We start from the raw sequence: 57,671 nt of genomic DNA, 5'->3' as shown, positions 1-57,671 counted from the left end.
TTCCCGTTTTCGGTAACAGCCCCCAGACCAGCCACCCGGAATCCCCGACCGTTATCGGCCACCGTTAAGTATAAAACGTTTTCCCGTTCAAGCAGTTCAATTCTGACCTGAGTTGGCGAAGCATGTCGGATGGCGTTGCTGATAGCTTCCTGCGTAATACGGTACAGGGTGATCTCCAGATTACGATCCAGCCGGGGCATGCTGGGCGTCAGATTGGTAACGAACGTGACGTCTACGGCTTCGCTCCGGTCGTGTTCGGCCAGCATTTTGATGGCAGGTGCAATGCCGAAGTCGCTGAGTACGCTCGGCATCAGATTGTTGGAAATGGTGCGGGTTTCCTGGATGGTTTGGGTAACGAGGGTCTTAAGTGTGCGCAGGTTCTTGCTGTAGGGCGCCTTGCCCGAACTCTCTGCCCCGTTCAGCCGGTTCAGGCTGGCCTCGAGACCTTCGAGCTGCAGCTTGATGGCCGTCAGCATCTGCCCCAGCCCATCGTGTAAATCGCGCGACAGTCGTTTACGCTCTTCTTCCTGGCCGGCAATAAGCCCTGAGGTTCTGATCTGTTGTTCGTGGATTCGTTGCTGGTATTGCAGTTTGGTGGCTTCGTAAAGCTTCTGCCGGGTTTCTTTCAGCGATTTGTTCGCACTGATCAGCTTTCGGTTGGCGGCTGTGGTCTGGTTCTGAGCCTCGACCAGCTGCATAAAAGTTTGGCGAAGGCGCCGGGCTGCCGGTCTGAAAATCAGTCCTCCTATCCCGATCAGCACCACTACCGTAAAGATGTACAGGTAGAGCTCAACCGCCTGCAGCCAGGCCAGTTTTGACCGCAGTTCAGTGGTATAGACACGCACAATTCCGTCGATCTCCTCCAGAAATGGCTTTTCATTGGCCAGGAGCAGATTTAGGCTGGCCTGTGCATCAGGTCGTTTGAGGTCGTCGGGCTCGCGGAGGGTAATCAGTTGCCGAACGCTGCGCTGGTACGCTTCGAACTCGGGCCGAATTTCTTTGTATAGCTTTCGAACTGTCTCGGAATTAGGGACAGATACATCCCGGTCAACAACTTTTCCTTCGCGGCCTTCCAGATGGTACTGTTCAAATTTGACAAAAACCTGCTGAATCTCGGCCACTTTTCGGGCGAAGCTGACGGGCTGACTAATCCGGCTTAGCTGGAGCGCCTGTTTGACAATCTGCTGACTCTGATGACGTTGGAGGGCGGTATAGCGAATTATCCAGAGCTCATTCTGGAAGGCATGGAGTCGCCACTGCGTCAGGCCCTGCCCTGCGGTGAGCAGAACGGCCAGCGTGATCAGCAGGGTCATGTACAGTCTGGTGAACCGTACGGGAATTGCCGCGCTATCTTTTGTGTTATCGTTGAGTAAATCGGACACAATAAGGCCTGAACGAACAAATTGAATCAGTAAAAGTAATCTTTTTACGTAATTTTACCGTAATCCTTATCAATAAGTGCCCAACACTATGCATCGGCTACTCATCGCATTATTCGTCGTTTCTCTGACAGCCACGGCTTTTCGTCCGCTGTTGCCCGCTCTCCCGACCCCTGTTTCGGCTGCCCCGACGGCCGAGCCGGTCAAACTATCGTGGGAGGCCCTTCGTGACGTAACCTTCAAGAAAAAGTGGTACGCCGAAGAATCGGTTTACATGTTATATCCGACGTTTGGGGCGGGTATTCAGAAGCTCAATGGGAAAGCCGTCGAGCTGACTGGCTACGTACTGCCGGTCGATCTGGAAACGAATACCTACGTGCTGTCAGCCTTTCCGTTCAGTGCCTGTTTCTTCTGCGGGGGCGCAGGTCCAGAGTCTGTCGTATCGCTGAAGTTCAAAAAAGCGGGTAAAAAATTCAAAACCGATGAGCGTCGTACGTTCCGGGGCACGCTGAAGCTGAACGCTGATAACATTTACGAACTGAACTACATCCTGTCCGACGCCGAAATGATTGAAGGCTAAGCGCAGCAAATCATATCAAACAAAAAAACCACTCGTTATGAGTGGTTTTTTTGTTTTCCAAGGGTGGAGAATATCGGATTCGAACCGATGGCCTCTACAATGCCATTGTAGCGCTCTAGCCAACTGAGCTAATCCCCCGGGCGTTTTTGTGGGTGCAAACATCGGAAAAAAATCAGGTCGTGTCAACTCTAACCGCAAAAAAATTCTCCCCGTCCAATAAATCCTCCATTCAGTCAGGTAGTGTTTGTTTTCCGTGAACAATGCCGTAGCTTTGGTAACAGTCCCTACATACTATGCATACAGTTTATATTATCTACAGCCCCTCAACGGACCAATACTTTATTGGTCAGACGAAAGATTTACGCATTAGCCTGTGGCAGCACAATGCCAAAACGAACCCGGCCACGGCCAATGGTAAACCCTGGGAGGTTAAGTTCACCCAACCGTTTGCTACCCGTAATGAAGCGTTGAGTTTGGAGATGAAACTGAAAAACAAGAATCGAACAACCCTCGAAGAATTCATTGGCAATGCACAACCGGTGCTCTAGCCCACTAAAAAGCCCACGTTTGCACGTGGGCTTTTTAGTCTAATATCTACCTAGTTCACAGCGCCTTAAAATGGCCGCAGGGCTTTGACAAAGCGCCCCTTAAAATAGTCGGCATAAAGATTATCTTCACGCACCCCCCGCGATGAAGAGGCATGAATAAACCGGATGTTATTGGGGCCATTTACCTCCGTCACGATTCCCGTGTGTGACACATACCCAGCCTGTCCTTTGTCTGGTACGAAAAAGAGCAGATCGCCCGGCGAAATTTCATTCACCTCTACTTCACGACCCACCTCCGACTGTTGCCAGGAGATGCGCGGCATTCTGAGGCCTACCGTATTGAAGACGGCGTATACCAGGCCCGAACAGTCAATGCCATCGGACGTATTGCCGCCCGAGCGGTATGGGGTACCTGTATAGGTACGGGCTATTTTAACCACCTCCGGCACGTAGCGATTGAGGTAGGTACGGCTGTCTACCACTTTTCCGGTTGGCGCTTTGGGAACGGCTGGTGGTCGGCTAGTGGCCGGCCGACGGGCAACGGTTTTTGTGGCGGCAGGACGGCGGCTCACCGAGGGACCGGAAGAACGGAGCGCTTCACAGGCGCTCAGGGTCGTAAGCAGACAGGCACTGAGTAAAACGGGTTGGCCAATGGCCCGGAACCAGCGTAGTGACATACGGATGGGGTTAGGATCGTAGCAACCGGAAGGTCGATTCGCTGGAGCAATACCGGGGCGACCTTCCGGTTCGGTGCGTAATGGCAACTTAATTAACTTTCATGGATAACGCAATGCGCTTACGGGTCGTATCTACCTCCAGCACTTTTACACGTACTTTCTGGTAGACCTGCACCACCGTTTTGGGGTCAGCGACGTATTTGTCAGCCAGTTGTGAAATATGCACGAGACCATCCTGCTTGACGCCAATATCGATAAAGGCCCCGAATGCCGTGACGTTCGTAACAACACCGTTCAGGACCATACCCTCGTGCAGATCGGTAATAGAGCGGATACGATCGTCGTACTCGAATACCGACAGCTGTTCCCGGGGATCACGACCAGGCTTGTCCAGTTCAGCCAGAATATCGCGCAGGGTAGGCAGTCCTACCTCGCTGGTTACGTAACGTTCCGGTTTGATCTGCCGGCGCAGATCGGGTTGTTGAATGAGGGTAACGACATTGCTTCCCATATCCGCTGCCATGCGCTCTACGAGGGCGTAACGTTCGGGGTGAACGGCACTGTTATCGAGCGGGTTTTCAGCTCCTTCTATACGCAGGAATCCGGCACACTGCTCATAAGCTTTGGGCCCCAGCCGGGGTACCTTGCGGAGTTGTTCGCGCGACGTAAACGCGCCGTGCTGCGAGCGGAACGAAACGATGTTGTCGGCTAATTGCGGGCCCAGTCCGGATACGTACCGCAACAGATAAGCACTGGCCGTGTTGAGGGATACCCCCACCTGGTTCACGCAACTCTCTACCACCGTATCGAGGCTCGACTTCAGTTCGGTCTGGTCAACGTCGTGCTGATACTGTCCTACCCCAATCGATTTGGGGTCTATCTTGACCAGTTCGGCCAGGGGGTCCATGAGCCGCCGGCCAATGCTAACCGCGCCCCGTACGGTAACGTCCTGATCAGGAAACTCAGCCCGCGCGGCTTCGGAGGCCGAGTATACCGAAGCCCCCTGCTCACTCACCATAAATATTGGTTTCCCGAGGTTCAGACCCTGGACAAACGCTTCCGTTTCTCGGCCGGCCGTACCGTTACCGATGGCAATTGTATCTATCCTGTGCTGATCGACCAGCTTTTGTACCACTTGTGCCGCCTGCTGCTTTTGGTTCTCTGACTGAAACAGATACAGTACGGTGTGAGTGAGCAGGTTACCCTGTGCGTCCAGGCAAACGGCTTTGCAGCCGGTGCGGTAGCCGGGATCGATAGCCAGTACCCGCTGCTGGCCCAGCGGGGGGCTGAGCAGAAGCTGCCGCAGGTTGTCGGCAAAGATAGTAATAGCGGCCGCGTCGGCTTTCTCTTTGGCCAGCCCCGAAAATTCGGTCTCGATAGCTGGTTTCAGTAATCGTTTGTAGCCGTCCCGAATGGCCAGAGAAACCTGATCGCGGCTGGCGGTTGTGCCGGTACCAACCAGAAACTGACGGTCTAGCCGCTCCAGCGCAGCCTCTTCGGCCGGGCCGATGTTCACCGTCAGAAAACCTTCGGCTTCGCCCCGGCGTATCGCCAGCAACCGATGGGATGGTACCCGCCGAAGTGGTTCGGCATAATCGAAGTAATCGCTGAATTTAGCGCCGTCTGCCGCTTTCCCTTTTTTAACAACGGATCGAACAATGGCCTCGCGTTCGAAGAGGTTACGGATGCGCTGCCGGGCGTCGGCATCTTCACTGATACGCTCGGCCAGTATATCGCGAGCGCCCTGCAACGCATCGGCAACGGTAGGCACGACGTCGGTTAGGTAACGTTGGGCGGCCCGTTCGGGATTTGGTTCCCGTTGCTGCAGCAGCAGGTTGGCCAGGGGTTCCAGTCCTCGCTCCATGGCCAGTATAGCCCGCGTTTTCCGCTTCTGTTTGTAAGGTAGGTATAGGTCTTCAAGCGCCGTGAGGGTATCCGCAGCTGCCAGTTTCTGACGGAGGTCGTCGGTAAGTTTGCCCTGGTCAGCAATTGCTTTTCCGATCGTCTCCCGACGTTTGTCAAGATCTAGCAGTTTTTGGGTTGTTTCTTTGATCTGCCCGATCTGCACCTCATCCAGCTGGCCGGTCGCTTCCTTACGATAGCGGGCTATGAACGGTACGGTGGCTCCTCCGTTGATAAGATTGATTGTGGCCGTTACTGATGAAAGCTTGAGGCCAAGTTTGTTGGCTACGCGTTGTTCGAGCGAAAGTATGGTCATGCAATAAGGGAATAGACCGTATTGGACAGATCGGCCGGCAACGGATGCCTGGCAGCTTCTACTTCTACGTGACTAATTGTTGTACTGACCGCAAAAATGGCTTTACGAACCGACAGGGCAAAAAAAAACATGCCGCAAGGCATGTTTCTACAACGGTTGTCGGGGTATATCTTACGATTAAGCCATTTCGACGTTCACGGCGTTTAAGCCTTTCTTGCCGCGCTCGACATTGAACTTAACCTTGTCGTTCTCGCGGATTTGGTCGATGAGACCTGAAGCATGTACGAAGATGTCTTCACCGCCTTCATCGGGCTTAATGAAACCAAACCCTTTGGTTTCATTAAAGAATTTTACTGTTCCTGTTTGCATTGCTTGTTAAAATTTAAGCGAAGGACGACACAATAAACTTGTTTTCCAAATATATCTGACAAATTTTCTGACAATACCCATCGATTCTACGTGCCGTCTGGCATCCGCAGGCTACTCTAAAAAAAATCACAAATCTTCAATCCGTTGACATACAACACATTACTTTGTTTTGACAAAATATACTCAAGCATTTATACGGTAAAATAAGCGTTCTTTGCAGGCTGAAAAAAGTACATTAGCCAGATGTTTTTTCGTTCGAGCAAGCAGGGAGTAGGCCCCTGGATGATAGTACAGAATAAATTAGCGTACAGACTACTTTGTAAAACAAGGACTGCATGGACAGTTTTTGTTGCCGTTTTACTTCATTCAGTTGCTCTCTCCCAGTCTCTGCTGGTTAGCCCAACCGATACGCTGGTTCGGCTGGATGGTGAATTAACGGAGTCGGTCTGGCAGCGGGCTGCTGTTGCTGGCCAGTTTACCCAGAACTTTCCCAACGATACGCTACCGGCCTTAAACCGGACCGAAGTCCGGCTGACCTATGATCAGAACAACTTATACGTTGGCGTTGTCTGCTTCGACCAGAACCGGAACAAACGATTTGTGGCCAGTTCGCTGCGTCGGGACTGGGAATGGGACCTCAACGACAACTTTACCCTATATATCGATCCCTTTGGCGATCGTACCAATGGCTTTACCTTTAATGTAACCCCGCTTGGTGTTGAGCGCGAAGGGCAACTCTTTAACGGAGAACGGGTGGCCACGGAGTGGGACAACAAATGGCGTTCGTTTGTAAAGGTGTATCCGGATCGCTGGCAGGCTGAACTTATGATCCCCTTCAAAAGTATCCGATACCGTCAGAATTCAAACTGGTTTCTGATGAACTTTGCCCGCCATGATCTGAAGAATAACCAGCGAGCCTCCTGGCGACGGGTGCCGATTGCCTATCGGATTTCGGCGCTCGCCTTTGCCGATACAGTTCGCTTCTCGACACCCCTCCCCCGGGTGGGCACCAATATATCGCTCATACCCTACGTCAGCGGCCGCATAGACGACTATCGGGGCGAAGGGGGGGCTTACAAACCGGGAAGCAACGCCGGTTTCGACGCGAAAGTAGCAGTTACGCCAGCCCTCAACCTCGACCTGACCGTGAATCCGGATTTTTCGCAGGTAGAAGTCGACCAACAGGTTACAAACCTCGATCGGTTCGAGATATTTTTTCCCGAACGACGGCAGTTCTTTCTGGAAAACAACGATCTGTTCGCTAATCTGGGTTTTGAGCAGTCGCGGCCCTTCTTCAGCAGACGCATCGGTATTGGACGGGATACCAGCACGGGGGTGACCGTCCAGAATCCCATCCTGTACGGACTCCGACTAAGCGGGAAAGTGGATAAGAACTGGCGAATCGGACTGCTGAACACGCAAACCGCCCGACAAAGCAGCCGGGGTATCAGTCCGCAGAATTATACGGTAGGGGTTGTTCAACGGCAGGTGCTGGGCCGGTCCAATCTGGTTGGTTTTTTCATCAACCGGGATGCGTCTTCGGTGACGCCCGGCCTGTCGCGCTATACCCGAATTGGCGGGGTTGAATTCAACCTGCTCACCGCCGACAACCGATGGGCGGGTAAGGTATGGGGCCACAAAGCATTTCAGGAAGGTCAGGCAGTGAACACCACCCAGGACGCAGCCCATGGCCTTTTACTGACCTACACCAGCCGGAACCTCATGCTGGAATGGTCGCACGAATACATTGGTGCCCGGTACAACATTAACGATGTGGGGTATGTAGCCCGGCGCGGCCAATGGGGCTTTTTCCCGAAAGGCGGGTATACATTCTATTCCCGGCAGCAGGGAGGACTGGTCAGCCACGGCCCCGGCTTTGAAACCCGCTTTTACCGTGACCTTACCGGCAGGCTGCTTGACCGCGAACTGAATCTTTTTTATTCGTTCGCCCTCCGGAACACGACCGAATTTGGCGGAGGCTTTTATTCGTATTACACGTATCTGTTCTCGGCTTTCGATCCTACCAACCTCGACGGGAAGGCCTTACCCGCCGGCACAGACTATCGGATTAAAGGTGGATTCTGGTTCCTGAACACTGACCGCCGAAAGTTACTGACGCTGCAGGTCGAAGGCTGGACGGGTGGGTACTTCAACGGGACTAACTTCAACGTTGCCCCCACGCTCAATTACCGCTTTCAGCCATACGGGTCGTTTGGCATCACGGCTGAACACAATAACATCCGGTTGCCTGCTCCCTACAGTTCGGCTTCTTTCTGGCTGGTTGGTCCCCGGCTCGATTTGACGTTTTCGCGTCGGGTATTCCTGACAACTTTCGCCCAATTCAATAACCAAACCAACAACACCCTGTTGAACACGCGGCTGCAGTGGCGGTACGCCCCCGTTTCGGATTTGTTTGTCGTGTATCAGGAAAACTACGTACCAGGCTCGTTCCAGAGTAAGAACCGTACGCTGGTACTGAAGCTATCATACTGGCTTAATCTGTAACGATTGCCAGTAAGCGGGAAGAGATTAATAGAGATTAATTCAGATACGGCAGATAGGGCTCCAGCCGATCGGTATCGCGGAAGGCGGCTACGTTCTGAAGGTTGCTGCGGTACGCGTCGTAGCACAGTTCGACGTAGAAATCGCGAAGGTTATACAACAAAAAGATCTGGTCACCTTCGTACCGATTAGCCAGTATATCTCCTGCGTAATAAAGCGTATCGAGTTGCTGGTTGGCGGGGAGTCGGGTAAAATCGGCGGGTTGCATATGAAACGGGGTTGACCGGCGAAATACGCCAAAAATCAGCAGCCAGGCAACCGGATAAACTGACTTTATATAATACACCATAATTACTACTATCATACAAATGAAATAGCCCATTAATAAATGGGCTATTAACCAGTTAGATAAAAGCCCCTGCCTGGGTAGCCAGGAGCTTTTTTTATTTTATGACAGTTTGACGGAACGACCGGTCCGGGCGGCTTCGTAAATAGCCTCTACCACGCGGATGTCGCGTAGTCCTTCCTCGCCGGGCACGAGCATAGGTTTGTTCTGTATGATCGATTCGGCATCGTGGTCCATCTGCAGGGTCTGTTGCCAGGGTGTCTCATACGGATGGTCAATCTTACCACTGGCCCGGCCGGTGAACTCCCCTTTGACCCCGTTGTAGGCGGAATAAGGCTCCATGTGCAGGGTTCCCTTGTCGCCCGTTACGTGCAGATAGTTCATATTCATCCCGTAACTCGTCTGGATGGTAGCCCGCGCTCCACTGGGAAAAACCAGCTGGGCCATGGAGGTTTCGTCGAGGCCGTTCTTATACACGTCGGGACGGGTCGTGTACTGCTGCGCCGTTAGTGAAATCGGTTCTTCGCCGGTGGCCAGTCGCGCGCCCTGGATGGCGTATACACCCATATCGTACATAACCCCACCGCCCATTTCTTTCTTCTGTTTCCAGTGGTCGGTTCGGGCATCGTAATAGGCCGCCGAACAGCTCACCATCTGAATTTTACCAACCTTCCCGTCCCGAAGCGCTTTCACATACTCCTGGGTGTTGGGTTCGTGATGGAGCCGGTACCCTACCGCCAGCGACCGCTTGTTTTTGGCACAGGCATCAATCATGTTCTGACATTCTTTAGCGGTAACGGCCATTGGCTTTTCTACCCAGACGTGCTTTCCGGCTTTAGCCGCCCGAACAACGTACTCCTCATGCATGGAAGGGGGCAGCACAACATACACTACATCGATATCCGGGTTGTTCGCGATCTGATCGAAGGTCTGGTAGGAGTAGATATTCTTGTCCGGAATGTTGTACTGCTTCTTCCATTTCTCGGCTTTGGCGGGCGTTCCGGTTACGATACCGGCGAGGTAGCATTTTTTGGTTTTCTGAAGGGCGGGAGCCAGCAAATCGGTGCTGTAGTAGCCCAGTCCGACCAACGCCACCCCAAGCCGATCTTTTGCCGGGCGGGTAGCGGCTAACAGCGTGTTGGGCGAAAACGTGGCTACGGCACTGGTAAGAGCAGTAGCCTGTAAAAAGTCTCTTCGGGTTGTCATGATGCTATCGTACTGGTTTCGGTACAGGGTTCGTAATGTGTAGTACAAGAATACAAAAGGCACTGATCAATTACCAGTGCTACGGCTTCTGGTTATAAAGTGAATTTACCCATACCCTACCCATCAACTCAGCTTTTACTACCCGGGCATCTGCATCCGGCACGGTTCCGGATCTGCAGTGCGCTGCCGCAGGACTGCCTTAAGTTCGGCCAGAGAATGTCGGTTGGCTTCGAGCAGTTTCCTGTAGGTCCAGGTCTGTATGTCCAGCATTACCTCAAACCTGACAGAAGTCCTGCTTTCAACGCCCATTTGGGGTAAGCAATAGACTCTTTTTTTATCCCGAACCCGCCTGCTCAGACTTTTGTTGAAAATAGGCGTTGTCATGACAGAACGCTCTACTTTTGCATCATGTCTAAGAAAGTCAATATTGGTTTAGTGCAGATGAGTTGCTCGGCCGATGTCGAGTCGAACATTCAGAAAGCCATCAGCGGCATTCGGGAAGCAGCCCAAAAAGGCGCTCAGATCGTTTGTTTGCAGGAATTGTTCACATCGCTGTATTTCTGCGATGTGGAAGATCATCACAATTTCAGTCTGGCCGAAGCCATTCCGGGCCCAACCACCGAACGGCTGGGGCAGGTAGCCGCCGATCTGGGCGTTGTCATTGTAGCTTCGCTATTCGAAAAACGGGCGCATGGTTTATACCACAATACGACAGCGGTTCTGGACGCCGACGGCAGTTACCTGGGCAAGTACCGGAAAATGCACATTCCTGACGATCCAGGCTATTACGAGAAATTCTACTTCACTCCCGGCGATCTGGGCTACAAGGTTTTTGACACGAAGTATGCCCGCGTGGGGGTGCTAATCTGCTGGGACCAGTGGTATCCGGAAGCAGCCCGTATAACGGCCCTGATGGGTGCCGAGCTATTAGTTTACCCCACCGCCATTGGCTGGGACACTGCTGAGCCTGACCCGGCTCAGAATACCGAACAGTATAACGCCTGGCAAACCATTCAGCGAAGCCACGCCATTGCAAACGGGGTTCACGTCGTGGCGGTCAACCGGGTTGGCCGCGAAGCCGATCAGCAGTTCTGGGGCGGCTCGTTTGTAGCCAATCCGTTCGGTTCCCTGCTCTATCTGGCTCCGCACGACCAGGAAGTTGTTCATGTGCAGGAGGTAGACCTGGCGCTGTCGGAGAAGTACCGCACGACCTGGCCCTACTTCCGCGATCGTCGGATTGACTCCTACCAGCCGATCACCAGGCGGTATATCGACGAATAACCAGGACAGCGATCGGGCAGTGCGATATGTTGACTTTTTTTCGGCTTCAGTGAAAACCAGCATGAAACTAATTTTGTCGTTTTTTATAGCCAGCCTGACCGGGTTCGGCTTCTGGTGGCTGCGCCCGTCGGCACCGCCGGTACCCGCAGCCGTTCTGCAGACCGATCCGCTACCCGCGCTGACTCCCCTGACGGCCACGCCCCGCGCCCGGTTCAACCCGACCCCAGCCAGCCGTAAAGGGTTTTACAACATCGATGTTGTCGACGATTTTGCCGTACCTACTACCAAGACCATCACTTTCTGCGGAGCCGGTCGAAACCTGCACGTAGACCGGGACTGGAGTAAGCTGTTTCGGCGTGGTTTTACGGCCCTTGACCAGACTCGCATGGTCAGCGGCCAGGAAATTTGGACCGATGGCATGCCCCCGGCGGGCTGGCGGAGTCGGCTGAAGCAAAGCCAGCGGTCTTTAATTCTCTATCAGGATTACTTTGCCAATGCCTTTCAGCTCGACTGGGCTCGCAACGGCGAGCAGGCGACTAACACTCTGTACAGGGCTACCGCCCGGAATCAGGCTGCGCGGAATACGATTTACCAGGCCGGTATGGAGCTGCGGGGAGGCTGTGTCGGCTTTGGCGATTGCCCGCCGGGTACGATGATCAGTACGTTTGGCAAAATTTTCCTCGACATCGAAAATGATGGCGTCAGCGCCGGTAAGAAACAGGACCAGGCTAACCTATATACCTATCTGGCCCGTACCATTAAAGAAAACATTAGCCCACAGACCGAAATCGGCTCTATAGCCCCCGTCCCACACAACAGCTTCGGCTACTCCCGCGCGTCTGATTACATGGCCAGGCCCGACTGGCTCTGGAATACGCCGGCAACGCATACCAACAGCAGTCGGCAGCGCGGTATGCCAGACGATCTGGTGGGGAAAAGTTTCGCTGACGTCGTCGATTTTCATATGGCTGGTACGTATTATCTCTACCCTGATTTCGATTATAGCATCCCTCATACGGCAGACGACAGTCGCCACTGGCTGGCATCCTTACTAGCCGAACAGGAAGTCAACATGAGACTATCGCCCAAGAAGCGGATCGCCTGGCACTGGCTCTTCAACACCCAGAGTGGCGAGTTCGAAAAAAGCGGCAAAGCCGAACACCCCGCGCCACCCGCCATTGCCGAAGGGATGAGTATCTTTTACTGGTTTACGGGCGCTTATGGGGTACTGTTCTGGGATGACCACAAAGACCTGGTACCGGGCCAGCCCGCCCCTGCCGACCCGGGTCTGCGGGGACTGGGAAACGACCGGCCCTACGCCTGTTATGAACACTACATTCATGGTCTTTGGCGGCTGTTCAAACATCATGGCGATCTTTTCAACGGCCGCGAAACGTACCTCAACGAACAGACTGAGTGTTCCTACGACGGCGGAAAGACCTGGCTGAAATACAATGCCAATCAGATCAAGACCCGCAGTCTGCCTTTCGTGCGGGCGATCGTTAATGGCGATCAGATACTGGTGGCGGCTACTCAGGCCTACGCCCGGCCCAATCAGACCGGACAGGTGATGCTCCGATACGTACAGAACGGATACCAGTTTTACACAACCATAGCTTTACAGGGCGATCAGATCTACCTAGGTCGGGCTACCATGCGCAAGAGCGCGGGTCGCCGAAGCTGACCTACTTCCCACCTCCATATGACGCTTGGCATAGAAATCGGCGGAACAAAAATACAACTCGTTACCAGTGATCTAACCGGCTGGATCGATCACCGTTATCGCTTTAGGGTTAATCCTTCAGCAGGTGCCGATGGAATACTGCATCAAATTGCGACAACGATAGCCCAGCTTCCCGAACCTCCGCAGGCTATAGGCGTTGGCTTCGGTGGCCCCGTCGACTGGCAAACGGGTCGGGTGGCCACGTCGCACCAGGTTGGCGGCTGGGCCGGTTTCGATCTCGCGGGCTGGCTGCGCATTCAGGTGCCAGGCGCACAGGTTCGTATTGAAAACGATGCCAATGTGGCGGCTCTGGGCGAAGCCCGGCGAGGGGTGGCTACGGGGTTCAGGCGGGTTTTTTACGTAACGCTGGGAAGTGGTATGGGTGGTGGTCTGGTGGTCGATAAACAGCTCTACCACGGTGCGTCGCCCGGGGAGGCCGAAATTGGTCAATTGTGGCTGGTTCCTCCGGGGGACTCGTCGCCAGGACAGACCCTCGAACAAACCGTATCGGGCTGGGCCGTCGACCAGCAGATTGCCGACCTGCTCCCCCAACTGCCTTCCGATTCGGCGCTGAAGACCATGGTACTCGGGGCGCAGGCCGAAGGGGTCATTCAACAACATCCCCCGCGTGGACAGGCTAAATACCTGCATGCGGCCTATGAAGCCAGCGATCCGGTAGCCCGTATGCTGATCGAACAGATAGGGTCGATACTGGCCCTGGGGCTCTCCCACGCCATACACCTGTATCATCCGGACGCCGTTGTCCTAGGTGGTGGACTTTCGCTGATTGGAGAACCCCTGCGGGCCGCGGTTCGGCAGGCGCTGCCCCGTTTTGTGATGAAGGCCTTCCACCCCGCTCCTATCATTCTGCTGGCCAAACTGGGAGAAGATGCCGTTCCAGCGGGGGCGTTGGCGATGATGAATGATGATTACTTAAATTGATTTATCAGTTGTCGATTGATCGACCGGCCGACATGAACCAGACTTATTTTCAAGCTTACCTTCAACAGCAAAAAGCGGTTTATGATGCCATTCCGCTCGATACGGTAGAGCGCATCATTCATCTCGTGAAGCAGTGCCGAGAAGAGGACCGGCAGTTGTTTGCGTTCGGTAATGGCGGCAGCGCGTCTAATGTCTCCCACTTTATCACCGACCTTGGCAAGAGTGCGTCCGACAGCCTGCTCGCCCGGGGCGAATCTAATCGATTTCGGTGCATGTCCCTGAACGAAAACCTCTCGTGGATCACTGCCCTGGGCAATGATTACAACTATGAGGATGTTTACCTCAGGCAGCTTCAGAACTACGCCCGGCCCGGCGACCTGGTTATCACACTGAGTGTAAGCGGCAGTTCGCCCAACGTGGTAAAAGCAGTGGAATGGGCCAGAGACAATGGTCTGATCACCGTGGCGCTCGTTGGCGGGAAACGAGGCCGGGTGGCTGATCTCGCCCATGAAGTTATCGTCATTAACGAGACACACTATGGCCGCGTAGAAGATGCGCAGATGACCATCTGCCACATGATTTGCTACGGGTTCATTGAAGCTTACTAGTCATAAAGAAGCTTAAAGCAGCCTTTTGCCGCTAGGAGTACCGGTCGTTCCGCCAGGGGTAGGCCGTGTCCGAATAGCCTCGCTCTTCCCAGAAACCGAGCTTGTTCTGGGGCAGAAATTCAATACGTTTTATCCATTTGGAGCCTTTCCAGGCGTAGAGCTGGGGGGTAATCATTCGTAATGGGCCGCCGTGTTCGCGCGGGAGCGGTTCACCATCTGCGGTATGCACCAGGAGTACATCGGGCTTGAGGGCTTCTTCAAGCGATACGTTGGTAGAATAACCGTCGTATCCGTAGCACATGATGTGAGTTGCCGACCCTGTCGGATCAACCAGAGCCGCCAGGTCAATCAACCGCACCCCTACCCAGGGAATATTCAGTCTTGACCAGGTCGTTACACAGTGAAAGTCACTGGTATCTTCCGTTTGGGGTAATGCCATCAAGTCATCCCACTTCAGTCGAACCGGGTGATTAACCTCACCATCGATAGCCAGTTGCCATTTGTCGAGCGGGATATTAGGCTGATAACCCAGATCGAGCACGGGCCATTTGGTCGTTACGGTCTGCCCGACAGGTACCGTTGGCATGCCGTGGCGATTAACCGGACCTGAGCCGCGTGGTGTAGCGTCGGTCATAGATGGCGTCTGCGCCATTTTTTCCTCAAACCGCCGTTTAAGTTTCAGGCGGGCCTCAATGATCCGCTCCGTTTTATCGTTCGCTTCCATCGTGAGTCGTGCCGAATCTACGTTCGGGTTTACAGTTAGCTTGGTGTTTTTTTCTGAACCTGATACTAACTCAACCGTAAATCGAAATAAGTAGTTTTTACGAATCCTTGTTTAGATCAGGCTACCCGCACGTAACTGCCCAGTAGCTTCACGTCGGCCGTGTGGTGGTTCAATATGTCCTGCAGATCCGGATCGCTGGCGTGGCCTTCGCATTCGAGCAAAAACCAGTACCGGAACGTAGCTCCCTCCCGCAACGGTCGACTTTCAATTTTGGTGAGATTGATATGGCGGGTGTTGAACTCCTGTAGAAATTCGGCTAATACCCCCGGCGATTCGGTGTTGGGCAGTTTGGCAATAAGTGTTGTCTTATCATGCCCGCTGGGCTGGTTCACAAAATTCTTGGCCAAAATCAGGAACCGGGTGCGGTTAAGATCCGAATCTTCAATGTTGTCGAACAGCACCGGCACATCAAATAGCTTGGCCGCGATAGTTGAACAAATGGCTGCCGTATAAGGCTGCTGGCCAGCCAGTTTAGCGGCTTTAGACGTCGACTCAACCGGCACCAGCTCCGCTTTCAGTCCGTCGAAGGTATCGTTCAGGAACTTACTGCACTGCCGGAACGCAATATCTTTGGAATAGATATGGGTAATCTGCGAAAGGTCTTCGGTCTGGGTCGCAAAGGTAAAATGAACCGGAATCTGCGCTTCGGCCGCAATACTGAGGTCTTTCTCGAGCAGCAGGTCGATGGCTTCGCTGACGACCCCTTCCTGGTTATTTTCGATCGGCACTACGCCGAAGCGGGCCCGGCCGGTCTCAACACTTTCAAACACGGATCGGATAGTTGGTAAGGCCGTGTAGGCACTCATGGCTCCAAACCGACTTTCAGCGGCCTGATGAGTAAAGCTTCCTTCGGGGCCCAGGTACGCAACCCGTTCGGGTAATTCTAGATTACGCGAAACTGCAAAAATTTCCAGAAAGATGGCTTCGATAGCCGACTGGTTCAGCAAACCGTTATTTTGTTTGTGCAGCCGGTCGAGGATCTGTTTTTCGCGCTCAGGGCGGTAAATAACGGCGTTGGTCGTACGCTTAAGCTCGCCTACTTTCCGAACCAGTTCCATCCGCTGGTTTAATAGAGTCAGCAGCTGGTCGTCCAGGGCATCGATGTCGTTACGGAGAGACTCCAGGGTCATAAAACGTGCAGGTCGTAAATCGTATCAATTTGTCGGAGCAGTAACTCACGCCCGGCAAACTTACGACTTACGACCTACGACTGCTACCCTTGCGGGCTAAAACTTACACCAGAGCCGCTTCTTCCACATCTTTTTCGATCCGCAGATTATCGATGATAAATCGCTGACGGTCGGGCGTGTTCTTACCCATATAATAACTCAGGAGTTTGGGCACTGACGTTTCTTTCTCCATGATGACCGGCTCCAGTCGCATGTTCTCACCGATAAAGAGCCCAAACTCTTCGGGCGAAATCTCACCCAGCCCCTTGAATCGGGTAATCTCAACTTTTTTACCGCCTTTGGTCAGCTTGCTGATAGCGTCCTGCTTTTCTTCTTCGGCATAGCAGTAAGTCGTCTCTTTATGATTTTTGGGGTTTCGGACCCTAAAAAGCGGGGTTTCCAGAATATACAGATGGCCGTTACGAACCAGTTCGGGAAAAAATTGCAGGAAGAACGTCAGCATGAGCAGGCGGATATGCATCCCGTCAACGTCGGCATCGGTAGCAATCACGATTCGGTTATAACGCAGCCCTTCCAGCCCGTCCTCGATATCGAGTGCGTGCTGCAGCAGGTTAAACTCCTCATTTTCATACACCACCTTTTTGGTTAGTCCAAAACAGTTGAGGGGTTTGCCGCGCAGGCTAAACACGGCCTGGTTCTGTACATTCCGCGATTTGGTAATCGAGCCCGAAGCTGAATCGCCTTCCGTGATAAACAACGTAGACTGGTACCGGTCGTCGGCCTTCAGATCGGACAGGTGATTGCGGCAGTCTCGTAGCTTCTTGTTGTGCAGACTCGCTTTTTTGGCACGATCATTGGCGAGTTTTTTGATGCCGGCAAGTTCCTTGCGCTCCCGCTCCGATTGTTCGATCCGCTTCTTGATCGCGTCGCGAACGGTCGGGTTCATGTGCAGGAAGTCGTCCAGCCGTTCTTTTACAAAATCCTTGACAAAGGAGTTAACCGACTGGGCGTTGGGCTCGGGCGACATATTGATCGACCCCAGCTTGGTTTTCGTCTGCGACTCGAAGACAGGTTCCTGAACCCGTACGCTGATAGCCGCAATGATGCTGGCCCGGATGTCGGTCGTTTCGTAGTTTTTGTCGAAGTGTTTACGAACGGTATCGACAACGGCTTCTTTGAGCGCCTGCAGGTGTGTACCGCCCTGGGTGGTGTTCTGACCGTTAACGAATGAGTAGTACTCTTCGCCGTAGGCGTTGCCGTGCGATAGTGCAATTTCAATGTCATTCCCCTTCAGGTGAATGATCGGATACCGTAAGTCATCTTCTTTATGCTTGCTGCTGAGCAGATCGAGCAGGCCATTCTGAGAGACAAATTTTTGCTTGTTAAAATTAACGATCAGCCCGGCGTTCAGGTAACAGTAGTTCCAGATCATGTCGGAAACGAATTGCCCGCGATAATGAAAATGTTTAAACACGGTATCATCCGGTTCAAAGCAGATCAGCGTACCATTGCGCTCGGTTGTTGGCTCATCGCCCTGCTGCCTAAGCTCTCCTCGTTCAAATTCAGCCCAGACCGTACGTCCTTCCCGGAACGACTGCACCCGAAAGTAGGTAGCCAGCGCGTTTACCGCTTTAGTACCCACCCCGTTGAGGCCAACCGATTTCTGGAAAGCACCCGAGTCGTATTTACCGCCCGTGTTGATCTTCGACACCACTTCGACCACCTTCCCGAGCGGAATGCCGCGGCCATAGTCGCGAACTTCAATTCGATGGTCCGTTACGCGCACATCGATGGTTTTACCAAATCCCATCACGTGTTCGTCAATGCAATTGTCGATAGTTTCTTTCAGCAGGACATATATACCATCATCAGCGGCAGAGCCATCACCTAGTTTACCGATATACATGCCGGGCCGGAGCCGGATATGTTCGCGCCAATCGAGCGAACGGATACTGTCTTCGTTGTACTGAACGGTCTGGTTCGTTAATTCTGTCATAAAAAAAACGGTGAAGCAAGGGTCAAACAACCAGGAGGCTACACGGGCACGGTAAACAAAACATCGGAAAAATTATACGCAAGCCCTGCCAGCAGGAAAAGTCTCCGCTCAATAGGAAACTATTAGAAATCCAACAAAAGTTCGCTTACTTTGCCGACTGAACTGTGCTGTGTACTATACGGTCAAAAACAACGTTACATACAGGTCTTCGCCGTCGCTGTTACCCGAGCTGTTCGACATCTTAAAAATATGCAAAATCTGCGAATTAACCACGTCTTTCCGCCAAAATCTTTTTCTGTCGCACCAGTTGCTTCACTCCAGGGGTTTGCTCCGTTTGTGGTCTATCTGCTGCTAACCTTAACTGGACTGACTGTACGGGCTCAGGTAACGCCTGCTCCCGCAGCGGGAGGAGCCACCACCTCACCCGGAACGGCCCGGCCCGGCGCAACACCCTCTGCTCCTTCATCGCAGCCCGGACGGGGTTTACCCGCCGGCGTAAACGTAAATAACCTGCCTCCCAGTGTCCAGCAGCAAATTAACCAGCGCGCCGGACAGCTTCAGAACCAGGGCCGGAACGGCGCCAACGGCCGCGCCGGAGGGGCTACCGGCGCCGATGGGAACGCTGCCACTACCGAGCGCAGTTCTCCAAACGGCCTCGAACAAGGCGTTAATCAGAACGAAGAGGGGGTCGAACCCAACGAAGAAAATAGCCAGGAGGTACAGAAGAGCAGCTACGAACTCGCCCGCGAACAAGAGAAACTCGAAATTCGCCGGAAACTGTTTGGATTTGCTATCTTCAACGATCCGGCCCTGAAAGCGTCATTTCAACCCAACACCAGCATTGCTACGCCCCGCAACTACATGGTTGGACCGGGCGACCAGCTCAACATCCGGATATATGGCTACTCAGAAACCGATTTCTCGCAAACGGTTTCGTCGGAGGGCTATGTTTATTTTGCCAATCAGTCAGGTATCGGTCCGGTCTTCGTATCGGGGCTGACTGTTGAGCAGGCCAAAGCGCGGATGGAAAGCCGCCTGGCCACCAAATACGTGGGACTGCGCAGTTCATCCTACGGTCCGAAAAACACGTTCCTGGAAGTATCGCTGGGGACAACCATTCGCAGTATTCGGGTTACGGTAACGGGCGAAGCCCTTCGGCCGGGTACCTATACAATGTCGTCGCTTTCGACGGTTATGAATGCTATTTATCAGGCAGGAGGCCCCAATGAACTGGGATCGTTTCGTAAAGTGCAGCTCATCCGCAACAATCGCGTAGCGGCCACCCTCGACCTGTATGATTACCTGCTCAACGGCACCCAGCGGAACGACATCCGCCTACAGGACAACGATAACATCCGGTTTTCGACCTATACCCTTCGGGTTGAGGTTACGGGCGCTACCAAACGGAACAATCTGTTTGAGATGATGCCCGGCGAAACCCTCGACCGGCTTCTGTTCTACGCCGGTGACTTCGCAGCTACGGCCTACAAAGGCCGGGTGAAAGTGCAGCGGCTCACCGACCGCGAGCGTAAAATCATTGACGTTACGGCCACTGAATACAAATCGTTCGCTATGCAGGATGGTGATCAGGTGTCGGTCGAACAACTCCTCGATCGGTTCGAAAACCAGATCACGATTGAAGGGGCCGTTTTCAGACCGGGCCAGTACTCACTCGATCAGAACAAAACGCTGAAGCAACTCATCAGCTCCGCTGAGGGGCTAAAGGGAGACGCCTTCATGGGCCGGGTCAACATTGTCCGCACCCGCGAAGACCTGGCCATCGAGAACATAACGGTCAACCTGGGCAATATCCTGGCGGGCACTGATCCGGATGTAATTCTGCAGCGCGAGGACCAGGTAATTATTCCGTCGAAATTCGATCTGGCGGAACCCGCCGAGATCTCCGTGCTGGGCGAGGTTACCAAGCCCAACCCGGCCATTCCCTATATGGCAAACATGACGCTGAACGATGCCCTGCTCAAGGCGGGTGGCCTCCGGGAATCGGCTGCGGCATCGGTAGTTGAAATCGTTCGCCGGAAAAAAGATGTTGATCCGCGTTCAGCTTCTGCCCAGATCGCCGAAATCAAACGGTTTAACATTAACCGGGATCTGTCGACCACCTCCGATGAGCACAACTTCCTGCTGGAGCCGTTCGACCAGGTTATCGTTCGTCGGTCGCCAAACTACGCCGTTCAGACCTACGCTGCGGTAGAAGGCGAGGTCATCCTGCCGGGCCTGTATGCTATCCGGAGCAAAGATCAGAAAGTATCGGACCTGGTCGGTCTGGCAGGCGGTCTGACTCCGCAGGCTTACATCGAAGGGGCTACCCTGGTTCGGCGAATCAGACTGAGCGAAGACGAAATTGCCCGTCGTCAGCGCTCGATCCGCGACCTGGCCGACAATGTCACCACGGGTAGGGGCGTCGTTGAGGTAGACTCGGTCGTTGCTGACAAACCGGAATCGATCGGCATCAACCTGAAGAAAATCATGGAGCGCCCCGGCTCATCGGAAGACATACTGGTGCAGGAGGGTGATGTTCTGCGTATACCTAAGTTACTCGAAACGGTTCGGATTCAGGGAGAGGTTATGTTGCCCAATACGGTGAAATACCGCTCGGGCCAGACGTTCCAGGATTACATCAGCCAGGTGGGTGGGTTCACCTCCAAGTCGCAACGCCGGAAATCGTTCGTCGTATACGCCAATGGTTCGGTAGATCGTACGCGTAAATTCATGTTCTTTAACGTCTATCCACGCGTGGCACCTGGCTCAGAAGTCGTTATTCCTAAGAAGACAACGAACCCGCTCACCCCACAACAGGTTCTGGGTTCTGCCACAGGTATAGCCTCTTCGCTGATTACGCTGATTGTAACCGTTATCGCCCTGAGCCGAGTAGGCAACTAAACTCATACAATAAGCATGGATTCGACAAAAACAACGCCAGCGGACCCGAACGGCATGGTAACCCGTCCCCCACTGCCACCCGACCAGATTTCGCCCAAATCGGTCGTTCTACAGCTCTTTAAACTGAAAGATGTAGTTAAGCGCAACTGGAAACTGCTCCTGATCCTGACAGCCATTGGCGGTGCCATTGGGTTTATTTACGACTTTACCCATGAGAAAAAGCCCATCTATAACTCATCAATCACGTTCAACCTGGGCGGTGGTTCATCGGGAGGAGGCTTTGGCGACCTGGGTGCGTTGGCCGGTGCATTCGGCCTGAGCCAGGGCGCTTCGGATGCCAATATCTTCACGGGAGACAACTTTCTGATCTACGCCAAGTCTCGTCCGGTAGTAGAGAAAACGCTTATGCAGTATGACACCATCAATGGGAAGATCTATCTGCTAGCCAACTATTATATCAAGTACAGCGGTATCCGGGACGAGGAGTGGGAAGAGATAGATACCCTGCGGGCGTTTACGTTCCCGCGGGCCAAGAAACCTAGCGAGTACACCAAGACCGAGCAGGACGTTATGTCGCAGATTTACACCCGTATCTCTACCGAAATGAGCGTTACCCAGCCGGAGCGGAAATCATCGTTTATGGAAATGAGTTGCGGTATGCAGGATGAGATGCTGACCGCTACCTTCCTGACCTCACACCTGAAGACAATCGAGGAGGATTACCGCAAGAAAGAGACCAAGAAAACGCGCGAGATGTATGACCTGCTCAACTCACGCGCCGATTCTCTGTTGGGCGTACTGTCGGGTACCGAAAACAAGCTGGCCCGGTATATGGATCAGAACCAGCAGATGGTCGTGGCGCAGGGGCGAATTACCGAAAATAAGCTGACCCGCAACTCAACCTTCCTGACTACCCTGTATTACCAGGCGCTGCAAAGTGCCGATAATATGCGCCTGTCGCTGATTCGCGAAGCTCCGCTGTTTACCATTATCGAACCGGTGTCCTTCCCGCTGTACCGACAGGTAAAAACTCCGATTGGCATGCGGATCGGTGTTGCGCTGGGCGTTATTTTGAGTCTCATTGTTGTGTTTATGCGCGAAACGTACCGCTCCATCATGCGGGAAGAATAAAATCTGTCAGTAGCTTTCAGTTTACGGGTAGCCGGAAATTGGCCAGTTGCTCAGGTTCGTCATCCGTAAACTGAACATCGAAAATCTATACTTGTGAAGACCCACGAAGTAATTATACAACCAGGCCGCTCAGAAAAGCACTATTGGCGGGACCTTTGGCGTAACCGCGAATTGATGTATATCCTGTCGATGCGCGATGTATCGGTTCGCTATAAACAAACCGCACTCGGCACCGCCTGGGGCCTCATCAGACCACTGACAACCATGCTCATCATGGTATTCGTGTTCAGTAAAATCGCGAAACTACCGGCTGATCCGGGGGTGCCCTACCCACTTATGGTACTTGGTGGTATTACGGTCTGGACTTTTTTTGCCACATCCTTCACCCAGGTCAGCAACAGCGTGACGCTGAACTCAAACCTCGTCACAAAAGTATATTTCCCTCGGCTGATCATGCCCATCAGTTCGGTTGCGGTTAGCTTTGTCGATTTTCTGGTGTCATTAGGCCTTTTCATCCTACTGGCGGCCTGGTACCGGTTCGTTCCTGACTGGCACCTGCTGCTCCTGCCGGCGTTCATTGTACTGGCCTTGTTGGCATCGTTTGCCTTCGGGCTCTTTTTTGCCGCTGTCAATGTCAAATTTCGTGACATTGCTCAGCTGATCCCATTTATCGTTCAGGTTGGATTTTACATCTGCCCGATCGCGTACAGCAGTCGGCTGGTTGCTGAAAAATCGAATGAATGGTGGGCCCCTTTATACTGGCTCAACCCGATGGTGGGCATAATTGACGGATTCCGGTGGGCACTTCTTGGGGAAAATGCTTACTTTAATCCACAGAGTCTGCTGACCTCGGTGATCATTACGGTCGTTTGCCTGACTCTTTCGATTTACTTTTTTCTCAAACGGGAAAATACGTTTGTTGACGATATCTAAACGGGGTCGGGCGTTAGACGCGGCAAAGCCTCTCCCGGCTACCCGAACAACGACCGATTAACGACCAACCACTATGTCTGTCATTACTGTCGATAATATAAGTAAGCAATACATCATTGACCACCAGAAGGGCAAAGGCGTCAATACCCTGCGCGACGTGCTGACCCAGAACGTGAAGCAACTCTTTGGTGGCAAAAAAGAGCAGAATGGCCTGTCCCGCGAGGAGTTCTGGGCGCTGCGTGATGTAAGCTTTTCTATTGAACAAGGCGACCGCGTCGGTATCGTTGGCCACAACGGGGCCGGTAAGTCGACCATGCTCAAAGTATTGAGCAAAATTATCGAGCCTACCACCGGCAGCGTCCGGATCAAGGGGCGCGTAGCCAGCCTGCTGGAGGTCGGCACTGGCTTTCACCCCGAGCTGACGGGTCGCGAAAACATCTTTTTGAACGGATCATTGCTGGGTATGAGCCGCAGCGAGATCCGGAACCAGTTCGATGCGATAGTTGCTTTCGCGGGTGTCGAGAAGTTTCTCGATACGCCCGTTAAGCGGTATTCGTCCGGTATGTACGTACGGCTTGGGTTCGCCATCTCGGCTCACCTCGACCCCGAAATCATGATCGTCGATGAAGTACTGGCCGTGGGCGATGCCGAATTCCAGAAGAAAAGTCTGGGTAAAATGCGTGATAACTCAGCCAGCGGCCGGACTATCATTTTTGTCAGCCACAACATGACCGCCGTACAGGCGCTGTGCAACAAGACCCTGTACTTCGAAAAAGGGCGGCTCATCGAGCAGGGCGAAACCAACCAGGTCATTGCGTCTTACCTGAGTAAAGTATCCCGCACCCGGCTCGTGCGCCAGTGGGATACCCCCGAAGATGCACCTGGTAACGATCTGGTCCGGTTCCGGCGTATCGAACTGATTCCAGAGTATCAGGATGAACTAACCCACATCGACGTTCGCACGCCGATGAAAATACGGTTCGAGTTCTGGAACATGATGGATCGGGCCAATCTGAACCTGTCCATGCACCTGAACTCCCTGACTGGCGAATGCATTTTCAACGTCGGCACCCGGTCGCAGCCTTACGGCAAAGGCCTGATTGCGGGCGAGTGCACCGTGCCGGGCTACTTCCTCAACGACGGCTCCTACACCGTATCTGTAATGGTAGTGAAAGATACCGTCACGCCCCTGTACGTTATGGAAGAAGGCCTCACCTTCGACGTTGAGGACTACCGAGAGGGAATTGCCTGGTACGGGAAATGGCCGGGCTACGTTCGGCCCCAGTTTCCGTTCGAGATGGAAATGCTGGAGCCCGTGAACAGCGAACAATAGCCGAGTCGCCAACCGATAACTTACCCATGATCTACGTTACCAAATCATATTTACCCGACCTCGACGAATACACCGCCTATCTGAAAGGCATTTGGGAACGTGTGCACCTGACCAACGATGGCCCGCTGCTCCGCCAGCTCGAAGACCAAATGAAGGAGTTTCTGGGCGTTCGTCACCTGAAATACTGTAGTAACGGTACGGTAGTGCTGCAAATGGCCCTGAAGGCGCTGGATATAACCAAAGAAGTTATTACCACGCCTTTCTCCTATGTAGCGACAACCAACGCCCTCTTATGGGAAGGCTGTACGCCTATCTTTGCCGATATCCGCCCCGACGATTTCTGCATCGATCCGGACGCCATCGAGCCACTGATCACTGAAAATACGCAGGCCATCATGGCCACCCACGTATACGGAAATGCCTGTCGTATTGAGCAGATCCAGGCGATAGCCGACAAATACGGGTTGAAGGTGATTTACGACGCGGCTCATACATTCGGAGCCAGCTACAACGGTCAATCGATTCTTTCGTACGGTGATCTGAGTACCTGTAGCTTCCACGCCACCAAGGTGTTTCATACCGTTGAGGGCGGGTGTATCGTAACGGACAACGACGAGATGGCCGAAAAGCTGCACTTCTACCGTTCGTTCGGCCACCGCAACGACGACTACCGGAGTGTGGGCATCAACGCGAAAAACTCCGAGTTACACGCAGCCATGGGGCTTTGTGTGCTGCCCAAAGTGCCGGAACTGATTGCCAGCCGGAAAGAGGTATTCGGCTACTACGACAGCCAACTGGATTTCTCGAAAATTACCCGCCCCATCCTCACGCCGGGTGTAGATTACAACTACGCCTACTACCCGATTGTGTTCGATACGGAAGAAACGTTGCTGCGGGTTATGGACGCCCTGCAAGCGCAGGATGTGCTGCCCCGGCGGTACTTTTACCCGTCGCTCAACACACTTCCCTTCGTGAAAACCCACCAGCCCTGCCCAATTTCGGAAGACGTATCGCTGCGGGTGCTTTGCTTACCCATGTACCCAGGTTTGTCCGAAGCCGATGCCAACCGTATTGCCAGCGTCGTTAACGAGGCCGTTGCTCTGGTTAATATCGATTAGTAAGTGCTGGCTATGATTGGGCGCTGGTCACCGACCAGGCCAGCAATGCCCCAGGACCGGTTACTTATGATTCGTTATTCGATAGTATGACACTGATCTATATCCTTGCCTTATTTCTTTTTGTATTCTATGTCGGACGACTAGCGGCCCGGATTTGCCGCCGGTCGCTGGTAGACTGGCTATTGACTTCGTTTTTGCTCGGAGCAGGCAGCGTCATCCTGACGGGCTTTATCCTGTCGGCGCTTTACCAGACCAATACTACCCCCGTGTGGGCCGTGTCGGTCTTCGTTACGGCAACGGTACTGGGTCGTATACTGCGCTGGCTTGTACCAGATCACGAACGCTTCTCGGTGTCGCTGCTGATCCGGGACCGGCGGCACTCGATGCGCCGGTGGTTTCAGGCCCTGAGTACTTTCCCCAAGTTTCTGTTCACGATCCTGTTCGGCACGCTCGCCGTTATTGCGGTGACGAACCTGCTGCTTGTTTTCTTTACTGTTCCCAACGAATGGGATAGCATGACCGGGCACCTCAACCGGCTGATGCAGTACATGCAACGCGGTACCATGCGACATTTTGGCGGTACCAACTGGAATATTGACACCTACCCCAAGAGCGTCTGTACCCTTCAGATCTATTCTTTTTTGATGACCGGCCGGTTCGAAAACGGCTTTAAGTTTATTCATCACCTCAGCTATTGGATAGCCATCGTCTCGGTTTTCGGTATCATCCAGCGCATTGGCGTCAGCCGGGGCGCGGTGTCCCTGTCGGCCAGTTTTTTCTGCGCCCTTTGCTATGCACTGCTGCCTGACTTTCTGATGCAGGCCATTACGACCGAAACCGATATTGTGCTGACGGCTTATCTGAGTTTGCTGCTCTATATGCTCTTCAGCTACCAGGCTTCCGGCAGTCCGCAAACCCGCGACAGCCGGTATCTGTATCTGGCAGGTATGGCCTTCGGCATGGCCTTTGGCCACAAGATTACCTTCGCGCTACTGCTGCCGTCGGTGTTCGTGATCATGATCTACACGGTCTTTCTGTCGCCGTCGCTGGCCATCACAACCCGACGGACCCTGCGACTGGCGGGTGCTATACTGGTAGGGGTTTGCTTGTGGACGCTGCCTACCGGGTATCTGAAAAACATTGAAGCGTTTGGTCATCCGATTGGCCCACCAACCGCCCTCAAACACCAGTCGGTAGAACGGGCGGGCTCAGCCCGAAACCTGTTTGAACAGGGCAGCCGGAACGTAATTCGCTATGCTTACGACCATGCGAACCTGGATGGTATCCGGAACGTTCGGGCCGGAGCCACCCTGAACCATGCCATGCGGCAACCCCTGGTTATACTGGAAGATAAACTGCACATGCGCCTGGATGAAGAGACTGATTTCTCCATCCAGCCGTTTGCGTTTGACCGCAAGTTTATGTTCTACAATGCCAACCCCTACTGGGGGGCTATCGGTATTGGGCTGATTTTTCCGTTGCTGATTTTGGTTCTGACGGGCTTTGTTCGGTCTACGCCCCATCTGTTCATCGGAATGGCTCTGCTGCTTCATTTTGCTGCACTCTCCTACTCGGCCCCCTATGACCCCTTTAAGGGTCGATACTTCATCGAAACGGGTCTGTTCGGCATCCTGTTTCTGGGTCTTCTGTTTCTGCACGCCCGGCTATCGGTCGAGGTGCCGAAGCGCGTTGTCTGGAAAGGGTACGTTGGTCTAGTTGTTGTGCTTGGCTGCATCTCGGCGCTGATGTGCGTATTTCTAAACACCCGGGCACTTCCCTTTGCCTGGACGGCTCCCGACGGAAGGCCCTTTCCATCGGCATTCTCGTCGGACCGGATTGAGCAGATGACCCTCGGGCGACCCGACATCTTCCGGCCCTACAAACGATTTGACGAACTCGTTCCGGCAACCGCAACGGTGGCCCTCGGTACAATTAACGACGATTACGAATACCCGCTATACGGCCCTACCCTGTCGCGTCGGCTCATACCAATCAACCCGTTTGAACAGGGCCTGAGGCCAATTCCGAAAGAGGCCGATTATCTGTTTTTTGCCAGTAGCGTGATAAGGCCCCAGGCAGGAGATATCCGATTAGGCACCGATACGACCCTGCGTTCCATTGCGCCTGTACCGGGCGAAGACTATTATCTCCGTAAGCTGAAATAACCATACCGGTTCCGTTGGGGGCTTGTTCCCTGCCGGCCACGAACCAGCCTCACTACCCCAAATTGCCCTATGACAATCGCCATTATGCAACCTTATTTCCTGCCATACATCGGCTACATGCAGCTGATGAGCGCAGTAGATACGTTTATCCTCTATGACGATGTTTCGTTCATTAACCGGGGCTGGATCAACCGGAACCGGCTCCTGATCAACGGGCAGGAATATCTGTTTACGGTTCCGTTGCGCGATGCCAGCCAGAATAAACGCATCAATGAAGTTCATCTGGCCGACGATCCGAAGTGGCGGAGTAAGCTACTAAAAACCATTGAACAGGGCTATCGAAAAGCGCCATATTACGGAACGGTAATGCCCCTGACTGAAAAAATTGTCAACTTTACCACTGACTCGATCGCCGAACTGGTTCATTTTAGCCTGGTAGAGCTGAATACATTTCTGGAGATACCTACGCGCCTTGTGGCCTCCTCATCGGTCTATCAGAATACAAACCTGAAAGCTCAGGATCGTATTCTGGACATCTGCCGACAGGAAAAGGCCACTCGGTACATTAACCCAATTGGCGGTACCGACCTGTATGACAAGCCATCGTTTGCTACGGCCGGTATCGACCTTGCTTTCATTCAGGCCAAACGGGTCGAATACGCCCAGTTCAACCGGCCGGAGTTTGTTCCCTGGCTATCGATCATCGACATATTAATGTTCAACGATGTGCCGGCCACCCGGGCCATGCTAACTGAATTTGATTTATTATAACCAAGAATGAACGACAGAATTGGGGTTCGCCTGTCGGCTACGCCCGATTTTGTCATTCATCATTCACTCATAAACTATGGCAAACGTTATCATCTTTGGCGTGATGGATACAGCCGAACTGGCTCATTTCTACCTCACGCAGGACTCGGAACACGACGTAGTGGCGTTTACCGTGAGCCGCGAGTATTTGGCCAGTACCGAGTTCCGGGGTTTGCCGGTTGTGGCTTTTGAAGACGTAGAAACGATTTACCCGCCACAGGATTTTAAGTTCTTTGCGCCCATGACCGGTCGGGGCATGAACCGCAACCGCGAACGGATTTACCTGGAAGCAAAAGCTAAAGGCTACGAATTCATCTCTTACGTCAGCTCAAAAGCCACGCTGTTTGGCAACCAGATCGGCGAAAACTGCTTTATTCTGGAAGACAATACCATTCAGCCCTTCACCACCATTGGTAATAACGTAGTGCTCTGGAGCGGCAACCATATCGGGCACCACGGCCAGATTAAAGACCACGTTTTTTTCACCTCGCATGTGGTCATGTCGGGGCACTGCGTCATTGAGCCGTACTGCTTCTTTGGGGTGAACAGCACCATCCGCGATTTTCTGCATATTGCAACCGGAACGCTGGTCGGCATGGCCTCTGCTATTTATAAAGACACCGACGAATGGGGGCTTTATATCGGTAACCCAGCCAAAAAATTACCCAAACCCAGTTACGAAGCATATTGAAACTTTTGTTTATCGGCCACGATGCCAATCGAGCCGGCGCCCAGTTGGTCCTGTTAAACCTGATGCGACTCCTGAAAGCCGAAGGCTATCAGATGCATCTGCTCCTGGGCGAAGGGGGTCCGCTCCTGACGGACTATCAAACCATCTGCCCCGTTACTGTATGGCCCCCGGCCAGCCGCTACGTTGTGGGCGCGGTGGCCGATAAGGTACTCGGGAAAGTAGGTCTCTGGCAATCGATGCATGCCCGCCAGGCAGCACAGCAGCAGCAGGGCATCCGGGAGCAACTGGGGCTCGACACGGTCGATCTGGTATTCGTCAACACGGTTACCAGCAGCCGGTGGTTCAGCCAGTTATCGATTCCCGCCCAGGTTCCGGTGGTTACGTTTGTTCACGAACTGGCCATGTCGGTCCGAATGTATACCCGCCCCGACGAGTTGAGCCAGCTCCTGACCCGAACCAATCAGCTGCTGGCCGTATCCAGCGCGACCGCCCGGTACTACATTGAAGAGCATAACTTTGACCCGAACCGGATTACTCAGTTTACCCTGATCGATACGCCCGCGCTGGTCACGGCCGTCCGGAAAGCGAAAGCCGAACCCTTATCGGTTCCGGGCATTCCTGCCGATGCGCGTCTGGTTGGAGGCTGCGGAAATGCCGAATGGCGGAAAGGAAACGACCTGTTCGTTACCCTGGCCCGACAGGTCATAGGCCGCTCATCGGGCGCTCCGGTTCATTTCGTCTGGGTGGGGGTTCCGCCAGGGCCGTTGCACGATGACCTCTGGCTCGACATTCGAAAAGCGGGGCTGGCTGACCGGGTCCATCTGATACCGCCCACCCCGGATGTTCTGCGCTACATGAGCCGGTTCGATGTATTCGTACTCTGCTCCCGCGAAGACCCTTATCCGCTCGTCATGTTCGAAGCGGGCTTGTGTGACGTACCTGTGGTTTGTTTCGACAAAGCGGGGGGCGCCCCCGAACTGGTGGAGTCCGACGGTGGATTCGTTGTTCCCTATCTCGATCTGGACGCCATGAGCAGCCGGATCATTGACCTGCTTGACCAGCCCGAACAACGCCGGCAGATGGGGCAGCGGCTGGGCCAGAAAATACTGGATCGACATCCGGCGCAGCAAAGTGTCGCTACACTCGTAACTTTGTTCGACAAACTAACCGCCTGAATGCTGAATCCGTTTTCCGGTTCAATCCGGTCTCCTCATCCAAGCACGGCAACGGCGTCGTCGGTCAGCGTCCGCTCGGGCCACATGCCCCAGCTGGATTCGCTGCGGACCATTGCGGTCATGCTGGTGGTGATTTACCACTGGTTTCCGACTGGCGTAGGCATCAACCGACTACCCAACGGGTCGATGGGGGTTATGATTTTCTTTGTGATCAGCGGGTTTCTGATTACCCGGATTTTACTAGACAACCGCAACCGGATCAGTCTGGGCAAAGCAACCGTAGCGGGTACGTACCGCAACTTTTTCATCCGGCGGGTTCTCCGCATTTTTCCGCTGTATTACCTGATACTGACGGGGGTCTGGCTGCTGATTCCGCAGCATTCTGACATCAACGAACACCCCCTCTACTACTACCTGTACGGCTACAATATCCTGCTTCACCAGACCGGAAACTGGTCTGACGTGCTGTCGCCCTTCTGGACACTGGGCGTAGAAGAGCAGCTGTACCTGGTCTGGCCCTGGATCGTTCTGCTAACGCCCCGGTCGGCCTTCCGCTGGGTAATTGGCGGTATGATTGTACTGGGTGTTTTGTTTCGGGCCTACGGCTACGCCCGGGGCGATATTGATGGACTTCTCACCCCCGCCAGTGCCGATGCCTTCGGGCTGGGGGCTCTCTGGGCATATGTGCTGGTTGACCAACCAGCCGCTGAGGATACCGTACGAAAACGACTGGGCCTGATTGCCGGTCTGGCTTTTGCCGCCTTTGTCGGCATCCAGTTCCTACCTGATGACCACCTGATTACGGTCTTGTTTCAGCGGCTGGTATTATCGATACTGGCGCTATTTGTTGTCTCCCATGCCAGCGCTGGTATTGGCGGCCCCATTGGGCAGGTGCTGAATAATCGAATCCTGCTCTACATAGGCCGGATCAGCTACGGAATTTATGTATTTCATATGCTCGTTCCCGGCCATATTGTTCCGATTCTGTTCCGGATCAGTAGCCGGCTGGGTGTCTCATTGACGCTGGGGTACTGGTCACATCGCCTGTTCAGTCTGGCGGTGCTGATCGCCATCGCTTCGGCCTCCTGGTACGCCTTTGAAAAGCCAATCAACGACCTCAAACGTTATTTTTCGTATCGATGACTCTCGCTTTCACGATCTGCTCTGTCAATTACCTGGCCCAGGCACGCACCCTGGGTGACTCGCTGCGGCAGACCAACCCGGACTATCGGTATATCATCGGACTGGTCGATAAGCTGAGCGAAGCTAACTTACCCAACGAACTGGTACCGGATTATACGATGCTGGAGGTCGACCAGATCGGTATTCCTGATTTCGCGGCCATGTGTGACCGGTATGACATCACTGAACTGAACACCGCCGTAAAGCCGTTTTACATCGACTATTTTTATAAGGAATACCCCGATGCTACCGAAGTCATTTACTTCGACCCGGATATTATTGTTTACCAACCGTTGCGTAAATTAGATCAGGATCTGAAGCAGTACAGTCTGGTATTAACCCCTCATACTTGTTCCCCAACGCCAGACTGGGAGCGGCCGAATGAGCAGCATCATCTGAACACGGGTATATTTAACTTAGGATTTATTGGACTTCGTAATGATAGTATAGCCAGGCAATTCGTATCTTGGTGGAAAGACCGGCTGGTGTACGAATGTCGAATTGATTTGTGCGAAGGTCTCTTTGTCGATCAGCATTGGGTTAACTTTGCTCCCGTTTACTTTGACAACGTATTGATTGAGCAGCACCTGGGCTATAATGTTGCCTACTGGAATCTGCACGAACGAATACTTGGCAAAGACGAAGCTGGTCAGTGGGTCGTAAACGGTCCGGATGGTCGTCCGGCCGCCCCCTTACAGTTTTTTCATTACAGTGGTTACAACCCCTCCCGCCCCGATGAGGTCTCTAAATATCAGACCCGATACACCTTTGCCCAGGAAGACGCAACGGCTGCCGCAGCGCCCGAGCGACAACGGCCCGATGCCAAGCCCTTGTTCGACCTGTATCGCGACCGATTATTGGCGAACTACAATGATCAGTACCGGCAGTACCCCTGCATCTATATAAAACCCCCGGTAGTATTGCGGTATCAGCGGGTCCGAAAACTACTAAAAGCACCGTTCAACCGAGTTATTGCGCGTTTAGAATCGTAGAAATTGTATGGGTTTCCGACCAGGCTCCGAATGGCACCAGTTCCGAACACTCTGGACATATAGATACCGAAAGTATACTCATATTGCCGGTAAATTCGTGTCTTTTGCGTTAAAGTATATACACCTGAAGCGGCTTAAACTAAAAGCGGGTGGGCGACCGCTGGTGGCTATTATCCTGTCGGAACAGATGGGCGACATCATTGCCTGCGAACCCGTGGCGCGGGATGTCCGCAAACGTCATCCGGATGCGTACATCATTTGGGTAGTTCGGGAAGCGTACATAGAGCTGGTTAAACACCACCCCGACCTGGACGGCTACCTGGTCGAAAAGTGCCCCAGCGAACGAATGTGGCTTATCCGTTCAGGGATTTACGACAAGGTATATAATCTGCACATATCGCACCGAAAATGCCAATATTGCCCCGAAGATCCCATTAATCCAACGGCGGATCAGATCGGCCTGACGTTCGATAACTACTACCACAGGGGCGACCTTTTGTACATGTTTTCGCAGGCGGCCGGCTTACCAGCCCTGACCGACGAACCCAGGATGTACATTCCGGAACCGGTGCGGGAGCGGGTAGCATCGCTGAAACTACCAGCCCGCCCCATTGTGATACATTGCCAGTCGAGTCATGTGCTGCGCGACTGGCCAGCCGAGAACTGGAACCGGCTCGTACAGTGGCTCATCGAAACGTACCGCTATCCCGTCATTGAAATAGGACTTAAACCCGTTGTGCATATCAACGACAGTCAATATATCAGCGTTTGCGGTCAGTTAAGCCTGCTCGAAACCGCTGAACTTATCCGCCATGCCCGTCTATTTATCGGTATTGACAGTGGTCCGGCCCATATGGCCAATGCCGGAGGTACCGAAAGCGTGCTGCTACTCGGTAAACTTTTTGATTTTGTGGACTACCTGCCGTATTCAGGTCGTTATAAACGGGGGGAGGGTGTAACGATCCTGAACAAGTTTGGATACCCGTGCGCCGAATTACCTTATGAGTGGGTACAACAGGCTGTAGCACAACGGCTTGGCCAGCCAAAATTTGTATGAATCATTCTTCGCCGGTCAGTGTGGCCGTTGTCATACCCGTCTACAAAACGTCGCTTACCGAGTACGAACGTATCTCTTTTGTGCAATGTATTTCAGTACTAGGTAATTATCCTGTTTTACTGGCCAGTCCGCATAATCTTGATATTTCCGAATACCGTAAAATATACCCAACTTTACGGGCGAAAACGTTCGACGAAGCTTACTTTGCTGATATACAGGGCTATAACAAGCTAATGTTGTCCGAAGAATTTTACCAGGCTTTTGCCGAAACCGAGTATATGCTTATTCACCAACTGGATGCATTTGTCTTTCGGGACAGTTTGACAGACTGGTGTCAACTGGGCTATGATTACATAGGAGCTCCCTGGCTGCGCGATCGCGATTTTTACAACTGGCGCGACAAAATGTGGTTTCGGGTTAAGCAGCGCGTAGCCACCTGGCTCGATTTAAAAAAGCCGGATGGGATGACTCCCCGGGAGATCATCAGTCTCAACGGGGTAGGTAACGGGGGGTTATCACTACGGCGGATACCCGCTATGCTTCAGGCGCTCCAAACATTCCGAAGCAAGATCGAGACCTATGAGCAGAGACCTGACCACCAGTATAACGAAGACGTTTTCTGGGGGGTTGAGGTAAACCGATACAGGCCTTTTCTACGCATTCCTTCGTATCGTACGGCGCTGCATTTTGCAGTTGAATTTTACCCACAATGGGCCATAGAACACTACAACAAAGGTGAATTACCCTTTGGCTGTCATGCCTGGAACATTCATGGTACAGATTACTGGCGTCCAATCTTCGCTAAATACGGCTATCAAATTTGAGTGAGTGTATGACTCGGCCAACTATTTCGATTGCCCTGTGCACCTATAACGGTGCGGAGCATCTCACAACCCAGTTGCGAAGTCTGGTTGCTCAAAAACAGCAACCAGACGAGGTCGTTGTCTGCGATGACCAGTCGACAGACGATACAATCAACCTCCTGCAACAACTCGCAGCCGAGGTTCCGTTTCCAATACGCATCTTCGAAAACACTCATCGGCTAGGGTACAACAAAAACTTTGAGCGGGCGCTCTCCGAGTGCACCGGCGATCTGATTTTTATTTGCGACCAGGATGACTACTGGCTGGCCGAAAAGATCAGCACCATGACCGATTACATGGTGCAACACCCCGAAGCCCAGCTTGCCTTCTGCGACGCCTGGGTTACCGATGAACAGTTACAGGGGCGGCAATCTCGCTTTTGGGAATGGGTTCGGTTCGATCAGGAGGCCCGCCAGCGCTGGTATTCGGGTGATATGATGGAGGTCATGCTGGAAGGCAACCGCGTTATGGGCTGCGCTACCGTGCTTCGGCGTTCATTTCTGACAGTAGCCATGCCTTTCCCCGATTCGGTTCCCGGCTATATCTACGACGGATGGCTGGGCCTGGTAGGCGCTACCAACAATGTGATCCACTACATCGATGAACCCCTCCAGCTGTACCGCACCCACGTACAGCAGCAGGTAGGCATCCGCCAGCAGGAACCCGCCGAACGAATACGGCTACGGGATCGGCTCGCCCGTCACCGCAGCAAGAAGCTGGCTCCCCTGCGCGAAAAGCAGGCTCAGTTAGCCGCAATCACGCAGCTGCTGAGCGGACGAGTCCCCGAAGACTCACCCGGTATGCAGGCGCTACGCCGTCGGCTGGCTCATTTTACGATGCGAAGTTGCCTGCCTCACGACCGACTTCAGCGAATCAGCCCGGTTCTGAGCAACCTGCGGCAAGGGAATTACCAACGGTACGCCGATGCATCAGCCAATTGGCTCGCTCCTTACCTAGCGGCCTTGGGGGATATACTCGAATGAGTTAGTTTTGCGCCTACTGTGCTACTAACTCTCTGTACCATTCGCCAATTGCCGCAGGCTATTGCCCTCGGTGATAGTTTCTCCCGTCACGCACTTCAGCCCAACGGCCAGCCGGTGCGTGTCCTGATCGGCCTCGTTGACGATCCTGCCCGTTTACCAGCCGACTTTGTGTCGCCCTATCCGCTGCTGCCCGTCGGTGAGGTTTTACCCGCCGAGCAGCTAACGGCGCTGTCGGCGAAATACACGCCCACCGAATTCGCGGCCGCTTGCAAGCCCCATGTCATTGCGCATGTGTTCAGGCACTTTTCGGATGCCGACCAGCTCATTTATGCGGACCCCGCCATTCAGTTTATGGGGCCGGTAACGCCGGTCTGGGAAGCCCTTGCCAACGCAACCATACTGCTGACTCCGCACATTACCCGGTCGCCGGCGTCCGGGCCGCAGCCTGGTGGCGCCTGGCCCGACGAAAAGCACTTTCAAAACATCGGGCTGTACAGCGCTGACTTTCTGGCTTTTCGTCGCTCGGCCGAAACCGATCGCTTCCTCGCCTGGTGGCAGGATCGGGTTACCGAGCGAGCCTATATCGACTTCTGCGCCGGTTTGTGTACCGATCAGATCTGGCTGATGCATGTTCCTGTCTTCTTCCGGGACGTGGTCGTTGTCAAAAACCCGGGCTGGCATCTGGCGATCTGGAACTTACCGGAACGCAGCCTGCAATCGTTGGGAACCAGCTGGCTTGTGACGGGCCCCATGGGTCAGAACCAGCCGTTGGTGTTCGTCAACCTGAAAGGGCTTACCAATCCGAACGATGGGTTTTTCCCCCACCAGAATCGAGTCAAACTCCCTCACCAGTCCGATGTTCAGGCTTTGCTGACCGCCTGTAGGTCTACCCTGTCGGCACGTCGGCTAACGTTTCCCGAAGCCCAGGCCCCTGCTTACGGCAAACAGCCCGAACCCGTCATATTGCGGGGCTGGAAACGCAGCACCGTGCAGTCGCTCCGGCTGGTTACGCGTTTTCTGGATCAGGTACCCCTACCGGCCATTCGGTAAGTTCTGCCCCTCAATCCTATGGCGCTTGTCTGGGAATTGTCGATAAAAACTTTAATTTTGCAGGCACTATTTCTCAGAAAAATACAAACTCGCGAGTTTGTAGATTTCCCTACATGAAAGTTCTATACGACCATCAATCGTTCACAGGCCTGACCTATGGGGGCGTTTCCCGGTATTTTTTTGAACTGATGCGTTCGTTTGCCAAACGGCCTGATGTCGAGTTTGAGTTATCCCTGCGATTATCCAACAACGAGTATCTTGACCAGGTATCTTTTAGCCGCCACCTGCGTTACCGTAACCTGGCCGACTTACCGAATGCCAACCGGATAGCCTCTGTCCTGAACCGATTGTATAGTCTGCAACGCATACGCGCCGGCAAGTACGACGTGTTTCACCCCACGTACTATCACCGGTATTTCCTGAACTCGATTGGTAACCGCCCCTTCGTCATCACGTTCCACGATGCGACCAGCGAACGCTACGGCGATCAGTATCCGGATGTTGGTAAGGGTTTGTACGACGTAAAAAAACAACTCTTACGCCGGGCTGATTGTATTATTTCTGTGTCGGAATTTTCGAAAGAAGAGATTCTGCGCTACTTCCCGATCAACCCTGACAAGATCAAGGTGATTCACCTGGGTACGACCCTGGCCGAACAAGTCAACACCCCATCGTCCGCAACGCCCGGACTACCTTTCCCGTATATCCTTTACGTTGGTAAACGGGGGCTTTACAAAAATTTTGATGGCTTTTTCCGCGCCATTCAGCCGGTTTTACAACGCTATCCCGACCTGCATCTGGTTTGCGGAGGGGGCGGCCTGTTTAACCACGATGAACAGGCATTGTTCCACGCAGCCCGGCTTGCCGACCGGGTTCATTACCGGCCCGTTACCGATGCCGGTCTGCTAAGTCTGTATCAGCACGCCCGCGCATTCGTGTTTCCGTCTCTCAATGAAGGCTTCGGCATTCCGGTGCTGGAAGCGTTCAGCGGTGGATGTCCGGTGGTCCTGAGCGATCGAAGCTCCTTACCCGAAGTGGGGGCCGATGCGGCCATTTACTTTGATCCGGAAGATGACGACTCGATTGCTACTGCGGTAGAACGGGTGGTTACCGACGAATCCCTGCGGGCCGAGCTGCGCCAGAAAGGCACCCGCCGTCTTCAGGATTTTTCCTGCGACAAAACGGCCCGGCAGACGCTGGAAGTTTACCAAAACCTGCTCTGAGTAAGCCTATGCCTGTATCTGATTCGTTACGTAATTTCGTTACTAAACCCTACCAGCCGCCGGTTGAGAAGGCTGACGGTAAGGCTTACCCTAAACTGACCGTGGTTACACCCTCGTTCAACCAGGTAGAATACCTGGAGCGAACGATCCTGAGCGTGCTCAACCAAAACTACCCTAACCTGGAGTACTTCATCATCGATGGCGGCTCAACCGACGGCAGTGTCGAGCTGATCAGACAATATGAGCCTTATCTGGCCGGGTGGGTCAGCGAAAAAGACCGGGGACAGACCGACGCCATCAACAAGGGATTTCGTCGGGCCACAGGCGATTATGTCGCTTTCCAGAACTCGGATGACGTCTTTGCGCCCGGTGCCTTTGAACGGATAGCTGAAGCCTGGCGACAATCACCGCAAACCGATGTTTTCTTCGGCGATATGTACATCACCGATCTGAACGACGTTATTCTTGAAGAACTACGTGTACCACCCTTTCGTATCGAATGTCAGATTTACGAAGGTATGCAGGTTTTTAACCAGTCGTTGTTTATCCGGCGCAGCCTCATGAACCAGGTTGGCTTTCTGGACGAGAGTTTGCGATTCGTCATCGATTACGAAATCGTCACCCGGCTGGGTGTGCAGAAAGGGGTCCGGTTTCAGCACGTCAACGGCTTCTGGGGCGGTTTCCGGGTTCAGCCCGACGCCAAGTCATCGACCATTGCCAGCACCGTTGGGCTACAGGAACACGAACAGATTAAACGCAAGTTTCAGCCTCAGCTCCGGAGTCCGCTGGGCGAATGGTTCTGGAAACGATACGCTCGTGTGCGTAAATTGACAACGTTTGTCCTACAGGGCGAATTCGGGTATGTATACCATCGGCTGTCGCGCCGGCAACATCGGTAAGCGCGCAGCTGTCTAATTATTTTTAGTGAATCGGCTAATTGATCCGACGTAATGGCTAAATTCATTCGCTTACTTCAGACGCTCGACCTCATGCGCATGGTGGTGGGCATCTGTATTCTTCTGGATGGTTATCCGCTGATCTTCTTTTTCCGGGATGCCCTGCGCCTGGCACCGGGTAACTCTACGTTTACGGCGGTAGCGATGGCGGGTGGCCTGCTGCTCATGATCCCCTTCACGGTGTTACGTCGGTTGTACCGACCCAATATCACCATGTTCTGGCTCGGTATCGCCTTTCTGATCCTTTGCGTGCTGTACATGTTTGTTTACAACGGCGTGCCTGGCTTCAAGGATTACGACCGGGACATGATTTATTATGCTTACATCCTGATCTTCCTGTTTTTGCTGATCAACATCCCGAACGATGTTATCCAGGTGTTTATACCGGTTGTGGTTCTGTTCACGCTGGTATCTAACCTGGGGCTGATTTATTCGCTGATTACCGACCCAACCTGGACAATCGGCCAGCGAGCCACGATCTCGCTGAACAACAGCGATGAGGGGTCCGGCAACCCGCACGCCTTCTCGCGTAATGCCTTTATGGGTCTGATCGCCTGCGCGATCTGGCTCCTTAACCCGCAAACCAATATTCTTTTCCGGCTCCTGTCGCTGTTTGCGGGGGTCCTCAACCTCGCGGTGCTGGTACTGACCCAAACCCGCTCGGCCATCGTTGCCCTGATCATTGCGGTTGTCTTTTTTGTTTACTTCAATGTCCGGCCCGCCCAGATCCGTACGGCGGTCCGAAGTTTATTCCGCCCCATGCCAATCGCCGTTATCGTGATTGGTCTGATCGGCATTAGTTTCTTCTTCCGGAAGTATTACGATGCCTATGCTATTCTGTATGGATACGTAATCGGGTTTATGGAACGGAACCTGGAGAACGTATATGCCTTGCTGGGGTTAAGCGCGAACTCCGGCTACAAAGCCACGCTCGACGATTCGGCCGCGAACCGATCGGTGAGTGCCCTATTCTTTACCAACGTGCTGGAAGGGCACCCGCACCGGCTCATTCTGGGGTATGGCTATAAATTCCTGTATCTGGATATTCCGCTGATTGAATCACTGACCAATCAGGGGGTCTTCGGCTTTGCACTCTTCGGTATTCTGAATGCGATGGTGCTTCGGTACGCCATCCGAAGTATGAGTACGAACCCCAATGAGCTGAGCGTTTTTCTGGCTTACTTTTATATGCTGATACTCGTTCAGCTCTTTACCAACGGACGACCGTATGACATCACGTTCTGGTTTCCGCTGGCGGCCATGATTCGGTTTATGGGGGTCGAACATCTGCTGCCAGCCCATCTGACCAAACGGCCGACGCCGAGTGTTACCAGCGAACTCATTGCTGTCAGGCCTGTTGCCTTACCCAGTTAATCACTGCTTTATCAACGCCAGATGCGCATTCTGATCGTTCATAATATTCTTTGGGCGCACTATAAATCAAGCGTTTTCCAGGCGTTGCAGCATTTAATTGACCCGCGGCCCGACAGTACGCTGATGGTGTTGCAGATAGCCCGTAACGAACGTTCACGCGCTGGGCTCGAATCCAGCCAGGCCGATGCTCCAACCTATACCTACCCGTACGAGCTCCTGTTCGACCGGTATCTGGAAGAGGTAGGTCTACAGGAACGAAGCAGCGCCCTTCTTAACCGGGCCAGGGCTTTTCGCCCCGATGTGCTGTTACTGACTGGCTATTACGATCCGGCTCAGCTTCTGTTGCTGCTCTGGGCCAAAGCTACGGGCGTGCGCGTTGTGATGCAGAACGAAAGTACAGCGGCCGATCACCAGCGTGGAGGCTGGAAAGAGCAGCTGAAGCGCTGGATACTAAGCCGCTGCGATGGTTTCTTCTGCTTCGGTAGCCAATCGGCCACCTACCTCATCCAACTCGGCATTTCACCCAAAAAAATTCTTCTCCGCAAAAACTCCGTCGACAATACAGCGCTCCGAACGGCCTATCTACAGGCCAGACAGCACCGGTTGGCCCATCAGCACTCGCTGGGTATCCGGACCCGGAACTTTGTGTTTGTCGGTCGTCTTATTCCGGTCAAAAACCTGAAAGCCCTGCTAAACGCCTTTGCCGACGCGCAGGCTCAAGCTGAACATGCAGCCGACTGGGGCCTGATTTTCCTCGGCGACGGCCCTGAAAAAAGCGCTCTGTCTGAACAGGCGGCTATACGCGGAATGAGCGACGCGGTTCATTTTTTGCCGGGCCGGCCCTGGTATCAGGTACCGGAGGTATTGGCCATGAGCGATGTACTGGTCCTGCCAAGCCTGTCAGAGCCATGGGGCCTGGTGGTCAACGAAGCCATGGCCTGCGGCCTGCCCGTTATCGTGTCGAACCGCTGCGGGTGTGCGCCTGATCTGGTACGGCATGGCCAAAACGGCTTCGTGTTCGATCCGGACCAACCCGACGAGCTAACCCGGCATTTGCTCTCGTTCATGAACGGCACTGTCGATGCCGACCAGCTGGGTCAGTCAGCTCTGGCTCATATTGCTCCATACGCCCCCGAAGCGGTTGCACAGGACATGCTCGACGGGTTCATCAAACTCACTACATAAGCGGTTATTTCGCGAGACATATGCGAATTCTGAACATTTGTGCCTACTCATGGGAAACAGGAGGTCCCCCAAAAATCATCTTCGACCACACTCAGGTTGTACTGCGTCAGGGTCACCAGGTCGATATTCTGAGTCCCATCTCGCCCGGCGAACGTCCTTACCCGGTACCTGAGGGCGCGCGGCTGATTCTCTGCAAACGAACACCCGGTATCAGCCGATTCTTCCGGGAGTTTTCGGGCGAATTGTACCGCTTTCTACAGAAGCATGTCCGCGACTACGATGTCATCCACTGCCATGGGCTATGGCACTTTGGTACGCTGGCGCCGTTTATGCTCGACCGACAGGTAGCCAAGGTCATCACCATTCATGGCGTACTTGACCGCTGGACCTACGCCCAGAATAACTGGAAAAAGCGCATCATGGATACGCTGGCGCAGAAAGCCTACCTTCGCCGGGCCGATCTGGTGCACATCAACAATACCGACGAGCGTGAAGACGTGCTGCGGTATCTGGGTTACCAACATCCCAACGTGGTCATCATTCCGAACGGGGTCAAGATGAGTGATTTTGCCAGCTTACCCGCCAAAGGTACTTTCCGAGCCAAATTCGGTTTGCCACTCGACCAGAAAGTAGTTTTGTTCCTGAGTCGGCTAAACAAGAAAAAAGGCCTCGATCTACTCCTGCCCGCCTTTCGGGAGTATGTACGCCAGCATCCAGGTACAGTGCTTGCCCTGGCTGGTTCTGACGACGGTTACGAGGCCGAAACCCGGCAGTTTATCGAGCAAAACAATCTGGGTGATTCGATTCGGATGGTTGGAATGCTGACCGGCGACGATAAAAAAGCCGCACTGGCCGACGCTGATCTGTTCACGCTGCCCTCCTACTCCGAAGGCTTTTCCATGGCCGTGCTCGAAGCCATGGCTGCCGGTACTCCGGCGCTGGTATCTGATCGGGTTGGGTTTGGAGAAGCCATTCGTGAACACGAGGCCGCCGGCCTGGTCGACTTAACGCCTGAAGGTGTACGGGCGGGACTGGAACGCCTGCTGGGCGACGATGCTCTGCGGGAGCGGGTCCGGCAGAACGCTACAAACCTGCTCCGGACTCAGTACGACATTGAGATCGTAGCGAAACGGCTCCTGGACGAATACAGTCGGGTGGCCCGGAAAAAATAACCCGCCGGGATCCAGGCCCGGCGGGGTCTATACATCCCGCCTGATCACCTTCGACCAGTCGACCTGCCGTTCGGCTTCGGCCAGGTCGATAAACGGAAAATCTTTCAGTAGCTTGTGCAGCTTAGGCCAGCAGTGTTTAAGACCGTAGTAGGACTTGAACTGGCGTACCCGGCTCAACCCCGGAATCATCGGCTGTCCGGCGTCGAAGTCGCGGGGGTGAAAGTAGGTCATCACGTAGTCTGACCGGCGCATCAGGCTCCAAATGGCGGTATACGGTAATAACCGAAAGTATCCGCCACCCGAAAAGATCAGATCCTGCCCCAGCACGGCGGCTGTGTTGATCGGGAACTCTTTCAGCAGCGTTCCGCCAACGTTCAGGTAGCCCGGCTCAAACATGCCCAGCGACGCATCGCCCCCATGGGCCCGGCGGGCTGAAAACACCGAACAGTCAATTTCGATCCCCTGCTCAATCAGGATCGGGAATACCCAGCGGTTATACTCTTTGATGGAAAACCCCGGCGCCCGGTACGACCGCACTTTCTTGCCGGTCAGGTCCTGTAGGTGTTTGATTGACCGCTCCAGGTCGGCCTGAAAATCGGCAGGAGTCTGCTCATAGGCCAGCTGGTGCGCGTACGAGTGGGTTGCTACTTCGTACCCGGCCGCATCGATCCGTCGAATCACATCGGGGTGCTTATCGGCGACCCAGCCCAGACAGAAAAAGGTGGCCCGGCTTTTCGTTTCATCCAGCAGCTGGAAGATTCGATCCATGTTCTCATAGATCCTGGTTTCATAGCGTCCCCATTCGGCTTCGGTCCGGGTCGACGCGTTGTCCAGAATGTGAAACCACTCTTCAATATCAAATGTCAGAATATTCATAACTAAGGATGAAGGGAAAGATGGGTAAAGAAACAGGACTCAGGCAAGTGTCCAGCCTCTTGGGCCTTCCTCCTTTTCAGTAAAACCGTTTGCCGGCTTTTAGAAACTCGTTGACGTCGTTGCGGGTGGGAAACGAAAAGTAGGTCATCTGAGACGCGTCGTTCTCGATGAGCTGATAATCACCACTATGGATCTTATCGATCGATTCAAGAATGGCGTCCATACCCATTTTCTTCGTAACATCGATTAGTTCAGCCTGGCTCCGGTTGCCGATCTCCAGTTTATTCTGTACCAGAATTGGCCCGCTATCGATGCCTTCATCGACAAAAAACACCGAAACCCCCGTATGGGTCTCGCCATTTTTCAGCACCCAGAACGACGGCATCAGTCCCCGATACTTCGGGAGCAGCGCCGTGTGCAGATTAATACAACCGTGGGTAGCCACGTCGAGTAGCTTCTGTTTGAAGATCTGGTTGCCGGCAATTGAGACCAGGAGATCAGGTTTATAAGCCCGCAGTTTCTGCAGATTTTCTTCTTTATTGATATTCCCTTCTATATGCACCAGGGGAATATTCCGGTCAGCCAGCACTTTCCGAACGTTGTTACGACTATCGAGCTTCGAGGCTACGAACTTAAAGCCATACCGAATGAAGAAGGGTAACCCAAAAATATCGTACGTCTTCTTCATCTTATCCTTAAAGCTCTCACGCTTGCCAAAGGGCGATACGTCAAACACTACCGTTGCTACAACTTCGGCATAGGGTGGCAATTTTTTCAGCAGGTAGTCAATGTTGCGGGCGAGGTAGAACGGATCGTCCTGCGTGAGAATAACTAGGCGCATAGATAAGTGAATCACAATGATGACAGCGCAAAACTACGGAATCCAGCGCAAAGCCAACGCGGATTCGCTTACCGTACAATCAGCTTCCGCTGTACAGTATGCCCCTGAGTAGTTCCCAGGTCGGCAACATACAGCCCGGTAGCCAGTCCGTCGAGGGCTATCGCGACTGTTTTACGGGCGGGACCCGTCCAGCTTTTAACCAGCCGACCCGTCAGGTCGCGCAGGTCGATGCGGGTAATCTGTAGCTGATCGGATTCTATGTGCAGCTGTTGACCGGTAGCCACAGGATTGGGATAGACCTGCACCAGCGGGGCCGTAGGCTCGATACCCAGCACCAGAGGCCGTCCCATGACCACGTTGCTGTATTGCGACTCGGAGACCGCGCTGAACGCCCGCATCCGGTAGTAGTAGATGCCGAACGGATCGGGCAGGTTTGTGTCGGTAAACGAAGCTTCACGCGCCGTTAGGCTGGCAATCTGCCGGAAGTTTACCGGCGTTCCATCGGCCCGCTCAATAATCTGTACCTGCGCCGTTGGCAGCGCGGGCCAGTTGAGTTGAATTTCCTTCTCGGAGATGGGTTTGGCGGCCAGTGTGCTTACGGTTGGAATAGCATCAGCCACGGGAAATCCATCGAATGAAAACGCCCGCATCCCGCGTTTATTCCGGAGTGTGGGACCATCGAAGAACGTCGACGTTGGCGGGTTTGAATACTCTGATGGCAAATAGCGTAAAAACCGCGCCGTAGCAGGCCCTTTCAGCGCCAGCTTAACCCGATTCTGCTGGGCGCTTCCGGCCACCACCCAGCCTGGCAGCTCATCCAGGTAGAAATAATCCTTCTGATATTTTACGTGACTACCCGGTCCATTGGCGAAGTTAACGGTTGTATCTGCTTTCCAAACCATATCCATTCCAGTATCGAAAACGAGTGTTATCGAATCTTTGCGTGTGTTATAAAAAGCCTGTTTGATATCTGGGGAGTTGATTTGTAAGGTATCGGCAAACCCGTAAACATCACGGGCTATTTGACGGAACTGCTCAAAAGCCATCTGCTTATGCCCTTCTGCTGTATAGTGGATACCATCATAACCTCGGGACCCAACAGTGGCAATGGTCTCTACATTAGAGAACAAAGACTTGGTCCGACGCTGAAAGTCCCGTAAGGCGGCAGCCCCTTCTAGCCGGGCCGTTCGCAGAATATTAATTTGCCCTACGTAGACACGAACGTTGCCATAATCTTCGCGAATTTGACTGTACAGCTGTCCAAACTTCTGATCGTAATTTGTCGGGTTACTACCAGCCTCTTCCTCTCCTTGTTTCCAGATAAACCCTTTTACCTGATTTGCTACGCCAGCCCATTGTGCCCGGCTTAGCAGCTGCCCGTAATACGTAATTATATTAGCTGGATTGGCAGGATCGCGAGCCGTTAAGTCAACAATACCTGTTCCTCCTACAGCCCCGTTTAAAACAAGAGTGGGCATGTTATAGGTGTTAACGATCAGGCGCTGCAACATAATACCGAACCCACCCACGCTGGCATACGGATCCGTAACCTGATACCAGTCTATAGATTTCAAATCGTCTGAATAGGCACAATTACGCAGGAATCGATCTTCCGGCGCTATACCGTAACTGTCTAGTTCGGCAAGGGCTTTGGCGTTCGACTGGCCATGTATAATATAAATATCGCCACAAACGATTCGACTTCGTTGAGCAATTAATACGGAATCTGTTTTGGTGTACAAATAAATCTGTAATCCGTATTCAGCCCGTTCGGCTTTAATGGTGGTGCTGAAGCTGAATGGTTTTTCGGGCTCGCCTACTAGAGTCTGACTCAGTATGCCGGTTACGACTCCTTCTCGTAGTACTTTCACGGCAATACGCTCAAACTCGCTCCAGGTTACAGTACCGCTCACTACGATTTTTGCCTGATTTTGAGCATCACGCGGATAGAGCTGTAGATTGCGGGGCAGTTCGGTAAATTTTACCTGACCCGAAACCGAAAAATAGTATAAAATCAATAAAAGGGTACAGTAAAGTCGCTTCATCGGCTTTTTCCCGTCTAAAAAAAGTTATAATATTGCGTCGACAATCGGCGCGTGGATAGTGGCGTAAAAATAATACCGGAAAGGCATTATTCGTATCGCAGACATGTTCTTTCGATTGCTTCCGTATACAAGTTATGACTGACGTTTCTGTCATCATTTTGACGTTCAACGAGGAGAAACACCTCGCCCGGTGTTTACAAAGTCTGCAATCATTTACAGACAAAATCTTTATCGTTGACTCGTTTTCGACCGATCGCACGGTAGAGATTGCTCAGTCAATGGGCGCTGTCGTGGTTCAGAATCCCTGGGTCAATTATGCTACCCAGTTCAACTTCGGTATTGCCAACACGCCTTTCAAGACAGGTTGGCTCATGCGAATGGATGCCGACGAGTATGTATTGCCTGAATTAGCCCGTGAAATCACAGAGCGATTACCCACCCTGGCGGCTGATATAACGGGCATTTATGTGAAACGTCGAGTTATGTTTTTTAACCGCTGGATGCGTCGTGGCGGCTATTATCCAATCTGGTTACTGCGACTGTGGCGCCGTGGTCAGGGCCTCTGTGAGGAAATCTGGATGGATGAGCACATTAAACTGGCGGACCAACAGGGTTCACCTGCCCAAACCACTCAGTTTCAACACGATCTGGTAGACCACAACCTGAACAACCTAACCTGGTGGACCCAGAAACACAATCAGTACGCGATTCGGGAAGCTATCGATTTGCTGAATATAAAGTATAACTTCGAAGATGCCAAACGAGTAACGCCAAAGTTATTCGGATCTCAGGAACAGCGCACGCGGTTCCTGAAATTACAATATGCTTCGTTGCCTTTGTTTACCCGGCCCTTTTTGTACTTTTTGTACAGGTACATAATCAGGCTAGGCTTTCTGGATGGCCGCCCGGGTCTGATGTGGCATTTCTTACAAGGCCTCTGGTATCGGTTCCTGGTCGATGCCAAACTCTATGAAGTTTATCATACAGTTGGTCACGATAAGCAGGCAATCATCGATTATTTCCAATCAGAGTATGGCAAGAACCTCAAACCCGGCCGCCCCCACCCCGTCAGCTAGCGCAGCCTCAGCCGGGGATGCCTCTTCGGATACCAAGACCGATCTGGCCCGCTTTGACAATGGCTGGTACCAGCCGGGGCCACGCTGGAAAATACTGCTGTGGTTTCTGGCAAACTCGGTGTTTTTGAATAACTACCTGCCTATACCTATCGCTCTGAAAACCGCCATCTTGCGGCTTTTCGGTGCTAAAGTAGGCATTGGTGTCGTCATTAAGCCGGCTGTCAATATTAAATACCCCTGGTTTCTGACAATCGGCAACCATGTATGGATCGGCGAGCAGGTATGGATCGATAATTTAAGTGAGGTTGTTATAGGTAACCATGCCTGTCTGTCGCAGGGGGCTTTGCTGCTTACGGGCAATCACGACTACCGGCGTGTTACGTTTGATCTGACAACCCGTCCTATTATTCTTGACGAAGGGGTGTGGATCGGTGCCAGAGCGGTAGTTTGTGCCGGGGTACACTGTCAGTCGCATGCTGTGCTGTCGGTAGGGTCGGTAGCCACCCGTTCACTCAGCGCCTATGGTATTTATCAGGGAAACCCGGCCGTTCTGGTCCGCCAACGAATTATTACTGCGTGAAAGTATCTATCATAACGGTTGTCTACAACGGCGCCGAGCATATCCGGGATTGTATTGAGTCGATCCTGAACCAGACCTACGCTGACATCGAATACATCGTTGTCGACGGACAGTCGACCGATGGTACCGTTGATATTGTCAAGTCGTACGGCACGAGAATTGCGCGATTTATTTCAGAGCCGGACAAAGGGCTGTACGATGCCATGAACAAAGGAATTGGTCTGGCTACCGGCGACGTAATCGGCTTACTCAATGCGGATGACTTTTATCGACACGACCGGGTTGTCGACCATGTTGTAGCCACGTTTCAGCGTAGTGACAGCGATGCTGTTTATGGAGACATGTTGTATGTTGATCGCAACGACACCAATCGGCTTAGGCGCTACTGGCGGTCGGGCTGGTACAGTCCAAACGCTTTTTTATGGGGCTGGATGCCGGGCCATTTGTCTTTTTTTGCCAAACGGCAGCTCTACGTACAGCACGGCCTATTCCGGCTCGACCTGAAAAGTGCCGCTGACTACGAGCTACTGCTACGGTTTATTCATAAGAACAAAGCTAAACTGGCCTATATGGATGAGGTAACGATTGTGATGCGGGACGGCGGAGTCAGCAACAAAAACGTTGGTAACCGGCTGCGCGCTAATCGGGAAGACCAACTGGCCTGGAAACTAAACGGACTTACTCCTTATTTTTTCACTCTATGGCTGAAGCCCCTGCGCAAGATAAGTCAGTACGTAACCCGCCCCCCTCACCCGCCCGGTTCGCCTGTACAGTAGAGCCATAAGCCGTTTGATCAAATTTTTCTTGTGATCTTAAATTAACAATTGATTTTTACGCTCCCTGCTGGGCCTGGTAGATACACACTCCTCTAACCAAAAAAGCAAAAAGGGGCTAGACGAACGGAGATACCAAACTCTGAATCACGCCATCACTAAACGACCAGCCTTATGAACATTGATTTATTTATTGCATACTTACAGCATAAGTTTGGAGAGGATATCTTCACACTTGGCCTGTATCAGTGCATATTATCCTTTTTAGTTGCCTGTTTTGTATCGGTCGTTTCTATCCCGGTAGTCATTAAGATTTCTGAGCTGAAGTCGCTGATGGAAAAACCGGGTGAACGTCGCTCTCACTCAACACCAACGCCCACCTTTGGCGGTATTGCCATCTACGCTGCCATCCTGATCGCCTATTTTCTCTGGCCCAGTATCGACCAGACCGATATATACCGCACGAACCTGTCCGTTGCCGGTATGACCATCCTGTTTTTTATCGGCATTAAAGATGATCTGGTTGGTATAGATCCGACCAAAAAGATTCTCTTTCAGGTAGTTGCAGCCATGATTCTGATCTTTTTTGGCGATCTCCGGGTAGATTATCTGTACGGCATAATGGGCTTTCACCACATTGCAGAACTGGTGGGTATCCTGCTGACCTGCTTCATTTTTATCGCCCTGACAAACGCCATTAACCTGATCGATGGAATTGATGGCCTGGCGGGGGGAATTGCGACAATTGCCAGTGCTACATTTGGCGGGTGGTTTCTACTGACGAATCATTTTGCCATGGCCTGCATGGCGTTTACGTTATCGGGGGCGCTGATTGGTTTTCTACGGTTCAACTTCTCGAAGACCAGCAAGATATTCATGGGTAACACCGGATCGCTGATCATTGGCTTTATGCTGGCTTTCTTCGCCGTTCGGTTTGTGAATCTTAACGCATCGTTCCGCTACGAACCTACCGCTTTCTTCAACGCGCCAATCATTGCGATCGTCATCCTGATCGTTCCGATTTTCGATACGCTGCGGGTATTTCTGGTACGTATTCTGGCCGGGCGCTCTCCGTTCTCGGCTGACCGGAACCACATGCATCATATCTTGCTTGACAATGGTCTTTCCCATGCCGGCGCAACCGCTGTGCTGTGTGGCATATCGTTCCTGAACACGGTCCTGTTCTTCCTGCTCCACCGTAATATATCCAACACCATGTCATTGCTGATCCTAATTGCGCTCTTCGGCATATACATGGTGGTTAGCTTCACGCTTAAAATGCGTGTAAAGTACGTTTCGACCCATCCCCGGCGTCGTAAAGCAGTTCTGCGCCGTGAGCTCCAGAACGGTATCGTTGGCAAACGCATCGTTGACTATTTATAATAACTGAATCACTTCCAGCAAAAGCCCCCTGGTCATCTGGCCAGGGGGCTTTGTCATATAGGATCGCAACCAGCAAATAGGAGTATCCGGTTGCTCATGACGAGTAAGCATAATCGGGTTGGGGTTGTAGCAGAGTCGGCGTCATAGCGATGTGTAGCTGACTCATTGAGTTTGGGCTACGAAACTGTGAGGTCCGACGCCTAAATTTGTTAGCTTACCTGGTCGATGCCAAAAGCGTTTAGTAACTCGACTTGTAACTCATAAAAAAAGCACCTGACCGTACAGACAAGTGCTTGATTTCATCGTGATCCCGTTTGGATTCGAACCAAAGACCGTCTGCTTAGAAGGCAGATGCTCTATCCAACTGAGCTACGGGACCGGATCTGATTCTCTATCAAGTTGCTACATCGATGGGGAGCAACCCGGTAGACCAGATAATGTACAAAAATACAGTGATCCGCCTGATTTTACAAAAACCGCTCGCTTTAATAGGCTGCAAATAGCATACAACTATTCCCGTCAGTTGGCAAAAAATGGTATATGATTAAAGTCATATCATATACTAATAGTAATCAGTTCATAGAAGGTTAAGTATACGCTGTTTTGTATAAAAATACATCTGATGGACTACTGTATTGTCTACACGAGCTCGGTGACGTCGCTTCTGTCTGCTGCTGAGTTGGACAAGATCAGGCACCAGAGCCAGCTGAAAAATCAGTCACTAGACATTACCGGTATTCTTCTTTACTTCAACGGCTGCCTGATTGAAGTGCTGGAAGGGCCGGAAAAATCGGTAAAAGAGCTGTTTAAAAAGATTACCCATGATCCAAGACACAGTCAGCTTATCCAGCTATACGCCAGTCCGATCAGGCAACGATCGTTTCCGGGCTGGTTCATGGGCTATAAATCATTATCATCCAGTGAGTTTGAGCAAATTAGGACGATCATCCCTTTTATCAACAATCCGGCTGCCGACGTTGATACCCGACAGGAGAACGTTATTATTACCTTAGTACAGCTTTTTTATAAAAATAATTATCGGAATTAAATTATATTGTCTTACCAATTTAATCGAATCCACCGTATGCCTCTTTCCAGAAACCCACTTATTTACGTAGTCGATGATGACCCGGACGAACATTATCTACTACAAAGCGTATTTACCAACAAATATGCCTCCTGTAATCTGCGCTGCTTCAGCCACGGCCGCGAACTACTCACCCAGTTGACCCACCAGCTCGACGGACATCTTCCCGATCTCATTCTGCTCGACCTGGATATGCCCGTACTGAACGGACACGAAGTACTACAGGTATTGAAAAACGATTCAGACTGGCAGGGTATCCCCGTGATTGTACGTACCTCGTCGGTAAAACTAGCCGACATAAACCGGTCTTATGAACTGGGCAGCCGTGCCTTTATCGTAAAAAACAGCAGTTATCGTCAACTAGCTGAATGGGTTAGTGATTTAAGTAATAACTGGCTCAACTAAAACATGCAAGTAACCATACCAATAATACAGATTTAGTACTATCCGTAACTTGTTAACTTAAGAGTAGCCCAAACCATCTGGTTTGGGCATTTTTTTAAATAAATATACTTATTTAAAAAACTTTACAAACTATACGTAGTTTATCTTCGTATGTATATCTATATGCGTGAAAGACGTGATTTTCCGCGCCTTACAATTTGCAATATCCAGCCGCCCTGCTCTTATGCATTGCGGCTTTTTTTGTAGTGTTTACCTATAGGTTAGAAAGATTGGCAGGCAATTTGCTTGTGAATAAGTACTTATGTATCCAACAACTGTCCTGGAATTTCCCCATGCCAGCCCTTTTTGGGGCAGTGTGCTCTATGCATTCTACATCGTACAAACCGTCACAGTAACGGCCCCCGATGACGCAGAGCCTTGTCTTTTTGTGTACAGTTTAAACTAGTCTACTATGAAAAAATAGCTACTACATCTTATTCGATTTCGGGTTAGATACCCAGCGCCTGTCGCGCTTTTGGCTCTTTGCTTTATCCAACTCTTCTGTTTAATCAAGCCTGTTGCAGGAACATACATATACCTGCAGCAGGCTCTTTGTAGGTTTATGTCAACCGGTTCTTTTGACTGCTGGGGGCTACGATCTTCTGCACCGCCCGGCAAAGTTGCTTGTATAGAATCCCAGCTAGTGAAATAATTAGGTATGCCCGGCTTATGCTAGCCGCTTGTTAGGCTTGCCTTGCTGTATTACCTAAGTATACATAACTCGACTCGTCACCTAATTAATCTGCCAAACTGGCCGATGGATAGGCTATAAGCTGGATGGCTCGACAAACCGTTTCGGCTTTAACTCCCATTATGCGTATAGTATGGGTAGTGGGCTGCGCAATAATGGAAATCTGAGCCGGATCCAGCGTTGCATCAAGATCAATAATCGTCTTCTGAAGCCGGGGGATGGTTCCCGAGTATTCTACTTCCAAAGGAACCAAAGTAGAAAAAACCGGACTACACACTGGGTTTGGATAATCAAAGATCATTGTTGACGAGTGTTAGCTGGCATACCTGGTACACCAGTGAGGTAGAACAACAGGTAGTCCGTTGCCAGACTACCTGTTGATGATAACGAACGAAACAAACTTTTCTGTCGGGGCCTAATCAGGCCAGATCGAAGCGGCCAAGATTCATCACTTTAGCCCACGCTGCGACAAAATCCCGCACAAACTTTTCCTGCGCGTCTTCGCAGCCATACACTTCGGCAATAGCGCGGAGCTCTGAGTTTGACCCGAAGATCAGATCAACCCGGGTTCCGGTCCACTTCCGCTCGCCTGTTCTACGATCACGTCCCTCGAAAACGTTTTGGGTTTCGGAAGTCGCTCTCCAGGTTGTTGCCATGTCAAGCAGATTGACGAAAAAGTCGTTGGTGAGCACCCCGGGCCGGTCGGTAAATACGCCATGCCGCGACTGATCAAAGTTTGTGTCCAGCACCCGCATACCGCCGATCAGCACCGTCAACTGCGGAACGGTCAGCGTCAGTAACTGAGCTTTGTCAATCAGCATGTCTTCGGCGGCCGACTTATGACTGGGATTCAAGTAATTGCGGAACCCATCGGCACCTGGCTCGAGCGCATCAAACGATTCTACATCTGTTTGCTCCTGCGAGGCATCCGCCCGGCCTGGTGTGAACGGCACTGTAACGTCAACGCCGGCACTCTTAGCCGCCAGTTCAATCCCAACGCATCCACCCAGCACGATCAGATCGGCCATCGAGATTTTTGTATCTTCAGCCTGCGCGTTGTTAAATTCCCGCTGAATGCCCTCAAGGGTTTTCAGAACAGCCGCCAGCTGAACCGGGTTATTGACTGTCCAGTCTTTTTGAGGTGCCAGCCGAACCCGTGCCCCATTGGTTCCTCCGCGTTTGTCGGAATCGCGGTAGGTAGACGCCGAAGCCCAGGCTGTTGAAACCAGCTGCGATATGGTCAGGCCCGATGCCAGGATTTTACCTTTCAGCTCGGCAATGTCCTGATCGTTGACAAGCGGGTGTGTAACAGCAGGAACCGGATCTTGCCAGATCAGCACCTCGGTTGGCACTTCTGGTCCCAGGTAACGGTCTATCGGCCCCATATCACGGTGCGTCAGCTTGAACCACGCCCGCGCGAATGCGTCGGCGAACTCGTCTGGATTTTCGTGGAAGCGTCTTGAAATCTTTTCGTAAGCGGGGTCTGCCTTCAGCGCCAGATCAGTCGTAAGCATGAAGGGAGCATGCCGGATCGACGGGTCATGTGCGTCGGGGATCGTACCCGCACCTGCCCCGTTTTTCGGCCGCCATTGGTGAGCCCCACCCGGGCTCTTAGTCAGCTCCCAGTCGAAGCCGAACAGGTTATCGAAATACTCGTTGCCCCATTTCGTAGGGGTTGTGGTCCACGCCCCTTCGAGCCCACTCGTGATAGTGTGCGCCCCATGACCGGTGCCGAATGAGTTTTTCCAACCCAGGCTTAGCTCTTCAATGCTTGCGCCAGCGGGTTCAGAACCAACATACTCGCTCGGACTGGCCGCCCCGTGCGTTTTACCGAATGTATGCCCGCCTGCTATCAGCGCAACGGTTTCTTCGTCGTTCATGGCCATCCGACCAAATGTCTCACGAATATCGTAGGCCGCGGCAAGCGGATCTGGATTGCCCTGCGGTCCTTCGGGGTTCACATAGATGAGCCCCATGTGGGATGCACCAAGGGGTTGCTCGAGTTTACGTTCCGGGCCACTGGGGTACCGTACGTTATCGCCCATCCATTCGGTTTCAGACCCCCAGTAGATATCCTCTTCCGGTTCCCAGACATCTTCGCGCCCGCCACCAAAGCCGAACGTTTTGAACCCCATCGACTCCAGCGCACAGTTGCCAGCCAGGATCATCAGGTCAGCCCAGGAAATTTTCCGACCGTATTTCTGCTTAATCGGCCACAGCAGCAGACGAGCCTTGTCGAGGTTCGCATTGTCGGGCCAGCTGTTGAGGGGGGCAAAACGCTGTGCTCCGGAACTGCTGCCTCCGCGGCCATCGCCGATGCGGTAGGTACCGGCACTGTGCCACGCCATCCGGATGAAGAAAGGTCCGTAGTGACCATAGTCCGCTGGCCACCAGTCCTGTGAGGTAGTCATCAACTCAACTATATCCTGCTTGACAGCAGTCAGGTCCAGCGACTTGAACGCTTCGGCGTAGTTGAAACCTTCGTCCATGGGATTTGTCAGAGACGAATGTTGCCGCAGTATGTTCAGCCGTAACTGATTTGGCCACCAGTCGCGGTTTCGCGTTCCACCACCAGCGCTCTTGTTCAGTTCTCCGTTCAGGAAAGGGCATTTGCCTACTGTATTGACGTGACTTTCATCGTTAACGTCCAGCGCAGTAGTGTCAGGACTTCCGTTGTTTCCCATTATGATAGTGTTTAGTGGTTTGACGAATCAAATTTACAGGAACCTTTATATAGCACCAATCTATTGTTTTTATACTGACATAGAATAAATCTATAAATATACCTAACTCCACGGAGGCACCATCGAATGCATATCCAAATACTTTAGCTGTATTACAGACGCCCGCTTTCATTGATTGACATGATGCAACCCGGCGTTATGCATCCTATGTAAAGACGCCCTACGGACAAACGAACTATTATATGAAAGTTTATGGTCTGGGTATTTTTACTGGCACGGATGTTGACCAAACCCGTGTAACTAGTATGTCTTCAGGGTATCTCGTATGCGATATGTTTCACTGCTTTATATTCTTTTTTTAACCTCCATCTGCCAGGCACAGGACTGGTTTTTTTTGGGCGCTTTTCCGACCGTATCTCAGACGGGTAGCCTTTCGAAAAAAATTCAGTATAACCTTTACGCATCCGCTACCTACGATACGTACCGCCTGAATGCGGATTTGAATCAATATCCGTCAACAGCGCTTCAGTATTACGTGCAGCCCAGCCTAAGTTACAAATTGACCAAGAGCACGCAGCTAGGTGTAGGGTATGCCTACGTAAAACATAACTTGTTTGGGTTACGCGTAAATGAAAATCGTATCTGGGCGCAGGTCCTGTCTACCCATCCAGTCCCACAATTAGGCCAGTTGCGAATGTCGCACCGGCTACGGTACGAAGAGCGTTATCCGATCAACAAGAGAACCAATCAGTGGTCGTACGCACAACTATTTCGCTATCAGGTAGGATTCAACTATCCGCTTTACAACCCGAACGCACAAAAAACAGGACTCTACGCGGCCGCGTCAAATGAGATGTTCCTTTGCCTCTCTGGGGCAAAAAATAGCCCTATCAGTTCTAAAAACGCATTTTACGGCGAAGACTGGATATATGCAGGGCTGGGCTACAACACAGGAAAATACGGAAAACTAGAGCTGGGCTATTGCTACCAGAATCTGATCAGGAATCGGGCGCAGGATCACCGCTATTTACATCTGCTCCAATTCACCTGGGCTACTAATTTTGATTTGTCAGCAATTGGCATCTGGTTCTACACACCCGTACATTGAGCATCTTTTCTCTCTGCCGTAGAAGTTGCATGAAGCTTTGAAGTACCTGGCTATACACGAAATTCGTATTGCACTTGGCATGAATTCTGTTTTGAAAAGAAGGGATGGTCTACATGGTCTCAATTTAATTGATGCTCTAGGGCTGCCTACAACTTAAAAAAAGTTTATGCATTTTATAAAACACCTGCCAGTCTTGCTGGGTCTGCTGACGGGCCTGCCTGCTGCTTCCGCTCAATACGTTGCGCTGAATACGGGAGTCGCTCAAAAGAATGAAGCTCTCATCCGGAAGAACAACGCACTACCGGTTAATTCTACCAATGGTAAAGTAGTAGTATCGTTTTTCAACGCCCTCCTCAATGCCCGTGATGTGGCTTTTCTGAAAACTATTGTCACTGACGACGTGCGGTTCCGCAACTCGCTCGGCGTCACGGTACAGGGGATCGACGGTTTAACTGCCATGATGGGCAAGTTCGATAACACTTTTGCAGGATTTAGAATTGAAATTACCGAGGTTGTGGCTGAAGGCGAGGTCGTGTTTCTGAAAGGTAATTTTATGGGCACACATAGTAGCGCGTTCATGGCACCGGCCGCTACTAACCAACCCTTTACAGTGCCCGGATTTGCCAGGTTTACGTTGCGTGGCGGGAAAATTATCGACGGATTTGCTGTGGCCGATTTTTACCAGATCACGAAACAACTTTAACAAACCAGCGAAAGAAGGCCCTGGCTTTGTTAAAAATTAGTATTATTGTTGGAAAAAATTTACCTGCCACAGCCGCGTGAAGAAGGCAATATCGATCGGTTTGTTTAGCTTACTCCTGCATCACATGCTGGCATATGTGCTGGTGTGCGTAGGCACGTGGTGGCAGGCTGAACACGATCTGTCCCAACGGCTGCAGGTCTACCGTTCGGTCGATAGTCTGGTAGAATTTCAGATTCCCCTCAAAGACAAACCTGACGAAATCACTATTACCCGTACTACCTCGGACGGATTCACGTACCGAGGGCAGTATTATTCGGTGGTGAGCCTAAGCATAGAGCATGATACCTTATACATTGCCGGTCTTCAGACAGATAGTAAATCATTCTGGCAGAGTGACCTGCTATCGTTCATGCAGGAGAATGTAACAGGGAAAAGCGACTCGCCTAAGAAAGCCAATACGTTGCTGAAGTTTTTATTGAAAGAGTACTCCCCTTCTCCACGAATTACCTTCTGTTTCGATTCACCTGGTTGGTATACTGATATTCGAATTCCTGAAAAATCTTCCCTGTTCGACCAGTTAGCTCTCCGGGTCTCGTCTCCCCCGCCCGAAGCTTAACGCGGATTTCAGGTTCTTTTTCTCCCCTCAGAAGCCAGTACTGGTTGTTGACTGTATTGTCATATCCGCTTAGGACGAACCGTATCCGTATCAATCCCCCAAACCAGCACTTCTTTTACATGAACGATTTCTCAAATCGTTCAGGCTGTTTGCTGTGCGCTTTCCAGGCGTATAGGAACGG

Annotated in this window: 50 protein-coding genes and 2 tRNA genes (1 of these 52 only partly in view); 36 read left to right on the top strand and 16 right to left on the bottom strand. The window is 52.4% G+C overall.

The window, feature by feature from the left end; genetic code table 11:
* Window positions 1-1,313, bottom strand: the 5' portion of a protein-coding gene (locus tag FBR45_RS08460; RefSeq protein WP_246082154.1) for a sensor histidine kinase. The gene continues 190 nt to the left of window position 1, outside the view; only the first 1,313 of its 1,503 coding nucleotides appear in the window; its start codon is at window positions 1,311-1,313; the stop codon falls past the left edge of the window.
* A gap of 157 nt (window positions 1,314-1,470) precedes the next feature.
* Here FBR45_RS08460 and FBR45_RS08455 point away from each other — a divergent pair, with 157 nt between their 5' ends.
* A complete protein-coding gene (locus FBR45_RS08455; RefSeq protein ID WP_138501095.1) occupies window positions 1,471-1,959 on the top strand; it encodes a DUF3299 domain-containing protein in 489 nt (162 codons plus the stop codon).
* 64 nt (window positions 1,960-2,023) lie between these two features.
* Here the strand turns inward: FBR45_RS08455 and FBR45_RS08450 are convergent.
* Window positions 2,024-2,097: transfer RNA gene (locus tag FBR45_RS08450), tRNA-Ala, on the bottom strand.
* A gap of 155 nt (window positions 2,098-2,252) precedes the next feature.
* On the opposite strand from FBR45_RS08450, the gene FBR45_RS08445 reads away from it, so the two are divergent.
* Complete coding sequence (locus FBR45_RS08445) at window positions 2,253-2,507, top strand: GIY-YIG nuclease family protein (protein WP_077919902.1); 255 nt, start codon at window positions 2,253-2,255, stop codon at window positions 2,505-2,507.
* Window positions 2,508-2,572: 65 nt separating this feature from the next.
* Here FBR45_RS08445 and FBR45_RS08440 read toward each other — a convergent pair whose 3' ends face one another.
* The 3 genes from FBR45_RS08440 to FBR45_RS08430 all read right to left on the bottom strand — a co-directional run bounded on the left by FBR45_RS08440 (window position 2,573) and on the right by FBR45_RS08430 (window position 5,771).
* On the bottom strand, window positions 2,573-3,184 hold the full coding sequence (locus tag FBR45_RS08440; RefSeq protein WP_138501093.1) for a C40 family peptidase: 612 nt from the start codon (window positions 3,182-3,184) through the stop codon (window positions 2,573-2,575).
* 88 nt (window positions 3,185-3,272) lie between these two features.
* The gene (locus FBR45_RS08435; RefSeq protein ID WP_138501091.1) at window positions 3,273-5,402 is read right to left on the bottom strand and encodes a Tex family protein; all 2,130 of its coding nucleotides are present in this window, start codon (window positions 5,400-5,402) and stop codon (window positions 3,273-3,275) included.
* 177 nt (window positions 5,403-5,579) lie between these two features.
* Complete coding sequence (locus FBR45_RS08430) at window positions 5,580-5,771, bottom strand: cold-shock protein (protein WP_077919905.1); 192 nt, start codon at window positions 5,769-5,771, stop codon at window positions 5,580-5,582.
* 243 nt (window positions 5,772-6,014) lie between these two features.
* Here FBR45_RS08430 and FBR45_RS08425 point away from each other — a divergent pair, with 243 nt between their 5' ends.
* Complete coding sequence (locus tag FBR45_RS08425) at window positions 6,015-8,276, top strand: DUF5916 domain-containing protein (protein WP_246082153.1); 2,262 nt, start codon at window positions 6,015-6,017, stop codon at window positions 8,274-8,276.
* 34 nt (window positions 8,277-8,310) lie between these two features.
* Here FBR45_RS08425 and FBR45_RS08420 read toward each other — a convergent pair whose 3' ends face one another.
* Both FBR45_RS08420 and FBR45_RS08415 read right to left on the bottom strand, forming a co-directional pair.
* A complete protein-coding gene (locus tag FBR45_RS08420) occupies window positions 8,311-8,637 on the bottom strand; it encodes a hypothetical protein (protein WP_317128606.1) in 327 nt (108 codons plus the stop codon).
* 84 nt (window positions 8,638-8,721) lie between these two features.
* Complete coding sequence (locus FBR45_RS08415; RefSeq protein ID WP_138501089.1) at window positions 8,722-9,825, bottom strand: Gfo/Idh/MocA family protein; 1,104 nt, start codon at window positions 9,823-9,825, stop codon at window positions 8,722-8,724.
* Between the two features lie 408 nt (window positions 9,826-10,233).
* On the opposite strand from FBR45_RS08415, the gene FBR45_RS08410 reads away from it, so the two are divergent.
* The 4 genes from FBR45_RS08410 to FBR45_RS08395 all read left to right on the top strand — a co-directional run bounded on the left by FBR45_RS08410 (window position 10,234) and on the right by FBR45_RS08395 (window position 14,379).
* Complete coding sequence (locus tag FBR45_RS08410) at window positions 10,234-11,106, top strand: carbon-nitrogen hydrolase (RefSeq protein WP_138501087.1); 873 nt, start codon at window positions 10,234-10,236, stop codon at window positions 11,104-11,106.
* A gap of 61 nt (window positions 11,107-11,167) precedes the next feature.
* Complete coding sequence (locus tag FBR45_RS08405; protein ID WP_138501085.1) at window positions 11,168-12,790, top strand: hypothetical protein; 1,623 nt, start codon at window positions 11,168-11,170, stop codon at window positions 12,788-12,790.
* Between the two features lie 18 nt (window positions 12,791-12,808).
* Complete coding sequence (locus tag FBR45_RS08400; protein ID WP_138501083.1) at window positions 12,809-13,771, top strand: ROK family protein; 963 nt, start codon at window positions 12,809-12,811, stop codon at window positions 13,769-13,771.
* A gap of 32 nt (window positions 13,772-13,803) precedes the next feature.
* Window positions 13,804-14,379, top strand: coding sequence for a D-sedoheptulose-7-phosphate isomerase (locus tag FBR45_RS08395; protein WP_138501081.1), 576 nt, complete (start codon window positions 13,804-13,806; stop codon window positions 14,377-14,379).
* Between the two features lie 31 nt (window positions 14,380-14,410).
* On the opposite strand, the gene FBR45_RS08390 is transcribed toward FBR45_RS08395, so the two are convergent.
* From FBR45_RS08390 to FBR45_RS08380, 3 genes are all read right to left on the bottom strand, one after another.
* A complete protein-coding gene (locus FBR45_RS08390) occupies window positions 14,411-15,103 on the bottom strand; it encodes a molybdopterin-dependent oxidoreductase (protein ID WP_138501079.1) in 693 nt (230 codons plus the stop codon).
* Window positions 15,104-15,219: 116 nt separating this feature from the next.
* Window positions 15,220-16,293, bottom strand: a complete 1,074-nt coding sequence (gene pheA / locus FBR45_RS08385; protein WP_077919914.1) for a prephenate dehydratase — start codon at window positions 16,291-16,293, stop codon at window positions 15,220-15,222.
* A 103-nt stretch (window positions 16,294-16,396) separates the two neighbouring features.
* The gene (locus tag FBR45_RS08380) at window positions 16,397-18,289 is read right to left on the bottom strand and encodes a DNA topoisomerase IV subunit B (protein ID WP_138501077.1); all 1,893 of its coding nucleotides are present in this window, start codon (window positions 18,287-18,289) and stop codon (window positions 16,397-16,399) included.
* A gap of 249 nt (window positions 18,290-18,538) precedes the next feature.
* On the opposite strand from FBR45_RS08380, the gene FBR45_RS08375 reads away from it, so the two are divergent.
* The 20 genes from FBR45_RS08375 to FBR45_RS08280 all read left to right on the top strand — a co-directional run bounded on the left by FBR45_RS08375 (window position 18,539) and on the right by FBR45_RS08280 (window position 42,583).
* Window positions 18,539-21,190, top strand: a complete 2,652-nt coding sequence (locus tag FBR45_RS08375) for a polysaccharide biosynthesis/export family protein (protein WP_138501075.1) — start codon at window positions 18,539-18,541, stop codon at window positions 21,188-21,190.
* 15 nt (window positions 21,191-21,205) lie between these two features.
* A complete protein-coding gene (locus tag FBR45_RS08370) occupies window positions 21,206-22,321 on the top strand; it encodes a hypothetical protein (protein WP_138501073.1) in 1,116 nt (371 codons plus the stop codon).
* Between the two features lie 93 nt (window positions 22,322-22,414).
* Window positions 22,415-23,254, top strand: coding sequence for an ABC transporter permease (locus FBR45_RS08365; RefSeq protein ID WP_138501072.1), 840 nt, complete (start codon window positions 22,415-22,417; stop codon window positions 23,252-23,254).
* A gap of 73 nt (window positions 23,255-23,327) precedes the next feature.
* The gene (locus FBR45_RS08360) at window positions 23,328-24,587 is read left to right on the top strand and encodes an ABC transporter ATP-binding protein (protein WP_138501070.1); all 1,260 of its coding nucleotides are present in this window, start codon (window positions 23,328-23,330) and stop codon (window positions 24,585-24,587) included.
* A 26-nt stretch (window positions 24,588-24,613) separates the two neighbouring features.
* Window positions 24,614-25,705 carry a DegT/DnrJ/EryC1/StrS family aminotransferase gene (locus FBR45_RS08355; protein ID WP_138501068.1) on the top strand — a complete coding sequence of 364 codons (1,092 nt, stop codon included), beginning with the start codon at window positions 24,614-24,616 and terminating at the stop codon, window positions 25,703-25,705.
* A gap of 86 nt (window positions 25,706-25,791) precedes the next feature.
* Window positions 25,792-27,870, top strand: a complete 2,079-nt coding sequence (locus FBR45_RS08350) for a glycosyltransferase family 39 protein (protein WP_138501066.1) — start codon at window positions 25,792-25,794, stop codon at window positions 27,868-27,870.
* Between the two features lie 69 nt (window positions 27,871-27,939).
* Window positions 27,940-28,641 carry a WbqC family protein gene (locus FBR45_RS08345; RefSeq protein ID WP_138501064.1) on the top strand — a complete coding sequence of 234 codons (702 nt, stop codon included), beginning with the start codon at window positions 27,940-27,942 and terminating at the stop codon, window positions 28,639-28,641.
* 76 nt (window positions 28,642-28,717) lie between these two features.
* Window positions 28,718-29,371, top strand: coding sequence for an acetyltransferase (locus tag FBR45_RS08340; RefSeq protein WP_138501062.1), 654 nt, complete (start codon window positions 28,718-28,720; stop codon window positions 29,369-29,371).
* Window positions 29,368-30,546 carry a glycosyltransferase family 4 protein gene (locus FBR45_RS08335; RefSeq protein ID WP_138501060.1) on the top strand — a complete coding sequence of 393 codons (1,179 nt, stop codon included), beginning with the start codon at window positions 29,368-29,370 and terminating at the stop codon, window positions 30,544-30,546. The genes FBR45_RS08340 and FBR45_RS08335 overlap by 4 nt, the downstream gene beginning before the upstream one ends.
* A complete protein-coding gene (locus FBR45_RS08330) occupies window positions 30,547-31,689 on the top strand; it encodes an acyltransferase family protein (RefSeq protein ID WP_246082152.1) in 1,143 nt (380 codons plus the stop codon).
* Window positions 31,686-32,720 (top strand): glycosyltransferase family protein, encoded by a 1,035-nt coding sequence (locus FBR45_RS08325; RefSeq protein ID WP_138501058.1) that lies wholly within the window; start codon window positions 31,686-31,688, stop codon window positions 32,718-32,720. Before FBR45_RS08330 ends, FBR45_RS08325 begins: the two co-directional genes overlap by 4 nt.
* Window positions 32,721-32,817: 97 nt before the next feature.
* Window positions 32,818-33,777, top strand: a complete 960-nt coding sequence (locus FBR45_RS08320; protein ID WP_246082151.1) for a glycosyltransferase family 9 protein — start codon at window positions 32,818-32,820, stop codon at window positions 33,775-33,777.
* On the top strand, window positions 33,774-34,601 hold the full coding sequence (locus tag FBR45_RS08315; RefSeq protein WP_138501054.1) for a DUF5672 family protein: 828 nt from the start codon (window positions 33,774-33,776) through the stop codon (window positions 34,599-34,601). Before FBR45_RS08320 ends, FBR45_RS08315 begins: the two co-directional genes overlap by 4 nt.
* An 8-nt stretch (window positions 34,602-34,609) precedes the next feature.
* Window positions 34,610-35,623 carry a glycosyltransferase gene (locus FBR45_RS08310; RefSeq protein WP_138501052.1) on the top strand — a complete coding sequence of 338 codons (1,014 nt, stop codon included), beginning with the start codon at window positions 34,610-34,612 and terminating at the stop codon, window positions 35,621-35,623.
* Between the two features lie 18 nt (window positions 35,624-35,641).
* Window positions 35,642-36,673, top strand: coding sequence for a hypothetical protein (locus FBR45_RS08305; RefSeq protein WP_138501050.1), 1,032 nt, complete (start codon window positions 35,642-35,644; stop codon window positions 36,671-36,673).
* A gap of 113 nt (window positions 36,674-36,786) precedes the next feature.
* A complete protein-coding gene (locus FBR45_RS08300; protein ID WP_138501048.1) occupies window positions 36,787-37,896 on the top strand; it encodes a glycosyltransferase family 4 protein in 1,110 nt (369 codons plus the stop codon).
* A gap of 8 nt (window positions 37,897-37,904) precedes the next feature.
* A complete protein-coding gene (locus FBR45_RS08295; RefSeq protein WP_138501046.1) occupies window positions 37,905-38,795 on the top strand; it encodes a glycosyltransferase family 2 protein in 891 nt (296 codons plus the stop codon).
* 51 nt (window positions 38,796-38,846) lie between these two features.
* A complete protein-coding gene (locus FBR45_RS08290) occupies window positions 38,847-40,226 on the top strand; it encodes an O-antigen ligase family protein (protein ID WP_138501044.1) in 1,380 nt (459 codons plus the stop codon).
* 21 nt (window positions 40,227-40,247) lie between these two features.
* Entirely contained in the window at window positions 40,248-41,411 is a 1,164-nt protein-coding gene (locus FBR45_RS08285) for a glycosyltransferase (protein ID WP_138501042.1), read from the top strand.
* Between the two features lie 20 nt (window positions 41,412-41,431).
* Entirely contained in the window at window positions 41,432-42,583 is a 1,152-nt protein-coding gene (locus FBR45_RS08280) for a glycosyltransferase (protein WP_138501040.1), read from the top strand.
* Between the two features lie 27 nt (window positions 42,584-42,610).
* Here FBR45_RS08280 and FBR45_RS08275 read toward each other — a convergent pair whose 3' ends face one another.
* The 3 genes from FBR45_RS08275 to FBR45_RS08265 form a co-directional block, all read right to left on the bottom strand.
* Window positions 42,611-43,459, bottom strand: coding sequence for a polysaccharide deacetylase family protein (locus FBR45_RS08275; protein WP_138501037.1), 849 nt, complete (start codon window positions 43,457-43,459; stop codon window positions 42,611-42,613).
* Between the two features lie 76 nt (window positions 43,460-43,535).
* A complete protein-coding gene (locus FBR45_RS08270; protein WP_138501035.1) occupies window positions 43,536-44,300 on the bottom strand; it encodes a methionyl-tRNA formyltransferase in 765 nt (254 codons plus the stop codon).
* Window positions 44,301-44,368: 68 nt separating this feature from the next.
* Window positions 44,369-46,345, bottom strand: coding sequence for a sialate O-acetylesterase (locus FBR45_RS08265; protein WP_138501033.1), 1,977 nt, complete (start codon window positions 46,343-46,345; stop codon window positions 44,369-44,371).
* 134 nt (window positions 46,346-46,479) lie between these two features.
* Here FBR45_RS08265 and FBR45_RS08260 point away from each other — a divergent pair, with 134 nt between their 5' ends.
* From FBR45_RS08260 to FBR45_RS08245, 4 genes are all read left to right on the top strand, one after another.
* Entirely contained in the window at window positions 46,480-47,421 is a 942-nt protein-coding gene (locus FBR45_RS08260; RefSeq protein WP_138501031.1) for a glycosyltransferase family 2 protein, read from the top strand.
* Window positions 47,378-48,001: a WcaF family extracellular polysaccharide biosynthesis acetyltransferase gene (locus FBR45_RS08255; protein WP_138501029.1), complete on the top strand. Its 624-nt coding sequence runs from the start codon at window positions 47,378-47,380 to the stop codon at window positions 47,999-48,001. The genes FBR45_RS08260 and FBR45_RS08255 overlap by 44 nt, the downstream gene beginning before the upstream one ends.
* Window positions 47,998-48,777 carry a glycosyltransferase family 2 protein gene (locus FBR45_RS08250; RefSeq protein ID WP_138501027.1) on the top strand — a complete coding sequence of 260 codons (780 nt, stop codon included), beginning with the start codon at window positions 47,998-48,000 and terminating at the stop codon, window positions 48,775-48,777. The genes FBR45_RS08255 and FBR45_RS08250 overlap by 4 nt, the downstream gene beginning before the upstream one ends.
* A gap of 171 nt (window positions 48,778-48,948) precedes the next feature.
* Window positions 48,949-50,157: an MraY family glycosyltransferase gene (locus FBR45_RS08245; protein ID WP_077919940.1), complete on the top strand. Its 1,209-nt coding sequence runs from the start codon at window positions 48,949-48,951 to the stop codon at window positions 50,155-50,157.
* Window positions 50,158-50,462: 305 nt separating this feature from the next.
* Here FBR45_RS08245 and FBR45_RS08240 read toward each other — a convergent pair.
* Window positions 50,463-50,536, bottom strand: a tRNA-Arg gene (locus FBR45_RS08240).
* A gap of 243 nt (window positions 50,537-50,779) precedes the next feature.
* On the opposite strand from FBR45_RS08240, the gene FBR45_RS08235 reads away from it, so the two are divergent.
* Window positions 50,780-51,205, top strand: a complete 426-nt coding sequence (locus tag FBR45_RS08235; protein ID WP_138501025.1) for a BLUF domain-containing protein — start codon at window positions 50,780-50,782, stop codon at window positions 51,203-51,205.
* Window positions 51,206-51,241: 36 nt separating this feature from the next.
* Window positions 51,242-51,649 (top strand): response regulator, encoded by a 408-nt coding sequence (locus FBR45_RS08230; RefSeq protein WP_138501023.1) that lies wholly within the window; start codon window positions 51,242-51,244, stop codon window positions 51,647-51,649.
* Between the two features lie 776 nt (window positions 51,650-52,425).
* On the opposite strand, the gene FBR45_RS08225 is transcribed toward FBR45_RS08230, so the two are convergent.
* Complete coding sequence (locus FBR45_RS08225; protein ID WP_138501021.1) at window positions 52,426-52,680, bottom strand: hypothetical protein; 255 nt, start codon at window positions 52,678-52,680, stop codon at window positions 52,426-52,428.
* Window positions 52,681-52,798: 118 nt separating this feature from the next.
* Window positions 52,799-55,063, bottom strand: coding sequence for a catalase/peroxidase HPI (gene katG, locus FBR45_RS08220; protein WP_138501019.1), 2,265 nt, complete (start codon window positions 55,061-55,063; stop codon window positions 52,799-52,801).
* Between the two features lie 325 nt (window positions 55,064-55,388).
* Between katG and FBR45_RS08215 the strand changes: the two genes are divergently transcribed.
* From FBR45_RS08215 to FBR45_RS08205, 3 genes are all read left to right on the top strand, one after another.
* Window positions 55,389-56,171 (top strand): DUF2490 domain-containing protein, encoded by a 783-nt coding sequence (locus FBR45_RS08215; RefSeq protein WP_138501017.1) that lies wholly within the window; start codon window positions 55,389-55,391, stop codon window positions 56,169-56,171.
* A gap of 193 nt (window positions 56,172-56,364) precedes the next feature.
* Window positions 56,365-56,874, top strand: a complete 510-nt coding sequence (locus FBR45_RS08210; protein ID WP_171044852.1) for an ester cyclase — start codon at window positions 56,365-56,367, stop codon at window positions 56,872-56,874.
* A 76-nt stretch (window positions 56,875-56,950) separates the two neighbouring features.
* Window positions 56,951-57,490: a hypothetical protein gene (locus tag FBR45_RS08205; protein WP_138501013.1), complete on the top strand. Its 540-nt coding sequence runs from the start codon at window positions 56,951-56,953 to the stop codon at window positions 57,488-57,490.
* The last annotated feature ends 181 nt before the right edge of the window (window positions 57,491-57,671 follow it).

The sequence above is a fragment of the Spirosoma lacussanchae genome, assembly GCF_005870035.1.
In the GTDB taxonomy this organism is placed as follows: Bacteria; Bacteroidota; Bacteroidia; order Cytophagales; family Spirosomataceae; genus Spirosoma; species Spirosoma lacussanchae.
The sequence above is the reverse complement of the archived record's forward strand: the minus strand, read 5'-3'. Positions and strand labels throughout refer to the sequence as shown.

Coding starts and splice junctions, on each gene's coding strand:
- FBR45_RS08310 (WP_138501052.1), top strand. CDS start 34,610: ATGACTCGGCCAACTATTTCGATTGCCCTGTGCACCTATAACGGTGCG.
- FBR45_RS08375 (WP_138501075.1), top strand. CDS start 18,539: ATGCAAAATCTGCGAATTAACCACGTCTTTCCGCCAAAATCTTTTTCT.
- FBR45_RS08430 (WP_077919905.1), bottom strand. CDS start 5,771: ATGCAAACAGGAACAGTAAAATTCTTTAATGAAACCAAAGGGTTTGGT.
- FBR45_RS08330 (WP_246082152.1), top strand. CDS start 30,547: ATGCTGAATCCGTTTTCCGGTTCAATCCGGTCTCCTCATCCAAGCACG.
- FBR45_RS08435 (WP_138501091.1), bottom strand. CDS start 5,402: ATGACCATACTTTCGCTCGAACAACGCGTAGCCAACAAACTTGGCCTC.
- FBR45_RS08415 (WP_138501089.1), bottom strand. CDS start 9,825: ATGACAACCCGAAGAGACTTTTTACAGGCTACTGCTCTTACCAGTGCC.
- FBR45_RS08290 (WP_138501044.1), top strand. CDS start 38,847: ATGGCTAAATTCATTCGCTTACTTCAGACGCTCGACCTCATGCGCATG.
- FBR45_RS08235 (WP_138501025.1), top strand. CDS start 50,780: ATGGACTACTGTATTGTCTACACGAGCTCGGTGACGTCGCTTCTGTCT.
- FBR45_RS08255 (WP_138501029.1), top strand. CDS start 47,378: ATGGCAAGAACCTCAAACCCGGCCGCCCCCACCCCGTCAGCTAGCGCA.
- FBR45_RS08225 (WP_138501021.1), bottom strand. CDS start 52,680: ATGATCTTTGATTATCCAAACCCAGTGTGTAGTCCGGTTTTTTCTACT.
- FBR45_RS08380 (WP_138501077.1), bottom strand. CDS start 18,289: ATGACAGAATTAACGAACCAGACCGTTCAGTACAACGAAGACAGTATC.
- FBR45_RS08215 (WP_138501017.1), top strand. CDS start 55,389: ATGCGATATGTTTCACTGCTTTATATTCTTTTTTTAACCTCCATCTGC.
- FBR45_RS08395 (WP_138501081.1), top strand. CDS start 13,804: ATGAACCAGACTTATTTTCAAGCTTACCTTCAACAGCAAAAAGCGGTT.
- FBR45_RS08400 (WP_138501083.1), top strand. CDS start 12,809: ATGACGCTTGGCATAGAAATCGGCGGAACAAAAATACAACTCGTTACC.
- FBR45_RS08340 (WP_138501062.1), top strand. CDS start 28,718: ATGGCAAACGTTATCATCTTTGGCGTGATGGATACAGCCGAACTGGCT.
- FBR45_RS08390 (WP_138501079.1), bottom strand. CDS start 15,103: ATGGAAGCGAACGATAAAACGGAGCGGATCATTGAGGCCCGCCTGAAA.
- FBR45_RS08325 (WP_138501058.1), top strand. CDS start 31,686: ATGACTCTCGCTTTCACGATCTGCTCTGTCAATTACCTGGCCCAGGCA.
- FBR45_RS08280 (WP_138501040.1), top strand. CDS start 41,432: ATGCGAATTCTGAACATTTGTGCCTACTCATGGGAAACAGGAGGTCCC.
- FBR45_RS08245 (WP_077919940.1), top strand. CDS start 48,949: ATGAACATTGATTTATTTATTGCATACTTACAGCATAAGTTTGGAGAG.
- FBR45_RS08355 (WP_138501068.1), top strand. CDS start 24,614: ATGATCTACGTTACCAAATCATATTTACCCGACCTCGACGAATACACC.
- FBR45_RS08350 (WP_138501066.1), top strand. CDS start 25,792: ATGACACTGATCTATATCCTTGCCTTATTTCTTTTTGTATTCTATGTC.
- FBR45_RS08295 (WP_138501046.1), top strand. CDS start 37,905: ATGCCTGTATCTGATTCGTTACGTAATTTCGTTACTAAACCCTACCAG.
- FBR45_RS08230 (WP_138501023.1), top strand. CDS start 51,242: ATGCCTCTTTCCAGAAACCCACTTATTTACGTAGTCGATGATGACCCG.
- FBR45_RS08285 (WP_138501042.1), top strand. CDS start 40,248: ATGCGCATTCTGATCGTTCATAATATTCTTTGGGCGCACTATAAATCA.
- FBR45_RS08420 (WP_317128606.1), bottom strand. CDS start 8,637: ATGATAGTAGTAATTATGGTGTATTATATAAAGTCAGTTTATCCGGTT.
- FBR45_RS08440 (WP_138501093.1), bottom strand. CDS start 3,184: ATGTCACTACGCTGGTTCCGGGCCATTGGCCAACCCGTTTTACTCAGT.
- FBR45_RS08405 (WP_138501085.1), top strand. CDS start 11,168: ATGAAACTAATTTTGTCGTTTTTTATAGCCAGCCTGACCGGGTTCGGC.
- FBR45_RS08410 (WP_138501087.1), top strand. CDS start 10,234: ATGTCTAAGAAAGTCAATATTGGTTTAGTGCAGATGAGTTGCTCGGCC.
- FBR45_RS08300 (WP_138501048.1), top strand. CDS start 36,787: ATGAAAGTTCTATACGACCATCAATCGTTCACAGGCCTGACCTATGGG.
- FBR45_RS08360 (WP_138501070.1), top strand. CDS start 23,328: ATGTCTGTCATTACTGTCGATAATATAAGTAAGCAATACATCATTGAC.
- FBR45_RS08315 (WP_138501054.1), top strand. CDS start 33,774: ATGAATCATTCTTCGCCGGTCAGTGTGGCCGTTGTCATACCCGTCTAC.
- FBR45_RS08345 (WP_138501064.1), top strand. CDS start 27,940: ATGACAATCGCCATTATGCAACCTTATTTCCTGCCATACATCGGCTAC.
- FBR45_RS08455 (WP_138501095.1), top strand. CDS start 1,471: ATGCATCGGCTACTCATCGCATTATTCGTCGTTTCTCTGACAGCCACG.
- pheA (WP_077919914.1), bottom strand. CDS start 16,293: ATGACCCTGGAGTCTCTCCGTAACGACATCGATGCCCTGGACGACCAG.
- FBR45_RS08275 (WP_138501037.1), bottom strand. CDS start 43,459: ATGAATATTCTGACATTTGATATTGAAGAGTGGTTTCACATTCTGGAC.
- FBR45_RS08425 (WP_246082153.1), top strand. CDS start 6,015: ATGTTTTTTCGTTCGAGCAAGCAGGGAGTAGGCCCCTGGATGATAGTA.
- FBR45_RS08265 (WP_138501033.1), bottom strand. CDS start 46,345: ATGAAGCGACTTTACTGTACCCTTTTATTGATTTTATACTATTTTTCG.
- FBR45_RS08260 (WP_138501031.1), top strand. CDS start 46,480: ATGACTGACGTTTCTGTCATCATTTTGACGTTCAACGAGGAGAAACAC.
- FBR45_RS08370 (WP_138501073.1), top strand. CDS start 21,206: ATGGATTCGACAAAAACAACGCCAGCGGACCCGAACGGCATGGTAACC.
- FBR45_RS08445 (WP_077919902.1), top strand. CDS start 2,253: ATGCATACAGTTTATATTATCTACAGCCCCTCAACGGACCAATACTTT.
- FBR45_RS08270 (WP_138501035.1), bottom strand. CDS start 44,300: ATGCGCCTAGTTATTCTCACGCAGGACGATCCGTTCTACCTCGCCCGC.
- katG (WP_138501019.1), bottom strand. CDS start 55,063: ATGGGAAACAACGGAAGTCCTGACACTACTGCGCTGGACGTTAACGAT.